This is a genomic window from Methylosoma difficile, assembly GCF_054657615.1.
The window spans coordinates 740,431-798,101 of record NZ_BAAHYJ010000001.1 but is presented as its reverse complement, the minus strand read 5'-3'; the positions used below and the strand labels follow the sequence as shown (position 1 = coordinate 798,101).

Genomic DNA, 57,671 nt, shown 5'->3' with positions numbered 1-57,671 from the left:
CACCCTTTTGCCGAAATCGTCCGCATTTTAGGCAAAGGCAAAAAAGGTTCGCGCCCGCTCACGCAAGATGAAGCCTACCGCGCCATGAAAATGATCTTGGCTGACGAAGTGCTGCCCGTGCAACTGGGCGCATTTTTAATGTTGATGCGTATTAAGGAAGAAACCCCGGAAGAATTGGCGGGTTTTGTGCTGGCGGCGCGCGAGTCGTTTAATTTATCGGCGGACGACGGCTTGGTCGATTTGGACTGGTCGTCCTATGCGGGAAAGCGCCGCCACTTGCCCTGGTTTTTGCTGGCGGCATTATTACTGGCTGAAAACGGCGTTAAAGTGTTTATGCACGGTGCCAGCGGGCATTCGGCAGGCCGTTTGTATACTGAAAACATGTTGGGTTATTTGGGCCTGACTGCTGCCAACTCCATCAGCGAAGCCCGCGAACAACTGCAAGAACGCAATTTCAGCTACTTATCGCTGGAACACTTCTGCCCCAAACTGCACGAGATTATCGAACTACGCCCCATCCTAGGCTTACGCTCGCCCGTACACACCTTGGTGCGCCTGCTCAACCCCTTTAATGCCAGCTACAGCATCCAAGGCATTTTCCACCCCAGCTACCGCCCTGTTCACCAACAAGCCGCCGCCCTGTTACAACAACCGCACATGGCGGTACTCAAAGGCGAAGGTGGCGAAACCGAACGCAATCCCGACATGGAGTGCTTGGTGCAAAGTGTCCACCAAGGTGAATTGCTGGACGAAAACTGGCCCGCCCTCTTCGCCCGCCGCCACATCAAACCGGAACTGTTAGACCCCGAACAACTGGCGTTAATCTGGAAAAGCGACAGCGAAGACGAATTTGCCGAAATGTCGATCATAGGCACAACAGCTGTTGCGCTTAAATTATTAGGGAAGGCGGATAGCCAAGAACAGGCGCAAGCGTTGGCGCAGCATTTTTGGCAAAACAGAAACAAACAGGCTTTTTGATCGCCTGATTAACGCTTCCGACATAACAGCCCCAAACACACCAACAGCAAAATCCCTGCGACCCAAGTGTCGCCAGCATAAGCAAACGGCGTCATCCCCGCCATAGGCGTCACCGTTGCGGTCAATGCTGTTTCGGTAAATAACGGCGCTTGGGCGATCACTTTGCCTGTCGGCGCAACCACGGCTGTTGCGCCGGTATTGGTGGCGCGGAGCAAGTAGCGGCCGGTTTCCAAGGCGCGCATTCGGGCGATTTGTAAATGCTGGTGCGGCTCAATGCTGTTGCCAAACCAAGCATCGTTGGTGACGTTGACCAAAAATGCCGCTTTCGGCATTCCGGCAATGGCGGCATCGGCAAAGACATCTTCATAACAGATGGAAGTGACGATGTCATAACCGGCGGCGCTAAGCAGCGGCTGATGGTCGCCACCTGGCGTAAACACGCCCAAGTCCAAATGCAGTTGCGACAACACCCAACCCGATAAAGGCTGCAAAGGCATGTATTCGCCAAAAGGCAGCAAATGGTTTTTGCGGTAACGGCCTTGTCCATTACCCAACATCATCACCGTGTTATATAACTCATCGTCCTTTTCGCCGTCTTCGGGCAGGCTGACCAATATAGCCGCCTGATGATCTTTGGCGGCTTGCGCCAAAGGCTTTAGGAAAAATTCTTCCACTTCCGACAAATAGGCAGGAATAGCTGTTTCGGGCCAAATTATCAGCTGCGAACCCCAATGTTGCTCCGTCATGCGCTGATAAAGCCGCAAAGTGTTGATGCGGTTTTCCGGCAACCATTTCTGGTCTTGGCTGATATTGCCTTGAAGCAAGCTCACTTGCAACGGCGCACCGGCTGCGCGGGTCCAAGCCATGTTTTTTAGCGGAATGCCCACCAGCCAAATCATGGCACAGGCCAATAATGCCCCGCGCATCGGTCTATGCCAGCTTTCGGCAATCACCCAAGCGGTCAGCGCCAGAATCAGGCCAACGCCATAAGCACCGAATAGCGGAACGTAACCCACCAGCGGCGTATCCAATTGCGAATACGCAGCCTGCAACCACGGAAAGCCGTTCAGTACAAAACCGCCACGAACCCATTCAACCATTATCCAAAGCAACGGCACTAGCACTGTTGCTCGGTTGGCGGACAAGCATTTTGCCGCGCAATAACCCGCCAACGCCGGAAAAATCGCCCAAAATGCACAAAACACTGCGGACATCAGCACGGCAACCGCCATGCTGGCACCGCCAAAATCATGGATGCTGACATAAACCCAAGAAACACCCAAGCCAAACATGCCCAAGCCAAAACAATAGCCGCGCCAGGCCGCCTGCAACGGGCTTGTGTTGCGCCAAGCCGCAAACAACAGGCTTAGGCTAAGTGGCGCAAAATAGGCAAAATCGAACGGCGCGAACGCCAAGGTAAATAACACACCTGCCACAACCAGCAGGCCATTGATCCATTTGGCATCGGAAGCCAAGGCAGCCGCCAAGTGAGGGGCAGCGCTTAACGCGCCTGATTTAAACAGAATTGACATGGGGATATTTTATGGGTGAAAGGCATGTGTCAAGCAAAAACCAGCCGTTTCCGACCAGATCGTTCAATCTTACTTAACTTCTTTGGCAAGCTGCAGCATCAACGCGCTCAGCTCCAATTTTGCAGCGCGGGCGGCGCTATTGTTGATGCGGAAACTGACGCGGTTGGGTTCGGTACTCATGCTTATCATGACGCCGGCATCCCATGCCGTGTCGCTATCGCTCACTGTCAGCACCGGTTGGTTATGCAAACCCTCCAACAAGCTGGACATTTCGTGCTGATTGGCAAAATTGACAAACAGTATTTGGCAATTATTAAAATCGCCATCGACGTTTATCGTCTGGATGCTGACAGGCCGGTTGCTTAAGGTTTTATGGGCAAACCAATTTTGATGGTCGATAAAAGGATGTTCCCCGCAAATGCACAAGTTGAATTGATTGCTTGGCAACTCCCGCCAGCGGGTAAACTGGGCGAATTTTAAAAGGAATGCCGCCTTTAGCTCGTATTCGGACATGGAGGCGGCAGAAAGGCCAAGGCTGGCAAGCAGCAAACTGGCGAGCAAGATGCGCATCAGCATTTTTGGCTTCATCAGAACCCCGCCGTTAGCTTAAGACGGAAGGTGATGCCATCTTGGCGGATACGGTTTTGTTCATAGCCTTCACCGGTCGGATCGGCGTAATGCTGGTCGAACAGGTTGTAAGCGCCCAAAGATACCCGCAACGATCGGTATACGCCGCCATTAACCGTCAAGTTACCAATGATGTGGTCGCTCACATAACTGGACATGGTTGCCAAACGCTCGCTCATGTACAAAGACTCATAGCCCAGCGTCCAATCTTTATAGCCTAATGGGCTGGAAAAATGCAGCTTGACCAAATGGGTCGGGGAGTTTGTCGCATCGATGTTGCGGGCATTATCTTCCAACTGCTGTAACGAATAACTTGCGCTGAGCTTCATACCATTAGTAAAGCGTTGCTCGCCTTCCAGCTCCACGCCTTCGGCTGTCATTTTACCGACGTTGACCAAGGTGACATAGCCATCGTCTTGTTCCATTTGGTCAATTAGATTGTCTATCCAGTTATGGTATAGCGAGGCCGACAAACATGTGGAAGCCGTTAGCCAATGTTCAAATCCCAATTCTAAGGACTTGATATGCTCAGGCTTTAAGCTGCCGCGCCGGTAATCGTAATAAAGTTCGAACGCGTTAGGTGCACGAAAAGCCGAACCGTAAATCAGCTTGACCACACTGCTATCCAGCGCTTGCCACGCCAAAGCCAAGCGTGGATTGACGCTGCTGCCGCCAAAATCGTTGTAGTCATAACGGACACCGGCAGTAAAGTTAAGCGTATCGAACACTTGAATTTCATCTTGCAAAAACACGCCATCACGTAGGCTCGGCGTGTCGGCATCGAAATAAGGCGGACCAGGAATATAGGCGTTGAACTGGTGTTGCCTAAAGTTATCTTGTACTTCCACGCCAAACTGGAGGCGATGATTTTCAATGGCGGTGTTTTGCAAACGTAGCTCGCCATTCCACCAGCGGCCATTGGCCTTTTCCAGATAATCGACTTGGTAAAGTTCATGATAGCCCAGCGTAGATTCATACTGATAATCATGGAAGCCTAGATGGGCATTGAGCCGCCAATCTTTGCCGATGGCATCATCAAAACTGAGGGCAACATAGGTTTGGATGTCGATATTCTTGTTATGGGGGTCATTCAAGTCACTCTCATAAGCACCTGTCGGTATCCCTCTTGTGCGGTCTACGTAACCACCCTGCAATTGCCAAGCTCGATAGTTGAATTTGGCGAACGCACTTTGGTAGCGGTCATAATCCAAATTTTCGGCAACCCCGTTGTTTTGGGTCGGACGGTCAAATTCTTTGTAATACAAGCGTTCGTTGCCGGCGCGGTCAAAGCCCGTGCCGGAAAGCAACATTTCCGCGCCATTTTCAAAGCGTTTGCCGTAAGTGCCGCGACCTTTAAAGGCATCAAAACTGCCGTATTCGCCCGACACTTGCACGCCGTTGATGGCAGAGCCACGCTTGGTGATAACATTGATGACCCCAAAAAAAGCATTGTTGCCATAAACTGCCGAACCCGCGCCCGGGGCAAATTCAACGCGTTCGACCAAATCGACATCGACCAGCGATTCGTTACCGACATAGGCACCATCGTAGATATTTTCGTTAATGCGTTCGCCGTCGATCAACAGCAAAACTCTGGAATTATAATCGCCAGGGCGGCTAAAACCGCGCACGCCAATATAGGAATAATCGCGCAAACTGTTGATATAAACGCCCGGCAAACTGCGTAACACATCCGCCAAGGTGCGGTAGCCGTAGGTGCGGATGTCTTCGGCGGTGACAATCCGTAAAGAAGCCGGCGCGGTGGCGTTGCGCTGGCTGTATTTGGAGGCGGCGGAACTTTCAATGTTTTGTGGCGTAGTCGATAAGCCGGTGTCCAGCAGCTCTTCCAAGGTTTTTTTGTCGGCATCGGCAGCCATTGCCGATAAACTCGACAACCCTAATAAACCTGCTAAAAACCGCGCCTTCAAAAACATCATTCTTCCAAGGTGACAAATGCCAATTTAGTGACGCCCGCATGTTTGGCGGCTGCCATCACTTGTGCAACTTTAGCATAAGCCACCGCTTGGTCGGCATATAAATGCACGGCTATATCCTGATGGTTAGCCAACTCTTTTTGCAGCGCACTTTCCAACGCCAGCATATCCGCAACAGGTTGTTTGTTAAGCGTAATCGCGCCTTGAGCATCAATGCCGACCTGTAGAGGCTGCACTTCCGTATCAGCCGTCGTTTGTGCGGTTTTCGGCAATGCCACATGCACCGACTGAGTTAACAGCGGCGCGGTCACCAGCAAAATAATCACCAATACCAACATCACATCAACTAGCGGAGTGACGTTAATTTCGCTCATCGCTTCATCATTATCGGCTTGCGGTTTAAAGGCCATTTACAGGTTTCCTTTGTCGGGATTGTTGAACACCACATGGCTAAAACTCACCAAGAAATTTTCCATTTCCGCACGTTGGTGCTTGGCGCGCCGTAAAAAAAAGTTATAGGCCAACACCGCCGGAACCGCCACCGCAATACCAATCGCCGTTGCCACCAAGGCATCGCCAATAGGGCCTGCAACGACATCCAAACTGGTCGAACCGCTTTCAGTGATCTGGTGCATCGCGTGCATAATGCCCAACACCGTACCAAACAAACCAACAAACGGCGCGGTGCTGCCAATGCTTGCCAGCAAGGTTAAGCCATTCTCCAGGCTGCGCTGTTCTTTCTGCAATTGCTCCAATAAAGCGTGTTCCAAAAGCTCAGACGGTACGCCGGAATATTTAAGGTTTTTACCCAGCTGCTCACGGCTTTCGTTCAACCATTTGAAGCCTTGCCGCGCCATTTTGGCTTGCGAGCCTTTAAAAGTGCTATCCGGTAAAGCTTCCGCCTCGGCTAAATTGGGCGCATCCCAAAACACTTGGTTGAAATGCTTGTTCGCCAAGCTGTTGGCGGCAAATTGCCAAGTTTTAAACAAAATTAACGTCCAAGTGATGATGGAGAACGACAGCAAGATATATAAGGTGCTGGCGGCAATCATTTCTGGGGCAAGTTGGTAAGGCATTAAAGTCTCCAAGGGTTTGCGTGGTTACATTTTAAAATTGATGGTTTGTGTAGCCGTCCGCAGCGCGGTTGATGCCACGGCATTAAAACGCCATGAACGCACGTCATTGACAGCAGCCTCGTCCAGTACGGTGTGACCACTGCTTTTTAGGATAGTCACGTCGGTTACCGAACCATCGGCAGACAGCACCAATTTGACTTGCACCGTACCTTCCAAATTACGGCGTTGTGCGGCGCGTGGGTATTTAGGCTTTGGGCATTGGACACAAGTGGCTTTCGCATCAGCACCGCCAGGTTTCGCCGTGATGCCATCGGTGGCGGCAGAGCGGGTTTGAGTTTGACTGCTGGGTGGGGCGGTGCTAGCAGCGGGTGCCGATTCGGCTTTCGCAGCAACAGGCGCGGCGCTTGGTGCTGGCACAGCGACCGGCGGCGGCAAGGGTATCGGGGCAGGCTTGCTAAGCTCAGCAACGGGTTTTGGAGCAGGTTGCTTTTCTAGCGGCTTAACTTTGGCAACCGTTTTAGGTTTAACCACTTTCGGTGGCACAGGCAGTTTTTTTTCTATAGGTTTCGCAACAGGCGCCGGTGCCTGCGGTTTGGCGGGTGCAGGTTTGACGACAGGCGCAGCGGCTAGTGTGACTTCAATCAGTTTTTCTTTTGGCAGACTGGGCTTATTGGCGGCTTGTAACAACCATAACGCCAACCCCGTGTGCAAAAGCGCTACCAATACCAATAAAGCAGCCGCCATGATTTGCGGACGCGTTTCGCCCAGCCAATAAGCTTTAAGCCCTTGCCAAAAGGGCATCTGAGCGGATGGCGTTTCGCCGCCACTTTTGAATAATTGCATGACAGCCACCTAACCTTATGCGCGTCTCTTTGTTTGTTTAGCCGTCATTTTCACTCAATCACCAGGGTTTTTAGCTGCTGCAAAGCCGCGCTGGGAAACTCTTGGAATGCGTCGCCTTGTTGTTCGATAAACAAAGTAGCAATACCCGCTTGGTCGGCAACTTTAATGCCTTCCGTACGCCCCAAGCACAACAGAGCCGTTCCCCATGCATCGGCTTCCATGGGATTGGCATGGAAAACCGTCACCGACACCGTTTTGTGGTCAACAGGCTTGCCGGTTTTGGCATCCAAGATGTGGCTGTAGCGTTTGCCGTCTTTGTCGAAATAATGCCGGTAAGTGCCGGATGTCATGACCGACATCGGCGTGGTTTGTTTAAGGGTAATGACTTTTTGCATAGTGCGCTCGCCGGGCAAAGGCTTTTCCAACGCCACTCGCCAAGGCTGATGGTCCGGTTTTTCGCCACGGGTTTGCAGCTCGCCACCGATTTCCACCAAATAGTTTTGGATGCCTTGCTGTTCCAACAAGGCGGCAATACGCCCGACGCTATAACCTTGGGCTATCGACGACAAATCCACCCGCAATTGCGGATTTTTTTTGCGCAAATGGCTGGCATCTACGGTTTCCAAATTTTGAAAACCCACTTGCTGTAAGGTCGATTGTAAACTGGCGTCATCAGGAATGTGCAGTTGCTCGGCTTTAAAGCCCCACAAATCGAACAGCGGCTTGATGGTCAAATCGTAACAACCGTGGCTGGCTTCGCTGATGGTTCTGGCTTGCTGTACAAGACTGACAATCTCTTCGCTGACGGGAACGGCATCGCTGCTGTGGTTGGCATTGAACTGCTCAATAGCCGAGTCATTACGGTAATTGGACAACTGTTGGTCGATGCGGGCAAATTCTGCATCGGCGGCCTTTTTGATGACTAACGGATCAACACCCGCAACACCGACAAAACTCAAGTGATAAGTCGTGCCTTGCGTGTAACCGCTGAGCTTTTGCACGTCTTCAGTCGGCGAACATCCAGCAATAACAAACAACAGCCAGCCCGATGCCAAGGATTTACCCAAGCGGGAAAAGGAATTTACGGTCATGGTTTTATTAGGCGATAAAAATAATCGACCATTTTACCTTGCCTTGCCGCCAGCGATAAATTTTCCTCTGCTTTTAGGGGTTTATCGGCGTAGCAAAACTGCGCGACCAGGGCAATTTACGCTATAATCGACGCCATTTTTAACCTTTGAGTACCAGCGTTATGTCAGAAATCAATAAAGTAGTATTGGCCTATTCGGGCGGATTGGACACTTCCGTTATTCTGAAGTGGCTGCAAGATGTTTACGATTGCGAAGTGGTCACGTTTACCGCCGACTTAGGTCAAGGCGAAGAAGTCGAACCTGCACGCGCCAAAGCCCAAGCGATGGGCATTAAAGAAATTTACATCGACGATTTACGTGAAGAATTCGCCCGCGACTTCGTGTTCCCGATGTTCCGCGCCAATACCATTTACGAAGGCGAATATTTGCTGGGTACTTCAATCGCCCGCCCGCTGATCGCCAAACGCTTGATCGACATCGCCAACGAAACCAATGCCGGTGCCATCTCGCACGGTGCTACTGGCAAAGGCAACGATCAAGTCCGCTTTGAATTGGGCGCTTATGCGTTACGCCCCGACATTAAAGTGATTGCGCCTTGGCGTGAATGGGATTTGACCTCGCGCCAAACCCTGTTGAACTACGCCGAAAAGCACGGCATTCCCGTGGAAATGAAAAAAGGCAAAACCTCACCTTATTCTATGGATGCCAACTTACTACACATTTCCTACGAAGGCCGTGTACTGGAAGATCCTTGGGCAGAACCCGAAGAAGACATGTGGCGTTGGACAGTGTCGCCTGAAACGGCTCCCGACCAAGCCACTTATATTGAACTGACTTTCAGCCAAGGCGACATCGTCGCTATTGATGATGTGCCGCACAGCCCAGCCGAAGTCATGGCAAAACTGAACCAAATCGCTGGCGCAAACGGCATTGGTCGCTTGGACATTGTCGAAAACCGCTATGTCGGCATGAAATCACGCGGCTGTTACGAAACCCCCGCCGGCACGGTCATGCTGAAAGCCCATCGCGCCATCGAGTCATTGACTTTGGACCGCGAAGTGGCGCATTTGAAAGACGAATTGATGCCACGTTATGCATCGTTAATCTACAACGGCTATTGGTGGAGCCCTGAACGCCTGATGTTACAAACCATGATTGACGCGTCACAAGTGAATGTGAACGGCAAAGTGCGTTTGAAATTGTACAAAGGCAACGTCATTGTCGTCGGTCGCCAATCCAGCACTGACAGCTTATTTGACGAAAGCATCGCCACCTTTGAAGAAGATCAAGGCGCATACAACCAAAAAGATGCGGAAGGCTTTATTAAGCTTAACGCTTTACGGATGCGTATTGCGGCAGCTAAACGCCTAAAATGATGCAGAAAAGGCAGGACAATTGTTTTTTAGCTTGTATAATTGCTGGTCAGGTAATCAAGCATAATAACAAAGTCCTGCCACGCACTTCTCTGGTGCAAGAGGAAGTATCCCATGAGCGATAGCGACAATAAAAAAACTGGAATCATCGTCCTGCACCCTGTGCCGCCCCACCAGGCATTGGCAAAAAGCAGTCGCTGGCGGCTACGCTTGGTAATACTGATGATGAGCCTGATGGTGGTGACAGGCTTCTGGTTGATGCCTTCCAAACGTTTTTTTGACAGCTACGCCAGCATCGCTGCCCTAGAAGCCCAAAGCCAATCGCCACAAAGCCTATCTGCCGAAGTGGCAACCCTGAAAGGCCAATTGGTGGGTATCGTCAGCGGTTCTATTGAAAGCAAACTCAGCACTTTAGAACAAAGCCTGCGTACCGGCGCGGTCAACACTTCGTTAGGTGCCATCCAAGATTTAAAAAATGATGTCAAACTGCTGCGTAGCTATTCAGCCGCAGAACCCAGCCAACAAACCAGCAACAACATTGGCAACCAACAGCTAATAGAAGAAATGTCACACTTGAAGCGGTTGATTTATCTGACCATCGCCTCTTGTGGCTTAATGCTGGCGGCTTTTACCGGCATTTGGCTCAGAAACTTAAAAAAACTGCCTTACCAAGAAAAAATCACCCGTTTTTTGGGTAGACCCTAAAAATCCAAGCCATAAAAAAGCCGCGCCAGATAGTTATCTGGCGCGGCTTTTTTGTAGCAAAATTTTGAAACTTATTTAGTTTCCAAATAATGGTACAACGCGTCAACCGCTTGGTCTTCGCCGTAGCCCGCTTTTTCAACGGCTTTGTTTTTCATGATTTCTTCAACCGCTTTTGGCATGCCGCCTCTGCCTTCTTTCAGAACTTGTTCAAATTTAGCTCTGTCCAATTGGCCTGCTTTAATTAAAGCAGTCAATTGTGGGTTTGAAGCGATGTCATGGCAAGTGCCACAACCGCGACCAAATGCGCGTTCATAGATTTTTTTGCCGATTTCGATTTGCTCGTCAGCCATTGCTTGTCCGCACAAAGCGATCAGAGCAATACTTGCTGCTGCGATGATTGTTTTTTTCATAGAGACCTCTCTTGGTGTTAAAAAAGAACTGCATCTTGGTTAAAAACGCAGCCCGACTAAAAGTTAAACTGATAAAGAATATGGAATTTGCACAGAAAATTCAACGAATTTATTTCAATACTTCGAGTTTTGACCTGCTGGCAATTATCTTTTCTCTTGCCAAGGCAACACCGTCCGCATTTGCGCCTTAGCTATAGCCGTGATTGAAAAAATGTTATAGTCATCAGTAAACGAAATCAGGAGAACACATGCTTAATAAAGTCACGCTAATCGGTAATCTGGGCGCAGACCCTGAAGTACGCTACATGCCCACCGGCGGTGCTGTTGCCAACATTACCTTGGCAACCACTATGCGCTGGAAAGACCGGCAAACAGGTGACCGTAAGGAAGCAACCGAATGGCATCGTATTGTGCTGTACAACCGTTTGGCGGAAATTGCTGGCGAATATCTAAAAAAAGGCCGCCAAGTCTACATTGAAGGCCGCTTACAGACCCGCAAATGGCAAGATAAGGACGGTCAAGACCGCTACACTACAGAAATTGTCGCCAATGAACTGCACATGCTCGGCAACCGCACCGGCGGCACCTCGGAGTTTTCCGGCACAGAACAACCCCAAGGCAACTACGCCGCAGCACCTACCCGCAGCGCGCCCGCTCCGCAGCACAGCCAGGCATCCGCTTACCCAACCGGAAACATGCCGCCACCGCCGCCGAACTATGATGACTTCGATGACGACATTCCGTTTTAATAACGTCCGACAACAACCTAACAAAGACCTGCTGCAACCAGCGGTTGCCATAATAAGAAGCCATGACAATGTCCACCCAGCGAATTTTGCTTTTCTGCACACTCACCTCCAGCCTGCTGAGCGGATGTGCCAGCTTATTTGACCGCCAAGACCCCGCGCCCGTCTACCAAGGCGGTCAAACCGTTTATACTGAGCCAGCACCCATTGCTGCGCCTACACCAGAGCCACCCCCAACGCCGCAAGAATCTAACGGCGTGCAAACTCAAGCACTAGAAATACCTGCCGAACCGACGCTTTCGCCCATAGAAATCCCACAGGAACCCCAACAAGCTGCTGAGCAGGTATTGCCGACCATACCGGACATTGCACCCGGCACTGCAACCACAGAACCACCAGCAACCGGCACACCCGAACAAGGCCAATTACCCACACCAACAACCGAACCGCAACCGGTTATTGCCCCTCCGCCACCTCCACCGCCCATGGCGTTTGAGCCGTTGCAATCATTTGCCCCCTCCTCGCCAGCGGTGGGTGCGTTAATGATTGCCGCCAACAAAGACAGCCAAAAAGGCAATAACGAAGCGGCAACCGCCACCATCGAACGCGCCATTCGGATTGAACCGCGCAATGCCGCCCTGTACTACAAACTGGCGGTCATCAAGCTGGACCAATCCAAACCGCGTTTAGCTGAAGACTTGGCGAAAAAAGCCCTGTCGCTCACCGGTAAAGACAATGCATTGAAAAAGCATTGTTGGCTGCTGATCGCCAAAGCCCGCGACTTACAAAAAAATACTGCTGGCGCCAAAGAAGCCAAAGACAAAGCTGACAAACTCTAAACTTTAGACTGCAACCTATGAACTCAACCACTTCTGACGTGATTAGCACGTTAAACACCCTGCGCGATTACATCCGCTGGGGCGCCAGCCGCTTTAAGCAGGCGCAAATCGCCTTCGGGCATGGCACCGCCACGCCCTTGGACGAAGCCGCCGCACTGGTCTTGCACACCGTTTACCAGCCTTACAATTTAGCGGACGCTTACCTGGACACCGTGCTGACCTTAGACGAACGCCAAGCCGTTATCGACATCATCGAGCAACGCATCCGGCAACGCGTTCCCGCTGCCTACCTGACCAACGAAGCCATTTTTGCCGGCTTGTCTTTTTATGTTGACGAACGCGTATTAGTGCCCAGATCGCCGATTGCCGAGCTGATCGAACAACGTTTTGCGCCTTGGGTGGACGAAAACCAAGTTGAATGGATTTTAGACTTATGCACCGGCAGCGCCTGCATTGCCATCGCCTGCGCCTATGCTTTTCCAAATGCGATGGTCGATGCCGTGGACTTGTCTGCCGATGCGTTAGCGGTCGCAGAAATCAACGTCGATAAACACCAATTGGCAGACTCCGTCACCCTCTACTCATCGGACTTGTTTGCCGAACTGGAAGACCAGCAATACGACATTATCGTCAGCAATCCGCCTTACGTCAGCGTCGCCGAATGGCAACAACTGCCTGCCGAGTTTTTGGCCGAGCCGGAAATGGGCTTTAAAGGCGGCGAATCGGGCTTGGATTTAGTCATCCGCATCCTCGTGCAAGCCATCAACCATTTGACCGACCAAGGTATCTTAATTGTTGAAGTGGGCAGCAGCGCGCAAACCTTGCAAGACACCTTCCCCGATGTGCCATTCTATTGGCTGGAATTTGAACGCGGCGGCGACGGCGTATTTTTGCTGACTGCCGAACAAGTGCAGGATTATCACGATTTATTTTTAGCAGCTTTAGGTTAATTATGTCTGGAAACACCATCGGAAAATTATTCACCGTCACCTCATTTGGCGAAAGCCACGGACCAGCTATTGGCTGCATCGTCGATGGTTGCCCTCCCGGCATGGATCTGTGCGAAGAAGATTTACAACACGACTTGGACCGCCGCAAGCCCGGCACTTCGCGCCACACCACCCAACGCCGCGAAGACGATGTCGTGAAAATCCTCTCCGGCGTGTTCGAAGGCAAAACAACCGGCACACCGATTGCGTTGTTGATTGAAAACACCGACCAACGCTCAAAAGACTATTCCAAAATTGCCGACAGCTTCCGTCCCGGTCATGCCGATCTGACTTACCAGCAAAAATACGGCTTTCGCGATTATCGCGGCGGCGGACGCTCTTCGGCACGGGAAACCGCCATGCGCGTCGCTGCTGGCGGCATTGCCAAAAAATATCTGAAAGAAATCGCTGGCGTGGAAGTGCGCGGTTACTTATCGCAACTGGGACCGATTAAGATTGAAAAACTCGATTGGAGCATCATCGACAGCAACCCGTTTTTCTGCCCCGATGCCGATAAAGTGCCGCAAATGGAAGCGTACATGGACGCCTTACGCAAAGAAGGTGAATCCATTGGCGCGCGTATTGAAGTGGTCGCCAGCAATGTTCCCGCCGGCTTGGGCGAACCGATTTTCGACCGTTTGGATGCCGAATTGGCCTATGCGCTGATGAGCATCAACGCCGTTAAAGGTGTGGAAATTGGCGACGGCTTTGCCTGCATCGACACCAAAGGCACCAAATTCCGCGATGAAATCACCCCCGAAGGTTTTTTAAGCAACCACGCGGGCGGCATTTTGGGCGGCATCTCCAGCGGGCAAGACATCCGCGCCAGCATCGCTTTAAAACCCACCTCCAGCTTGCGTTTGCCAGGCAAAAGCATCAACCGCTTTGGCGAAGCCATTGACGTCATCACCGAAGGCCGCCACGACCCTTGCGTCGGCATACGCGCCACACCGATTGCCGAGGCGATGGTGGCGATTGTGCTGGTGGACCATTTGCTGCGCCATCGGGGGCAAAATTACGGCGTGGACGCGGGCTTGCCGGTGTTGCGTTAAGTTTAAATATTGACGCTGGCAAGATTGCTGTTACCCTTGCCAGAGGTCTTTACCAAACGATACCGAACAACCTGAACGACCGATACAAGAGGGCTTCCATGCAATTATTACAACAAAAATTAAAACAAACGGTTACATTCTTACTTTACGGCGCGTTGCTGTCTTCATCCTTATCTGCCTTAGCGGCCTCGTCGGATATGGAAATGAAAGAAAAATTACTGCAAGCCCGCGCCCAGCACCATCAGGAAAAGATGGATCACAGCCAGCATATACCCATCGACAAGAACAAGGATTTTCATGGCGTGTTTTACGGTTACCTGCCCTGTGCCGACTGCAATGGCATTAAGACCACTTTGTCATTAAAACAAAACAACCTGTATTTGCTGGTAACGCAATACGCCAGGGACTCATCACGAGAGCTGTACGAAAAAGGCAAATACACGTGGGATGATGAAAAACGCGTGCTGGTGCTGACGCCCCGCAAAGACGGCGCAATCAAACAGTACCGCATTGATGATGAAGGCACGATTGTGCAGCTGAACAGCAATGGCACGCCCATGCCTAAAGATATGGAAGACGAATACACCTTGAAAAGAAGCGATATGGTGAAAGGCCGCGAAGTGCATATCCACTAAACAGCTTTTGCCTGCGGCTTCCAAAATACTGCCGCTTTCAAAGAGGCAATCGAAATAGAAGTTAAGCCGTTCGTGGTGAGCTTGTCAAACCATGAATGGCTTAACTTGACGGCATTAAACCAAAAACCCGCCAAAATCTCAGAAATACCCGACAAGCCTTAGCTTGCTTCGCCCTGAAACCAATTCAACTTTTCATGCAGCGTCACCACCGTACCGATAATTATCAAGGTGGGCGCTTTCACTTCTTGTGCCGCAACCAAACTTGGCAAAGTAGTCAATGTGCCGGTGATGACACGCTGGTGCGTAGTTGTACCTTGCTGCACTAAAGCAATCGGCAAATCCTTTGGGCTTCCATGGGCTATCAACGCTTGGCAGATTTTTTCCAAACCCACCAAGCCCATGTACACCACAACCGTTTGGTTGGGCGCTGCCAGTTGCGTCCAATTTAAATTGATGTCGTCATTTTTAAGATGACCGGTAACGAAAATGCACGATTGTGCGTGGTCGCGGTGCGTCAGCGGAATACCGGCATAACTGGCGCAACCCGATGCTGCCGTAATGCCTGGCACAACCTGAAAAGCAATGCCTTGTTGCATTAAGGTTTCAATCTCTTCGCCGCCGCGCCCAAAAATAAACGGATCGCCGCCTTTTAAACGCACTACGCGTTTACCGGCTTTGGCAAGGTCCGCCAACAGTTGGTTGATGTTTTCTTGCGCCAAGGTATGGTTTTGACGTTGTTTGCCGACATAGATTTTTTCCGAATCGCGGCGCGCCAAATCTAAAATTTCCGGTGACACCAAGTGGTCGTAAACCACCACATCGGCTTGCTGCATCAGACGCAAAGCACGGAAGGTCAACAAATCGGGCGCACCGGGACCTGCGCCAATCAGATAGACTTCGCCATTGTTGACATTGGCTTGGTGCTGCGCCAATTTGGCCTGCAATTGTTGTTCGGCTTGCTGTTCGTTTCCAGCAAAAACCAATTCAGCCACCGCGCCTTGCAGGATGTTTTCCCAAAAAATACGCCGTTGTGCCGGTTCGGCAATGGTGTTTTTTACCGCTGGGCGGAATTTTTCGGCAAGCTGGGCCAAACGCCCGTAGCTGGGAGGGATGATGCTTTCCAGCTTGGCGCGCAGCAATCTAGCCAAAACTGGCGCCGCACCGCCGGAAGTAACGGCAGCAATAATCGGCGAACGGTCAACAATCGCCGGAAAAATAAAACTGCATAACGCCGGACTATCAACCACGTTGACCAGAATATCGCGCTGTTTGGCGCTGTCCGCCACCAAGCAGTTGGTTTCATCGTTGTCGGTGGCGGAAATGACCAACTTGAAACCTTGCACATCGTCAGGCACAAAAGCTTTGTGCAAAATGGACAGCCGATGTTGATGTTGAATCTTTAAAACTGGGACTTTCACTTCCTTGGCAATCACCGTGATGTCCGCCCCTGCCCTCGCCAACAAGTCGATTTTACGTGCGGCAATCTCGCCCGCGCCCACCACAAGGCAAGCTTGGCCTTGCAGTTTTACAAAAATTGGGAAATATTCCATAGCTGAGGCAATACGTAGATTTTATAAGGGGTGTTATTATAAGCATTTGCTACAACGTTAAGAAAACCGTATCGCAACATGATTGAATTTAGTCTGGAAGTCGATGCCAGCGGCTTGAATTGCCCTTTGCCGCTGCTGCGTCTGAAAAAAGCTTTAATGGAAGTAAAAAGCGGCGATGTTGTCAAAGTCATCGCCACCGATCCGGCAGCGCATTTGGATTTTGGCGTTTATGTCGAACAAACCGGCCACACCATGGTCGATTTGCTTAAACAAGAAAGCGTACAAATTTTTTATGTCCGCAAAAAATAAGCGGCGTTGCTTTCCTCGTGACACCCTTTCTACCTAATGATTTTAAGGAATAACTGATATGAACGCATTTTTACTGTCTTTTCTATCGCCGCGCCGCGCTTTACCGGTTTTAGCCTTATCTGGCATGTTGCTGACGTCAGGCTGTATGACCGTTGGACATCCATTCCCGTCCGGTCAAGTTTCCTCCATCCGCATCGGCGAAACCAGCCAAAACGACATCTTCACCACCTTTGGCACGCCTTATCGGACAGGTATTGATAACGGTTTTAAAACCTGGACGTATGGTGATTACAGCTACAGCATGCTCAATGACAGCAGCAGCGAAGATTTGGTGATTAAATTCGACAAACGTGGCGTAGTGTCTTCCTTTACTTACAACACCAGCAAACGCTCGAAATAATCAGTTTTTCGGCGACTTGCCCATTATTGCCAAGGCCACCGCTTCGGCTACACGGATTCCATCCACTGCCGCCGACAAAATCCCCCCCGCATAACCCGCGCCTTCACCCGCCGGATACAAACCACGGGTGTTGAGGCTTTGCAGATTATCGTCGTTGCGTTTGATGCGGATAGGCGACGAAGTGCGGGTTTCCACACCGGTCAAAACGGCATCGTGCATGGCAAAACCTTTGATTTTTTTATCGAAGGCAGGTAAAGCCTCACGGATGGCGGTAATCGCGTAATCGGGTAAGGCGGTGCTTAAGTCGCCTAGCGTCACCCCTGGCGTGTACGAAGGCAAGACACTGCCCAACGCGGTTGATGGCTTTTGGGCGAGAAAATCGCCCACCAATTGCCCAGGCGCTTGGTAAGTTTCGCCACCTAGCAAAAACGCTTGCCTTTCCCATTGCCGCTGCAAGTCAATACCTGCCAAGGGATGGCCTGGGTAGTCTTGTTCGGGGCTGATGCCGACTACAATACCGCTGTTGGCGTTGCGCTCGTTACGGGAATACTGGCTCATGCCGTTAGTGACCACATGCCCCGCTTCCGAAGTAGCCGCCACCACTGTGCCGCCCGGACACATACAAAAGCTGTACACCGAGCGCCCGTTTTGGCAATGATGCACCAGCTTATAATCGGCCGCGCCCAACAGGGGATGACCGGCATAATCGCCAAACATGCAGCGGTCTATTAGCGATTGTGGGTGTTCTATCCGAAAACCGACCGAAAACGGTTTGGCTTCAATATAAACACCGCTTTCGTAAAGCATTTTAAAGGTGTCGCGCGCGCTATGCCCAACCGCCAACACCACATGTTGGCTGTGCAGCGTTTCGCCGTTCGCCAGCACCACGCCTTCGACTTGCCCGTTGTTGAGCGCCAATTGCTCTACACGTTGCTGAAAACGGATTTCGCCACCCAATGATTCAATGGTCGCGCGCATTTGTTCCACCATTGACACCAGCCTGAACGTGCCGATATGCGGTTTGCTGACCCAAAGGATTTCTTCGGGCGCACCGGCTTTGACGAATTCAGTCAGCACTTTACGTCCATAATGTTTAGGGTCGCCGATACGGGTGTACAGCTTACCGTCCGAAAACGTACCCGCGCCGCCTTCGCCAAACTGCACGTTTGATTCAGGATTGAACACGCTTTTGCGCCACAAACCGAAGGTGTCTTTGGTTCGCTCGCGCACTTCTTTGCCACGTTCGAGAATAACTGGCTTGAAGCCCATTTCGGCAAGCAGCAAACCGGCAAACAATCCGCACGGCCCCAAACCAATCACGATGGGCCGCTGCGGGAGATTTTCCGGCGCACGGGCAACCTGTTGGTATTGGGTTTCAGGCGTAATATTGATATGGGGGTCGCCTGCAAACTTGTCCAAAACGGCTTGCTGATTTTTTACCTGCACATCGAGCGTATAAACCAGCAAAATCGCCGCACGTTTGCGGGCGTCGTGGCCTTGGCGGAACACCGCATAGCTGATGAAATCGTCAGGATTGATCGCCAAACGGCTCACCACAGCGGTAATCAGTTCCGCTTCGGTATGCGCCAAAGGCAGTTTAAATTCGGTAATTCTTAGCATGTTTAGGCAGGTAAAAAGCTTGATGCGGTTAATGGATAGGCTTATCGCAAACGGGTCAGCTATTTTACCTGAACCGCCAAGCGGGCGTTAGTTGGCGCGCATGGGCTTGGCCTCCTTTTATGGGAAGCGGTTTGTTAGCCTTTGCAGCACGCGCCAAGTCTCAAAACCGCCTATTCCTGCTTGACAAAAAATCTGCATCATAGAAACTACAGGTGTTTTCACAAAAAAGGAGTGGTTTTTTTGAACGATATGCCCATCGGTATGCTATTTGGCATACTTGCCGTCATGTTGGTTTTGTCGGCGTTTTTCTCCGGCTCAGAATCGGCGCTGATGACTTTAAGCCGTTATCGCTTAAGGCATTTGGCAAACAATAAACATGCCGGCGCCATTAAGGCCAAGCACATCCTACAAAAGCCCGACCGGCTCCTGGGGCTGATCTTATTGGGCAATAATTTTGTCAACAACTTGGCAGCCGCCATCACCACCGTCATCGCCCTTAAATTCTATGCCGACGACCACATGATGGTTGCCGCAGCAATTGGGCTGCTTACCCTTATCATGCTGGTTTTTTCCGAGGCCACACCAAAAACCCTAGCCGCCGCCAAACCGGAATTGTTAGCTTTTCCCGCCGCGTGGATCTACTCGCCGCTACTTAAAGTTTTCTACCCACTGATTTGGTTAGTTAATGGTTTTGTCAGCTTGCTCTTGCGTTTATTTAGCGTAAACCTGAAAAAAAACCGCCAAGATTTTATCAATATTGAAGAATTCCAAGGCATTCTTAACGAAACTGAACAGTTTCTGCCTGCACGCTATCAGAACATGCTGCAAGGCATTCTTGATTTGGAATCCGCCACTGTCGAAGACATTATGACTCCGCGCCATGAAATTATTGGCATTGATTTGGAAGCATCAATTGAAGACATTATTACCGACATTAAAACCAGCCCACACACGCAACTGGTTGCTTATAAAAATAATATCGACAAAATTGTCGGCTTTTTACACCTTAGGAACGTCTTGGTTTTGCTAGAACAAGTCCATTTTGACAAACATGCACTTATGGAGTTGATTTCCAAACCGGTCTATATCCCCGAACACACACCCGTCTACACGCAAATGCTGCGTTTTAGCAACGACAAAAGCCGCATTGGCTTGGTTGTTGATGAATACGGCGATGTGCAAGGCCTTGTCACCTTAGACGATTTACTACAGGAAATTGCTGGCGGCCTGCTGAGCGATGACTTAAACAGTATAAAAAAACAAAGCGACGGCAGCTTGTTGGTCGATGCCAACATTACCGTCAGGGAATTAAACCGGCTAACCCATTGGTCTTTACCCACTAATGGCCCGAAAACCCTAAACGGCCTCATCATTGAGTTTATGGAAACTATTCCGAAGGCAGGTACCAGTATTAAGCTGCATGGACACCCTTTAGAAATTGTGAAACACGATGATAACACGGTAAAACTGGTAAAATTTTTACCGGCAAAATAGCAACATTAACAAAGAAATTAGCAGCAAGGTTTGGTTTTTTAGCAATAAGCCCCTTAACCTATTGGATTACCGGCAATACCGTCTATAATAGCCCCATCAATTCTGTTAATTCTGTGTTATCCCAATGCCTAAGCTGACTGTATTTTTTAAATATAAAGCTATCGACTCTTATCTGTTTGATAATGGTTTGGTTCAGATTGGTAGCGACGAAACGAACCACCTTAGAATAGAGAGTCTAGCCGTTGCCCCCTTTCATGCCGCGATTACTTACAGTGACGGAATAAACTCCATTAAGCAGATGGACGAAAACTTTCCGCTTTTAGTTAATGGAAAACCTGTAAATGAAACCGTCCTTAATGATAACGACAAAATTAATCTGGGTAAGCATGAATTGCTGTTCCACTCAACAGAGTCTTTCAGCAGCCTCATTGAAGAAAATAGAAACATTCAAACCAAGCCAACAGTAACCCAAATGGAATCAGAAAACACTGGCCACATCGGCAATGCAGGTCTGCAAGTAATGAGCGGTGCCAATATTGGCAAGTTATTGCCTTTAAAGAAAGCCATGACCCGCATCGGCAACAGCGGTAGCGGTGTGGTTGTGATCGCCAGAAGAAAAGATGGTTATTTTGTCTCCGCCTTGGAAAACTCAGAAAGTATTTCCGTCAACAAACAACCCATCAACGACGGATTCCTCAGGCTTAATAACAATGATGTACTCCATATAGGCACAACCTCTTTGCAATTTTTCTTTAGCTAATCTGCGCTTCGCTTTTCTAACAAAGCACGGCCTTTAAAAGGCAAGAAAGTGTTCGCATTAGCCATCAAAAATCCTGCTTATCCTTAAAAAAACGGCTTGGGAATATCGCCCAAGCCGTTTTTTTTGCCGCAACACACCTAATTTTACTTTCCTAAGCGTCAGAAAACGGCCTTTCTTGTGGAATTTTTTCGTTTTTTTTTGAACAAGGGCAATCGATACTAATTCGCTGTGGCTCTTTGTCCAGCCTTAGTGCCGTCAACTGTCCGCCCCACAGACAACCGGTGTCGATACCATAGCAATTATGGCCTTCGTAATAACCCAAGGTTGACCAATGCCCAAACACCACGCGCATTTCAGCATTTTTACGGTTGGGAACGTCAAACCAAGGCAATAGATTTTTTGGCTGGCTGCCAACCGGGCCATTGTTGTTGAAATCCATACGCCCATCGACATCACAATAGCGCATGCGGGTGAAGGTATTGATGATAAAGCGCAAACGCGCTACACCGCGTAAATCATCCGTCCATTGGCTAGGCTTATTGCCATACATTTGTTGCAGAAAAGTACGGTAGTCGGAGCCACGCAATGTTTCCTCCGCCAAAGCCGCCATTTTTTTGGTCAACTCAAAATCCCATTGCGGCGGCAAACCGGCATGCAACAAACAGTACTCGTCGTTGTAATGGAACAGCGGCCTAAACCGCAGCCATTCAATCAGCTCATCACAATCAGGTGCAATCAACACTTGATTGAGGTCATTTTTTTTATCGGCAACTTTTTGTGTACACGAAGCCGCCAGCAAATGCATATCATGATTGCCTAACACCATCACAGCCGCATCACCCAATCCTTTGACAAAACGCAACGCATCCAACGATTTGGGGCCACGGTTAACCAAATCGCCCGCTATCCACAACACATCGTTGTGTTCGTTAAAGTCAATGGCATCCAAAAGCCGACGTAAATCGTCATAACAGCCTTGAATATCGCCGATTGCGTAAATCGCCATTAGTGCAGGGTTCTGGGAATGGATAAGGTGAATTTAGGAATGGCGGCGGAAAAGCTCTCGCCTTCGTCAGAACGCATCAGATAAATGCCTTGCATCGTACCAACAGCCGTGTCGATGATTGCGCCACTGGTGTAACTGAACGATTCGCCCGGACGCAAATAAGGTTGCTCGCCAACCACGCCTTCACCACGGACTTCTTGAGTTTTGCCATTGGAATCAACAATCACCCAATGCCGCGACAACAGTTTGGCAGGAATTTGACCTGCATTCGTAATGGTAATCGTATAGGCGAACACGAAGCGGCCTTGCGCGGGCATGGATTGCTCGGCAATATACTCTGGCTCGGCTTCGACGATGATGTTATTTTTTTCGCTCATTTCTTCAGCTACTGGAAAGTTAATGCATTATTTCAACGTAACTTGCCAGTAAACGCAAGCGGCTATTCACGCCCATCAAGGCATTACCGCTAGCTGTGCCAGCATCAAATCAACTTCAAACCCGGCGGCAACGCTTCGCCAAAAATTTGCTTCTCTTCTTTTTCGTCCAGCACTTTCACTTGCTCGACCATGTCCAGCCACGATTGCGGGGCTTTGCTGAGTTTCAGCTTGTCCAGCACTTGCTGGCGTAGCGCGTCATCAATATCGCGGTCGCGGTCGCCGCTCATACGGGCGATGAGCGTGGCGGCAAAGCTGGCGTGGAGATTTTTCCGCCAATCTTCGCGTAATAGCTGTTGTAGCCAAACAGCGGCATTTTGGGCATCGACAACATTATGGCTGCTGCCATGGAACGGCATCCTGGCACCAATTCGCCCGACCGCCCACCAGCTTTGTTCAGGTTCGCTAACTTTTTCCAAGCGTTTCAGCAGCCATTCCCCCAATTGGATTTTCTTGGCAACCGGCAAGCGTTCCAGCACCGCCGCCAAGCGCACCATGTCATCGTAGCTGCGCGTTTTCAGTTGTTTGGCGACATTGGCTTGCCGTGCCGCCGCCGGGTTGATGAATTTACTAATGTCATCGAACAATTGCTCTTGCGCTTCAGCACTTAAGCCACCGGCAATGCGCCGCCAGAGCGTCCACCATTCGCTCCAGTTTTGGGTTTCATTGACGAACTGCAAGCCTTGCGGATAGGTTTTCCACAGTTGTTCAACGCGCCAATCATCCAACGGGTAACCGAAGCCAGGACGTAAACAAAAGCCCGTCAAGCTCAGCCAGATGCGTTCGTGGTTGTCGGAGCGGCGGCGGTATTTCAGACCGTCCAACAAGGCTGCAAACAAGGCGCGCACCAACGGTATCGACCATTGGCTACGCTCAGCTCCCAAGAGTTTTTCCAATTCGGCACGCAAGTTTTTAACCGCTTTGGGGTCGATTTGCTTGGATTTTGCGCCAAACACGGCGGTAATTTTCTCCACCGCTGCGGCAAATTGCGGTGGCAGACTGACATCGGCGGGTACATTGCCCAAAGCTTTTTTGCGGATTTGGAATTCGACGTTCCAGCGCTGCTGTTCAGGCTGGTCAACGGCGACGCATTCCATTTTTAAGGTACCGACTTCAGTATGCGTAACCGCCAATTGCACAATGGCTTCGGCGTGGTCGCCAAGGCCGGTAAACGCGACCGCCAGCGGCGGCAAGGCATGGAAGGCATCGGTAATGTCAACGACATCGCCAGCTTTGAAATCGCTGTCGCCGCTGTTGGAGGCCAAATGGAAACGCACCGGCTGCCCCAAACGCAAAGCAAAGCGGCGGTCTTTTAGCAGCACTTCGTCGCCCTCTTCGCTGCCTTTGGGCAAAATGCAGATGCCTTGTTGTTGCGCAGGATTGTCGGTATCGACCAGCAGAAAATAGCTGCGCGCCGAACCGCCGCCGATTTTGAGCTTTTTCTCGCGGCGGTTAATGGCATAACTGACCGCACCAAACGCCACCGCCAATTCGGGATGTTGGTTGTCCAACAAGACTGGCGGGCGTTCGCCCCAATTTGCCAACAAGGCGACCGCGCGTTGGCTAATCGGCTGGCTGCGGAACACGCCGCCGTTCAGCAACAAGCCGTCAGGAACGATGCTGTCGGTTTTCAGCGCATCCCGCGCGGCTTGTCCGTGGCGCTGCAAAAACGCGGCGATATGCTTGCTGATAGCGGGTTCCGCTGCGTATGGCAAGCCAAATTCAACCACGCCGCTGCGTTTTTTATCAGGCAATTCATTCAAACCTGAGAACGGGAAGAAGCCGTCCAAAGCAATATTGCGGACTTCATCGCGGCTGAGCAGCACGGTACGGGCATTGCCGAACAGCCGCGAACCGCCGCCCAGCAAGGTCACGCTCAGCTGTTCCGGTGCGTCATCTGCCAGCAGACGTTCTTTGGCGATGCGGCATTGTTCTAACAATTGCGACAATTCCGCCGCCGACAAACGTTTGTCCGGCTCGCCCAAACGGCTTTCCGCCAGATGCGCCAACGCTAAGTCGATGTTATCGCCGCCGAGCATGAGATGGTCGCCAACGCCAATTCGGGTCAATCGGGGTTCGCCTTCGTTATGCTCAACTTTAATCAGCGTGAAGTCGGTGGTGCCGCCGCCGACATCGCAAACCAGCAGCAAATGCACGTCTGCCAAGGCTTGCCTGATGTTGCCCGCATAACGGCGCAGCCAGTCGTAACACACGGCTTGCGGCTCTTCCAGCAGGCGCACTTGCGGCAAGCCCGCCAGACGCGCAGCTTCTAAGGTGAGTGAACGCGCCGCTTCGTCAAACGAAGCCGGTACAGTGATGACAATGTCTTGCGCTTCCAACGGCGCATCGGGGAACTGATGCCGCCACACGGTACGGATATGCGCCAAATAGCTGGCACTGGCAACAATCGGTGAAACTTTGGCGACATCCTCGCCCGCTCCCCACGGCAAAATATCGGCACCATGGTCAACCGACGGATGCGACAACCAGCTTTTTGCGCTGGTGACAAAACGGCCTTTGCTTTTTGCGCCCAACAAGCGCGCCGCTTCGCCGATGACGGCCTCAGCACCGGCGGGTGAGAAGCTGACATCGTCGTCCGACAATTCACCGGCTGCCGGATGGTAACGCACCGAGGGCAGCAAAGGGCGTGCGGCGACTTGTCCTGGGGCGATGAGCTGTTCGATAGGGAACAGTTTGATCGCCTGTTGGCTGGGGTCGATAGGGCTGTAGGCAACGACGGTGTGGGTGGTGCCAAGGTCGATGCCGACGAGATAGCGGGGTTGTGTTTGCACGGGGATGATTATTTTTGTTATTTAAAAGTAAAAAAACCTGCGGCACCGTTGGTCCTGCCATCGGTTTTAGCCAATAGGGTATAGTCTCAAATCGGCTTGCTTTGGTAAAGCCTTGCGCGCATTGCCGGTTGCTTATTGATCCACTCAGGTTATATTCGTTTTTTGACCGTTAGCAAGCCACGCATTTGACCAATATCAATACAGTGTCGCTATCGATGGTTTAACATCACCCGAATCTTAACAAGCCAGCAAAAGCCTAAAAGACTTACCGGCACTATTCAGTTAAAATAGTGGGGATATTGTTTTATCGCTGTATTTGTGGCGTTTGATTCATCAACAGTTTGTTTTCCCGAGGTTATCGTATGCGTAAAAAACTTCTTACCTTTACCGGCGGCGCGGTACTGCTCCTTAGCCATGCTTGGAGCCATGCCAGCACCGATTTGCCACCGTCCGCCAAAGTCGAGCTGGGACCTGTGGAAGAAGTCTGCTCCGATTTCACCTCGCCGGAGTGGCGCAAAGCACAAACGGTTGACGGCGTTGCCATTCAGGAATCCAAACTGTGCAACCCTGACAATCCTGCCGATATTGCCGCCTTTGTAAAAGGCACCAACGGCATTTCCATGGAAACCTTGATGCAAACGCAACTGGCTGCCGATGCCATTACCGTGTCAGATGACATGGATAATGACGGCGACCCGGACAAAATTGTCATTAAATTGGAAGTGGTGGAACTGAACGGTCACTCGCCCGATGTCAAAGACCCGATCACCACCTTTGATATTGCCCCTGGCATACAACCGACCTTCTGGGTGTACGCGCCGAAAACCCGCGATATGTCGACCCTAAGCTTGTACGAACCACAAGCGAATCCGCTGCTGCGCGCGCCATCACCGGTTATCCGTGTTGAGCAAGACGATGTGATTTGGATTGTGCTGGAAAACACCCATTACCTGCCACACTCCATCCATTTGCACGGTATCGACCATCCGTTTATGGATCACGGCGGCAACGGCAATGACGGCGTCGGTCAAACCAGCAACATGGACACCATGCCGGGGCAAAGCAAAACCTATGTGATTAAGCCGCGCCAAGCCGGCACCATGTATTACCACTGCCACGTGCAACCGCACACGCACATCCCGATGGGTTTGCAAGGCATTTTCGTGGTGGAAGAAAACCGTCCGAACAACTGGGTACAAACTTTTAACGTCGGTGCAGGCCAAGTGCGCCACCCGTCAGTCGCCGTGCTGGAAAAATACGCCCGCGAATACGATTTGCATTACCAATCGGCGGACAAAGAATTGCATGAAGTGGTCGCGCGTTCTGCCAACGATCCACGTCTGATCGCCAAGCACATGAACACTGAGTACGACACCACAGACGCTACCGATGATTATTTCATGCTCAACGGTCGCTCGTTCCCTTACACTTTGCGCGAATCGCTGATCCACATGGAAGAAAACCAGCAAGTGAAATTGCGAGTGCTGAATGGACATACCGAAGCATTTGCGTTGCATATCCACGGTCATAAACCGACCATCACCCATTACGATGGCGTCGACAACGGCCCTGGCTCGTACATACAGCGCGACGTACACGGCATGGTACCCGCGCAACGGATTGATTTGTCGCTGAGCGGCATTGACGACGGCTTGAACAGCTTTGGGCAAGGTATTTGGATGTTCCACGACCACGTGGAAAAATCTTTCACCACTGACGGACACGGCGAAGGCGGTGACATCAGCTTGGTGGTTTATAAAGATTTTGTTGATGACAAAGGCATTCCTAAAGCCCACGGCATGAGCTTGTCGCCTTATTTCGCCAAAGGTTTGTGGCAAGGCAATTACCCCATTTGGCAAGATTACGATGCCTGGAAAAGTTTGGGCCTGCCTGACTTGAATGCCGAAGTCACCCCCGCCAAAGTAGCCGTGCAAAACGTGGTGAGAAACTCGGTGGACGGGATTGTTGCCGCTGACCAAGGCTCGCCTATCGGCAAATTGCTAGGTGGCATTTTGCTGGGCTTGTTGAGCTACACAGCCGTGGTCAAACGCCATGAAGTGATTGCTTTTGGCAAAAAATTTATCAGCAAACAAGACAGCTAACCCATCAACCTTCCCTATTGCCGGCGATAAATAAGCCTATTTACCGTCGGCACCCTGTTACCCTTATCCAGCCCCGACCACCAACAGCTATTTATTTAATCAAAATAGCCAGTTGCCTTAATATCAACAGACTGCCATCATAGCCAATAAGCAAAAACTTATTTTGGAGAGATGATGTCACCCCTCGCCCCTACGCAACCGGCTATTGAATCCATTATTCAAGCGTTGCCACTCACCTTACCCACGCAAACCTTGGTAACAGAGGCCATTGACCAAATGTCCACCACCCGCACCAGCAGCGTGTTAGTGACAGAAGACAAGCAATTGGCGGGTATTTTTACCGAGCGCGATGTGGTCCGGCTGGTTTCCTCAAACACTAAACTGTTAGGTTTGACACTTGGGCAAATGATGACCCGCAATGTGGTGTTCCTGAAATCATCGGAAGCCATCGACATTTTTTCTGTTTCGCGCCTTTTCAACCTACATAAAATCCGCCACGTACCCATTTTGGACGATGCCGACCAAGTGATCGGCATCGCCACCCCCGAAAGCGTGCGCAGCCACTTAAAACCAGAACATTTATTGCGCTACATCCGCGTTGCCGAGGTGATGGAGAAAAAAATCATCTTGGGTACGCCTGACGAGCCACTGCTTAGCCTCGTCAAAAAAATGGCGCAACATCGGGTAAGCTGCGTGGTGATTCACCAGCCTGAAAACAACAGACCCATTGGTATTATCACCGAGCGCGATACCGTACGGTTCGTATCAAAAGGGGTGGATTTTAATGAAGTAACGGCACAAAACGTGATGACCACGCCGCTTTCGGTCGTCAACGACCAAGATTCGCTATGGGGCGTACACGAAAAAATGCAGACACTGAATATACGCCGCTTAGTCGTTACCGAAGGTTACGGCACATTGGCAGGCATTGTTACGCAAAGCCAGTTACTCAAATTGCTTGATCCCACCGAGATGTACCACGTGATGCAACAAATGCAACAAGTGATCGAACAACAAACCCAAGAGTTGGTGACCCTTAACCAAGACTTGCAAGCCGCAAATGCCAAACTGAAGGAACTGGCATCGATTGACGACCTGACCCAACTGCTCAACCGTCGTAGCTTTAACCATTGGCTTAAACAAAAATGGCATTACCACTTACGCTATAAAAAGCCTTTATCGTTACTGATTTGTGATGTCGATTACTTTAAAGCCTATAACGACACTTACGGGCATTTGGCTGGCGACCGTTGCCTGATGGTGATTGCCCAGGCACTACAAGAAGCCATCCGTTTTTCCAGCGATATGGTCGCTCGTTTTGGCGGCGAAGAATTTGCCGTGATCTTGCCCGATACCGACAGTTTTGGCGTCGAAGTTGTCGCCAAAAAAATCCAAGCCTGCTTAAAAAACGTACAAAACCAATACACCAGCGATACGCTTGCGAAGCCTGTCACCCTGAGTATGGGCGGTGTCACCACCATTCCTGATGAAAGCTTTTCAACTGAACAGTTGCTGGAAACAGCCGACCAGTTGCTTTACCAAGCCAAACAACAAGGCCGGAATACTTACCGGCTAAAAATGCTGGCCTCCCTATGAAATCTTGGTGAAACCGTTTAAACAGACCACCCCACTACAGACCTTCGCTACCCATTAACCCCAGCACCAAGGCAATATGCGCCAGCTCTGCAACCGTTGATACCTGCAATTTGCTGCGGATTTGCGTGCCATAGTTGGCAACCGTCTTGTAGCCCAGACATAATTCATCAGCAATTTTTTGTACGGTCAAACCTTTGGCAAGCAGCAAAAAAATATCAAACTCGCGAGTGGAAAGCCTTTCCACCACCGCTTTGTAATCCATTTCAGAATCCGCTTCAGGCAGATTTTTGTTCAATGCCGTTTCCCAATAACTGCCACCTGCAGCAAGGGTTTGGATCGCTTGCACCAACACCGACGGCGCGCTGCTTTTACTGATATAGCCTTTTGCCCCGGCGTTCATAGCACGATTGATATAAACCCCTTCATCATGGACACTGAACACCAATATTTTCGCTTGGCTGTCACGCAAGCAAATGCGCCGGATGGTTTCCAAGCCGCCAATGCCGGGCATGGACAAGTCCAATACCAAGACATCGGGCTGGTGTTGCAAATAAAGCTGGCAGGCGGCCTCGCCTCGTTCGGCTTCGGCAACCACATCAATGCCCGCTTCGCTAGCCAGCAACATTTTAAAACCCGCGCGAACCACTGCATGGTCATCAACCAAAATCACTTTAATCGTGGCAGTCGTCATAGCGGTATGCTAGCGTTCAGGCGGAACCCTTGCGGGGCTTGGCTGTGGATAACCAATTCGCCACCCAAACTGTTGACGCGCTCGCGCATACCCAATAAACCAAAACCCGCCTTCAAGTTCGCTTCCGCGCAACCTTGTCCGTTGTCACTCATTTGCACCAACAAACGCTGGCTATCCGCATCGAACTGCAAGCTGACTTGCGCAAAATCGGCTTGGGCGTGGCGGACAATATTGGTCAGCCCTTCCTGAACAATCCTAAACACTTGGATAGCGATGGTTTGCGGCAAAGCATCCACCTCGTCAGCGCAATCAAGGGCTAACTTTAATTCTGGATTGCGCAACGACCAGTGGTTGAGCAAATCTTCCAGCGCGGCCTTCAAGCCCAATTCCGTCAACACTAAAGGATGCAACTGCCGCATCATCGATCGCACCACGGACAGCAAATGATCGCTGACACTGGCAATAGACGCCGTACTCTGTTTAATTTGTGCCGGATTATTAGCCGCCACCGCCGCCATCACTTTGATAGCGGTTAACGATTGCCCCAATTCATCGTGCAATTCTTGGGCAAGATGTTGGCGTTCATCTTCCTGAATCGCCAAAGAATGCTGGGCCAACGCGCGGTTGGCTTGCTCGGCGGCGGCAAGCTCGGCAGTCATGTGGTTGACGGCATTGGCGATACTGGCAAATTCTTGGCTGGCAAAAGCTGGCAAAGGTTGTTGGTATTGACCGGTTTCGATAATCTTTAAGCCCTCAACAATCACAGCAATAGCCTTTAATGCCTTATTAAACGCCAAATGCACCGCCAAGAAGGTCAGCAAAACCAATAACAACATGGAACCAAAAAACGCCAAGCTTTCCTGCCAAACTTCGGTGATTTCATCCAGCGGGTTGGCTTGGATCAGCAGCGTAAACACTTGACCATCAAAACGGGTGACCACCTGTTCGCTTTGCGGGTGCGCATTACCGCCTACCAGAGCAATAAACCATTGCGGAGGTTGTTCTTGGCGGATCGGCGTGTTGCTATGCAATAACTTTACGGTATGTCCAGAAGACTCCAGCAATTGGATGCTTAAATGGCGGGTTTCCTGTAGCGAGTTAAACCGCGCCAACCAATCGGCTTCGTTAAAACCGCTGTGCGACAAACCAAAAGTGATGAGCTGCACAGCAAGGTTGATGGATGAATGGATTTCCTTATCGACCGATTGCCGGGCTTGCCAAATGGCGATACTGCCGCCGAGCAGTACAATGCACAGGGATGACAAGAAAATTCTTAGATTGATTTGGTGGCGTAGGCTCATAAACAAGAGTGGGGAAATTTGGCAGCAAAAGAAAAAAAACCGATGGGCAGTTTTCCACCCATCGGTTCAATGCTTTCTTAATGGCGAGGAAAATTACGCCGTCAATTTTTTGTACTTCAAGCGTTTAGGGTTATCCGCATCACTGCCCAAGCGGCGATGGCGGTCAGCTTCGTAGTCTTCGTAATTGCCTTCAAACCAGACCACGTTACTGTCGCCTTCAAAAGCCAAAATGTGCGTGGCGATACGGTCCAAGAACCAGCGGTCATGCGAGATGACCACGGCGCAGCCAGGGAAGGCCAGCAGCGCATCTTCCAAAGCCCGCAAGGTTTCCACGTCCAAATCGTTGGTGGGTTCGTCAAGCAACAAGACGTTGCCGCCGGATTTGAGCAATTTAGCCAAATGCACACGGTTACGCTCACCACCGGACAGATTGCCGATGATTTTTTGCTGGTCGCCACCTTTAAAATTAAAGCGGCCCAAATAGGCGCGTGATGGCGTTTCGTATTTGCCGACAGTAATCATATCCAAGCCGTCGGAGACTTCTTCCCAAACCGTTTTCTTGGCATCCATGTCGTCACGCAACTGGTCAACATAGGCAATTTCAACGGTTTGCCCCAGCGACAGGCTGCCGGAATCGGGCTTGTCAACGCCTGCCATCATGCGGAACAGCGTGGTTTTACCGGCACCGTTCGGGCCAATAATACCGACAATGCCACCCGGCGGCAGTTTAAAGCTTAGGTTGCTGATGAGCAGGCGGTCACCAAAACCTTTGCTGATGTTGTCGGCTTCGATGACCACGTCGCCCAGACGCGGTCCGGGCGGAATATAAATTTCTTGGGTTTCGTTGCGTTTTTGCACTTCCACCGATGACAGCTCTTCAAACTTCGCCAGACGCGCTTTGCTTTTGGCATGGCGGCCTTTAGGATTGGAACGCACCCACTCCAACTCTTGCTTCATGGCTTTTTGGCGGTTGCTTTCTTGCTTTTCCTCAATCAACAAGCGATTGCTTTTTTGGTCTAGCCAGCTGGAATAATTGCCTTCCCAAGGAATGCCGGAGCCTCTGTCCAACTCCAAAATCCAACCGGCGACGTTATCAAGGAAGTAACGATCATGCGTCACCGCCACCACGGTGCCGGGGTAGTCGTGCAGGAAGCGTTCCAACCAAGCTACCGATTCGGCATCCAAATGGTTGGTCGGTTCGTCCAAAAGCAGCATATCAGGATTGGACAGCAGTAATCGGCATAGTGCCACGCGGCGTTTTTCGCCACCTGATAATTTAGTAACGTCCGCATCCCAATCCGGCAAACGCAAGGCATCGGCAGCCACTTCCAATTTGCGGTCCAAATTGTGACCGTCACAAGCGTTGATAATATCTTCCAAGCGGGCTTGGTCGGCAGCAAGTTTGTCAAAGTCGGCATCAGGATCGGCATAAGCGGCATAAACAGCATCCAATTCCGCCAGCGCGTCTTTAACATGGGCAACCGCTTCTTCCACATTACCGCGCACGGTTTTGCTAGGGTCAAGCTGCGGTTCTTGCGCCAAATAGCCAATGTTGATGCCTTTCAGCGGAATCGCTTCGCCTTCAATTTCCTTGTCCAAACCCGCCATAATTTTCAACAGCGTGGATTTACCGGAGCCGTTTAAGCCTAATACGCCAATTTTTGCGCCTGGAAAAAACGACAGGGAAATGTCTTTAAGAATGTATTTTTTCGGCGGAATAATTTTTCCGACCCGATTCATTGAATAGATATATTGCGCCATTGTATTTGTCTGTCTCTTTAAGTTGGCTGAGTGGTAACAAAAATCATCTACTGCATATTATTGCATGTTACTGATAACTTTAAAGCGATTGGATCAGGATTCCTGCTATTAAAAACTTGTCAACCAATGCGCCTAAATTGGCTACGCTGTAAAGCCAGGCTAACCTTATTTTGCCTATTACCGAAAGCCAACTTACTTTACAATTGCTATCAACACCTTTAGGGCATTTTTAAGATTCTTCTCTTATCACCATGGACGCATACAAAGCTGGCTTATATCGCGTAGACATTATGATTATGCTGGTTGACGATCAGGCCATCGTCGGCAAGCTTATCCAAAACATGCTCGCCGAACATGCTGACATCAGTTTCCATTATTGCCATAACCCCGAATTGGCTATCGAAGAAGCCATTAGTATTATGCCAACGGTCATTTTGTTGGACTTGCTGATGCCGAATGTGAATGGTTTGGATTTGCTGAAAAAAATCCGTCAACACCCAACAACCCGAGACATTCCCGTCATCATGCTGTCCACCGAAGACGAACCCAGCACCAAAGTGAAAGCCTTTGAATGCGGTGCCAATGATTACCTGGTGAAACTGCCTGATAAAGTCGAATTGGTGGCGCGCCTGCGTTACCACTCCAAAGCTTTTATCCACAAGTTGCAACGCGATAAAGTCTTCGAAGCCTTGCAAAAAGCCCAAGCCGAACTGGAAAAGCAAAACATTGAACTGCTGCGCCTAAGCCAATTGGATGGCATGACCGAAATTGCCAACCGCCGTTATTTTGATGAATGCATACTCATCGAACTGAAGCGCGCCTTCCGCAACCAATTGCCGATGGCGGTCATCATGCTCGACATTGACCATTTCAAACGCTACAACGACACCTACGGGCATTTGCAAGGTGATGATTGTTTAAGAAAAGTGGCGCGCATCTTAAAACAACAAATTCACCGCCCTGCTGATTTGATTGCCCGTTATGGCGGGGAAGAATTTGTTATCTTACTGCCGGAAACTGAATTGGAGGGCGCACTCGCCATTGCCGAAAGCATTTGCGAAGCGATTGCCGATGCGCAAATTCCGCATCAAAGCTCAACCACCGCCAAATATGTCACCGCCAGCCTGGGCGTGACCAGCGGCCTACCCAACAGTACCGACACACCAGACCAATGGTTAAAACAAGCTGATGCCATGCTTTATAACGCCAAAGCAGCAGGCCGCAACCAAGTGCAGGGCTTAGCCTTGCCAAGCCTTTAAAAGCAACTTGGCATGATGTGGCTGCACGCATTCCAAGCTTTGTTGACCACCCACACCGGGCTAACAATTGCTCCTTCCGATAATGACAAAGTCGAGCGTTTTTTGCAGCATCGCTTGGCTGAGCTGCGTTTGCCCGACCTGTCGGATTATTTGCAATTGCTAGAGACGCAAAGCATGCTGGCCGATCAAGAATGGCAGCATATTGCACAAACCCTGACCGTACCGGAAAGTTTTTTCCTGCGCGACAAGGGTCAAATGCACATCTTAAAAGAACACATCTTGCCGGAACTGATCCAACGCAACCGCCACAGCCGCCAATTGCGCCTATGGAGCGCGGGCTGCTCGACCGGCGAAGAACCTTATTCGCTAGCCTTACTGTTGCATCAACTGCTACCTGATATACACGATTGGGATGTCATGCTGCTGGGTTCCGACATCAACGACAAGGTCCTCGCCAAAGCCCGTGCCGGATTGTATACACGCTGGTCGCTACGCGATGTCGGTCCGGAAGTGCAAACCTATTTCCAACCAGCGGCGCATGGCTTGTTGTCTTTAGATGCCGCGATCCGTGATAAAGTCAGCTTCCGCCGCGTCAATCTGCTGCAAACGCCGTTTCCTGATTTGGAAATTAACAATATTGACCTGATCTTATGCCGCAATGTCTTTATTTATTTTGACCAGCAGGCCATCGCCACCGTGCTGGATAAATTTACCCGTACTTTAAAGCCAGAAGGCTACTTGCTGACAGGTCATGGTGAGCTGTACCAACAATCGCTTGAGGATTTGGAAACACGCTTATTTTTGGAATCGGTAGTTTACCAACGTTGCACCAACAAACGTGCAAGCTTACCGACAATGCTACCTCGCGAAACCATAACGCCAACGCTCTTACCAAAAATCACATCAGCCACTGTGGCTCCCAAAACCGCAATTACCCACACCGAGCTCACACTAGCCGAACGTATGCAGCACGCTTATCAACAGGGTGATTACGCCGTCGTACTGGCTATTGCCCAGACACAGCCCGTCCAAAACGCCGATTTTGACACCTACTATTGGTCAGCTAAAGCCTTTGCCTGCACAGGACAATACCACACGGCGGAAAACCGTCTACAAGATGCGTTGGCTTTAAAGCCGCGTTCTGCCAGTTGCCATTACTTGCTGGCCCACGTCAAAGAATCGCAAAACGACCTTGAAAGTGCGAAAGCTTTTCTGCATAAAACCATTTTATTGGACGAAACGTTTGTACCGGCTTATTTAGACTTGGCAACCTTATACGAACAGGCGGAGCCGGAGAAATATCAGCAACTTTGCGCACAAGCCTTAGCCTGGTTACAAAAACTGCCACCAGACCATTATTTTGATGACCTCGCCGCCCATGCCCGCGAACTTATCCCGCAGCTGCTGTCATGACAACCCACAACCCGCCCATTAATCCTCGCGACGAGACTTTTTTTGTCTTCGCCCTCAGCCCCTTTTATTACGCCATACCTGCGCATTTAGTTCAGGAAGTCGTCTATCTGCCGGAACTGACTTTATTGGCAACGGTTTCAGCCGATGTTGTTGGCGTGTTTGACTTACGCGGTAGCCTGATCCCGGTTTTGGACGTGCGCCCGCGTTTCCGCCAAGCTTGCCCACCTTACCAAGCCAGCGACAGCATTGTCTTACTAACCCTAGACGGGCAAGTTTTTGGCCTCATCATCAACGATGTTTACGATGTGTGTACAGCCGATACCGTGCAAGACAACAATCTGCTCTATGCCGCCAGCATCAACAGCGAACTGCCCGAACCCTTACTCATCGGCAGCATGACTAAAGATGAAAAAGTCATTACCGTATTAAACGCCGCCGCGTTGTTGCAACAAGCGTTTTTTACCGCACCGACCGAAGCCATTGAGCGCCAAGACTTCTACAGCCGCGCCCAGCCCAACGACCACGCCGTGTTCGCCTTGCGGGCAGAAAAACTCAAATGGCGCGAGCAGCGCGATGATGCCAGCGGCTATTTGGCCTTAGCCGTGGTGGTACTGAATGGCGAATTTTTCGGTGTTGATTTACTGGCAGTGCGCGAGTTTGCCAATATTGGCGGTATTGTCCCCATCCCTTGCACCCCAGCTTATGTGTTGGGTTGCATCAATCTGCGTGGCAATGTCATCACCTTAATTGACATGCGCCACATCATCCATTTGCCACCACAACCCGTGCAGGCCGACAGCAAGGCCGTAGTCATTAACGGCAACGACGATTTTGCCGTTGCCTTGTTGGTGGATAATGTCCCGGAAGTGATTTATGCCGACCCCGCCGCCATAACCCCGTTGCCTTCTGCCGTGGCTTCAGTCAGCGGCGACTACCTGACGGGCGAAATGCCTTATCAAGACAAACTGTTAACCCTGCTCGACCTGAAACTAATCCTTGCGAAAGGCGAGTTGGTCATCGACGACGAAGTGTGAGAAAACTATGCGTATAGCCAAACAAAAACTAACCCACAATCTGATTATCCTTTTTTTGCTCACCTCGGTCTTGCCCATTGCCCTGATCGGATTTTGGAGCTACCAATCAGGCAAGGAATCGCTAAAAAGCCAATTCTTAAACGACTTCACCGCCATTGTCCAAGCTAAGGCGCAAACCGTCAGCCAATACCTCGACACCGAAGTGATCCGTATTGAAAACCTTGCCGCCGACGAAGACGTACAACAATTGTTGCAACAAAACGGCAATGAAGCCCTTGCCGGACAATGGCAAAAACTCATCAAATCCAAAGTCTTATCAAGCCAGTCCGACTTGAAACACGGCTACAGCGAAACCTTGATAATGGATGCCAATGGCCTGGTGGTCGCATCCACTGACAACCAAACCGTAGGGCGTGACGAATCCGCCAACGACATGTTCAATGCCGCCCGTGATGGTGTCCACATTAAAGATGTTTTCGAACATGCCGCCAGCAAGCAACCGAGCTTTATAGTTTCTGCGCCCGTGCGTCAGCCAGGTTCGGGTAAATTGCTGGGCGTGGTCGCCAACCGTTTGACCTTGGCGACATTAACGGACATCACCACCAACCGCCAAGGTTTACGCGAAACCGGGGAAGCTTATCTGGTCAACAAGAACGGCTACATGATTACCCCGTCGCGCTTTATCCCCAACGCCATCTTGAAACAGAAAGTCGATTCCGAACCCGTACGCCTGTTCCAAACCCAACAAAAAAACATGGCGGGTTTATATAACGACTACCGCAACCAGCCGATTGTCGGCGCTTCCGACGGGCAACTGCTCAACAAACGTTACGATTTAGGTTGGCTATTGCTGGTAGAAATCGACGAAGCCGAAGCCAATGCCGAAATTGTGCAACTACGCAATTGGGAGCTGCTATTTGGTTTAGCCACCGCCGCTGTTGCCGCCGCTGTCGGCTTACTGTACGGACGCAGGCTCAGCCGCCCGATTAGCCAAGCGACCGCCGAAGTGTTTACCACCTCCAGCGAGTTGTCGATCACCACCGACGAACACGAACGCACCGCCGCCCAACAAGCCGTTGCTGTCAACGAAACCAGCGCCACCATGAACGAACTGGGGCGCTCCGCGCAGCAATCCATTTTGCAAGCCGATGCCGCCAGCCAAGAAGCACAGCAAGTGGTCAACAAAGCCCTAGCGGGCGCTATGACGATGCAAGAATTGCTCAACAGCATGGATACCTTACGCGGCAAAGTCGAACATATCGGCACGCAAATTTTGCGTTTAAGCGAACAAACCAGCCAAATCGGTCATATCACCGAAGCCGTCAAAGACATCGCCAACCAAACCAACTTGCTGGCACTGAACGCCGCTGTGGAAGCCACCCGCGCAGGCGAACACGGCAAAGGTTTTACCGTGGTATCGCAAGAAATCCGCAAACTAGCCGAGCAAAGCAAAAAATCAGCCGAACATATCGGCAATTTGCTGGAGAACATCCAAAAAATCACCAACACCACCGTGTTGGCAACCGAAGCGGGTACACAAACGGCGCAAACCAGCAGCCAACAAGCCGAACTGACCAAACGCAGTTGTGATGAATTGTCTGATGCCGTCAACAATATTGCCGATGTCTTGCAACAAATTTCCTTAACCGCCAAGCAACAAGCCAACGCCACCAACCAAGTGGTAGAAGCCATGAACATGCTCAATACCGGCGCCAAAGAAACCGCCAACGGCATCACCCAAAGCAAGCTTGCCATCCAAAATTTAAACAAAGCAGCTGGGCAATTGCAGGAAATGATTTAAAAGCGGGAGTTGGCTTGGGAAAGGTTTTGTAATTTCGTAGGGTGGGCAGCCTTTTTCTGCCCACCAATTTATCGTTCCCATACTCCGCGTGGTAACACATCGTGCAACGCTCCGTCGTTGCGTAAGGCGACGCTGAAGCGTCATTGACACATTCCCTCGCTCCGCATCACTGCCATTAAGTTAAGAAAAAACTATATAAACTAAACGTTCATACTTGACTGAATGGATGCAGGAGGTAGAGCAACAATACAAGCCAAACCTAGGATGCAGTTATTTGAAAGGCCTTTTATATTCAGCCAAATACCAATATCTCGACCCGTCCGACGACGGCAAGAACCAAAAATTTTAAATCGTCAGGAATGACGGGCAAATCTTCGGGGATTTATTCAATACCAAAGGTTTCGGTGTAAGACAAAAAAATCGGCAAGCAATAACGCCGAAACCACACAATTTGTATCCAACACCACACGCTGGCTCATACTGGGTCTCGCCTTGCCCACTCGATAGCATCGCTCACATCCTGCTCATTTATGCCAAAAGCCTCCAGCTTAACGTGGAAAAAAAACCAATGGCGTGGATTACAAACAGCAAACAACCCAACCGACAAACCCACAAAAATAAAGAAAAATAAGTTCATATTTTTTCGCTAAAGCCCAAAAAACGAAAAATACCAATAATAAAAAGTTGCAGAAAAAGTGAGTTAGATGTATGTTTTTAATGAATTTTTTGGTCTACGCATAACTGTCCACGCTCACTTTAACTGAATTGGAAAACGTAATGGCAACTTTTAACGGTACAGAAAACAACGACACTTATACAGGTACTAATACCGCTGATACCATCAACGGCAACGGCGGTAACGATACGCTCAGAGGCTCGGCGGGTAACGATAGGATCGCTGGTGGTATCGGAGTTGACACCCTGTTTGGAGGTACTGGTAACGATAATTATGTTTACAGCACAGGTTATGGTGACGACACCATTAACGAATTCGATGGTGTTATTTCTGGTTACGGCGGTGCTGATAAAGTCACTTTCACAGGGCTTACCCAAAGTGCCGTCAAATTCCAGAAAACCAACAATGGCTTAGATTTGCAGGCGATCCTCATCGCCACCAACGAGACTCTGACCATCATCAACGCCTTCTCCACAGACACAGGCTACCAAGTGGAGTCGTTCGTGTTCACCGACGCCACATTGACGCTCGCCCAAGTCAATGCACTCGCCAACATTGGCGGCGCGGGCAATGAAACCCTTTGGGGTACAGCAGGCAGCGATACCTTGGACGGTAAGGGTGGCACTGATACCTTGTTTGGCGGTGACGGCAACGACACCTATGTATACGGCACAGGCTACGGCAATGACACCATTGCCGAGTATGATGATTTGTTCGGAACGTTTTCTTACGGCGGTATCGACCAAGTCACCTTTACCGGACTCTCCCAAAGTGCCTTCATATTCCAGAAAACCAACAATGGTTTGGATTTGCAGGCGACTCTTATCGCCACCAACGAGACCTTGACCATCAGCAAAATCTTCAGCCCAGATGCTTACCGGCAAGTGGAGTCATTGGTGTTCACCGACGGCACATTAACGCTCGCTCAAGTCAACGCAATCGCTAACATTGGCGGCGCGGGCAATGAAACCCTTTGGGGTTCAACGGGCAACGATACCTTGGATGGCAAGGGCGGCACTGACACTCTCTATGGCGGCAGCGGCGACGACACCTATCTTTACAGCACAGGCTATGGTAATGACACCATGGCTGAATATGATGATATTTTTAATACCTTTTATTCCGGTGGTATCGACCAAGTCATTTTCACTGGGCTTTCCCAAAATGCCGTCAAGTTTCAGAAATCCAACAATGGCTTGAACTTGCAGGCGACCATCATCGCCACCAACGAGACCCTGACGGTTAACTACGCCTTTCATCCAAACACTGACTATCAAGTGGAATCGTTCGTGTTCACCGACGGCACATTGACGCTCGCCCAGCTCAATACCCAAACCAATATCGGCGGCGCAGGCAATGAAACCCTTTGGGGAACAACGGGCAACGACACCTTGGACGGCAAGGGCGGCACTGACACTCTCTATGGCGGCAGCGGCAACGACACCTATCTGTTCGGAACGGGCTACGGCAATGACACTATCGCCGAACTCAACAATATCAATGTTACGTTTTCTTACGGTGGCACCGATCAAGTTACCTTTACGGGACTTTCCCAAAGTGCCGTCAAATTCCAGAAAACCAACAATGGTTTGGACTTGCTGGTTACCATCATTGCCACCAACGAGACCCTGACTGTCAGCAACGCCTTCGATCCTATCCCTCAATGGCAAGTTGAATCGTTCGTGTTCACCGACGGCACATTGACGCTCGACCAGCTCAACACCCAAACCAATATCGGCGGCGCGAGCAATGAAACCCTTTGGGGAACAACGGGCAACGACACCTTGGACGGTAAAGGCGGCACCGATACGCTATATGGCGGCAGCGGCAACGACACTTACCTGTTTGGATCGGGATACAGCAACGACACCATCGCCGAGTTCAACAATAACATTGGTACGTTTTCCTATGGCGGCACCGACCAGCTTAAAATCAACGGCTACAAGCTCACCGACGTAAGCAGCTTCACTCAAAATGGTGCAAATTTAGTCATAGCCTTTCGCAGTACCAACCAAGTCATACTACAGGATCAATTCTCCGGTGATGCCAATGACAAAATCGAAAGCATCCAATTCGCCAACGGCGATGTGCTGACCAACTTGGTATTTGGCACTGCCACTAATAATTCTCTAGCCGGCACTACAGGTAATGATGCCCTCAACGGCCTAGCAGGCGCAGACAGCATGGCGGGCGCTGCGGGCAATGACTTGTATGTGGTGGACAACAGCGGCGATGGCGTGACCGAGGCGACTGGCGCAGGTACGGACACAGTGCTGTCCAGCATTAGCTTCACGCTGACTGCCAACGTAGAAAGCTTGGTGCTGTTGACCGGCGCAGTCACCGGCACGGGCAATATCTTGGACAACAAGCTGTTCGGCAATGCCGCAGCCAACACTTTATCGGGCTTGGACGGCAACGACATGCTGGACGGGCGCGGCGGTGCGGACAGCTTGGTAGGTGGCAAAGGCGACGACACTTATGTGGTCGATAACATTAGCGACACGGTGACCGAATTGACCGCTGAAGGCACAGATAGCGTCAGCAGTTCGGTCAGCTTTACCTTGTCTGATAATGTCGAAAATTTGACATTGACTGGTTCAGCAGACATCAACGCCACCGGCAACAGCCTGAACAACGCTTTGGTCGGCAACGACGGCAGCAACGTGCTGGACGGCGGCTTGGGTGCGGACAGTATGGCAGGTGGTTTGGGCAACGACTATTATATCGTTGATGATTTGGGCTACACCATCACCGAAACCTCAACACTGGCGACCGAAATTGACAGCGTGTCCAGCTCGGTTTCCTTTGTCTTGGGTACGAACTTGGAAAACCTGACCCTGACCGGCACGGCGGCAAATGCGACAGGCAATAGCTTGAACAACGTACTGACCGGTAATGCCTCAACGAACGCGTTGGTTGGCGGTGCGGGCAACGACACCTTGGTGGCGGGCGAAGGCGCGGATGTGTTGACTGGCGGGGCGGGTAAAGACACATTGAACTTGGCGGAAACCGTTGCCAAGACCGACACGGTGAAAATCGCCACGGGCCACAGCACGGTCACGGGTTTTGATGTCATTAGCGGCTTCCAAAAAGGCCTCAGCGCCAGCTCGGCGGCGGGCGTGGACAAGCTGGATTTGGTCAGCACCAGCATTGCCGCCAACACGGCTGCCAGCAATGGTGTTGATGCCGGTACCATCAAAAGCCACGCCATCAGCAATGGCATCATCAGCTTTGACGATGCCGATGCCTTCAGTGCAGCCTTGACCATTGGTGCAGGTAGATTTCCAAGCGTGCTGAGCTACCTGCAGGCCAACATCACCGGCGGTGCGACCGTGGCTTTCAACGTCGGCGCGGATGCCTATGTGTTCCAAGACGACGGTGCTACCGACATGCTGGTGCAGCTGTTGGGTGTGAACGCCACCAGCGTCAACACCACCGGTTTGGGTGTGGACGCGGTTTGGATAGCTTGATCGGCTAAAAGCACTCGGTTGGGTTGCGTCTTACAACCCAACTTAACAAACTGTAGGGATGCGGTCATCCCAACCATTACGATTTGCATGGTTTGGGATTTTATTCCCCCATAAACAACAACATCTCATCAGTACAGGTGTAATCGCTGGTTTTATACAGCAAATTATCATCAGCATTGGCAACCACAAAAAACGGCAGGCCCACTTTTAGCTCGGGAAAGCGTTTATCGTTTTGGAACTGTTTGAATTCTGGATCGTTGTCGTAAATTTTCAGCAAAATGACTTTTTTCAGACCATCAATTAAAGCGCGATCCGTTTCGGTCAGGTGTTCAAACTCTTTGCAGTTGGCGCACCAGTAGGCAAAAAAATCGACAAATATCGGCTTGCCTTGTTCGCGCGCGGCCTTCACAGCATCTTCGCGGTTTAAATACCACGTCAATTCGCCTTTGGTTTCGGTGAGCGGTGCGCTGCTGGCTGCGGCGCTGGTTACGATTGCTGTAGGGGCGGGAGTCAACACGCCGTGTGCCAAGCTCAAGCCGCCAATCAGTGCGAAGAGGGCAAATAAGGATTTTTCCATGCGCTTGGCGCTGTGTAACTCGTCACCTTCCCAGAAATGGTAAAGCGAATACAACACCAACAAAGCCCCGAAAAACACCAGCTGGATCGATTCTGGCTTAAAGCCGTAACCGGACAGGCCTTTTTCCAAATAAGTGTAGGCAAAATACAGGATCAATGCGCCTAAAGCCCATTGCACATATTTCATCCATGAACCGGATTTTGGCAAACGCACGCCAAATAAACCAATCAGCAAGAACGGAATACCCAAACCTAAACCGAAGGCGAACATTTTTAGCGCGGCGGTCAAGGTGGTAAATACGCTCAGGCCATCGGTTTGGCTGGCGATACCGACTAAAATGCCGACCACGAACGGCCCGACGCAGGAAGAGGACAATAAGCCTGCGCCCATGCCCATCAAAAACGTGCCAGCAATGCCAGGAGTTTTGTCGCCAAGACCGTTGCCACTAAAAAGCGAAACATGCAGAAAGCCTGCGGTCGCCAATGCCAGTAGCAAAAACAACAACGCCAACAATAAATTGGTGATGGGTAAGCGCAGCACTTCATTAAACGCGCCGCCCGTTGCTGCGGCAATCAAGCCAAATAAAAAATAGATACTGGCAAGGCCGATGTAGTAAACCGCTGGATGTAAGGCGCGTGGCGCATCGCCTTGCGAACGTCTGGCAATAATGCTGGCGGTGATGGGATACAAGGGATAGACGCAAGGCAGTAGACTGGCGAGAAAACCGCCTATTAATAAGAATAAATAGGCAGATGCCGAGGCTTGGTTGGATGCCAATTGGCTTTCCACCCAAGCATTTAAGCCTGTTAAGGATGCGGCATCGGCATTGCTGGATAGCAATACTAAGGTGATAAGCAGATAAGTCGGTTTCATAAATGTGATTCTCTAAGATGAAGGCGGCGCGATGGCTAAGTAGATGTTTCGTCGTAGATTAAAATGTCGATAAGCTATTGAAAAATAGTTTTTATGTAGGTTGGGTTGCAAAAAGCGCAACCCAACCTACGCCCAGAAATAGATCAATTAGCCTTTGACTTGCGCCATCATATAAGCCATTTCCAAGCCGATTTGCTGGGCGCGTTCGTCGTAAACAGTGGCCTCATTCGGCAAACCATCGGCAACTTTTGGGTCTTCATAATGGATAGGAATCCGCAACGCGCTGCCTTCGACAACAGGGCAATTTTTATCAGCTTGCGAGCAGGTCATAAACGCCGCGTAATTGCTTTGCGGATTGCCTTCAGCATTATAAAGTTTGGAAAAACTATGGATTTCCGGTTTGGAATCGGAATATTTGACCAAATAAACCGGATTTTTGCCGCCCGTGCTATCGGTAAAGCCAAAGCCGACGCGTTTTAAGGCATCAACCGTCCGGCTATTCATTGCTGTGGCTTCCGTACCACCGGAAAAAGCTTGTACGCCATCAACGCCATAATAAGCGGCAGCCGTCTGCGCCCAAATCTGCGCCAAATGGCTACGGCGGGAATTGTGTGTACAGATAAAAGTGATTTGCGCGGTTTCGCCAGCTTGAATTTTGGAACGGATAAATAACGCACCTTTTTTCAGCAGCGTTTGACGTTCGGCAGGGATTTTCTGGAATTCTTGGGAAAACTTTGTGAGTTGCGGACGGATACTGGGCAATACATCTTCAGGGCTGGCATGTGCAACCCCTATATAGACCCATAAACTTAAGACCGTAAAAAATTTTAACAGGCTGTTTTTAATCATAATAATTTCCTCGTTTGCTTATGTGGATGGTGAGGCGGCTATTATATTTGTTTTTACGCATATATTGTGTAACGAATATATTACTGCTTGTATTAAGGCATCGTTGCGTTTCGTAGGGTGGGCAACGCTTTTCTGCCCACCAACTATGCCTTCACTCTCTACACATAATTCATTCTGTAAAGATGGTTACGGTCTACTCTGTGTGATAGATTCTTATCTACCAACCCAGATAATCAGCAAAAACCTTCACCTCTCACGTCTTTATAAGCTAAAGCCAACCCATGATTGACGACCCCGACCTGCGGCAGATGTTTAAGGCCGAATGCAAAGAACGTTTGCATAACCTTGAACAAAACCTTTTACAACTGGAAAAACAACCGGATTTGCCTGCGCCGATGAATGAAGTGTTCCGCGAAGCGCACAGCTTAAAAGGCTTGGCACGGATGTTGGGGGAAAAAAACATGGAACAAGTCGCCCATCATTTTGAAAGCGTATTAAAAGCCTCGCTAAAAAATCACGAACCGCTGGCAGCCAACCTCATTGAACAGCTCTATCACGGTATTGATGATTTGCGCGGCCTTGCTGAAGAAGCGGTGACAGGCATCGCCTACCCTATCGGCTTGGACAGCATTTTGGCCCGGCTCACCCAAACACCACCCGCCGAAAGTCCATCAGCACCCGCCCAAGCGATAACCACCGAGCAACCCAGCATCCCCGATGCCAATCCGCCCGCCCGCCCGTTCGCCACAAGCAGCAGCGACAACACCAACGAAACCGCCGCCAGCCAAATCGACACTATCCGCGTCGGTATGCAACAGCTGGATAATTTGATGACCCACGTCAGCGAGCTGACCGTCAACAAAAACCGCCTCGCGCAACGGTTAGGTGACGTCAATGATCTGCTGTTTTATTGGGAAGAATGGAAACACCAGCACCGCGAACTGTTCACCGCCGAGCTGACGCAATTGGAAAATCGGCTGTATGCCTTACGCAGCCAACTTTACGAAGACAACAACCGCTTTGATTATTTAAACCATGAAATTGGCGACGGCATCCGCACCATCCGTCTGTTACCGCTCGCAACGACCTTTAGCCTGTTTCCGCGCATGGTTCGCGACATTGCCAAGCAAGAAAACAAGCAAATCAACCTGATTATCGATGGCGACGACACCGCCGCCGACAAACGCATCATCGAAGAACTCAAAGACCCGCTCACCCATCTGATCCGCAACGCCATTTACCATGCCATTGAAACGCCCGAACAACGTCGGGCAATGGGCAAGCCGGAAATCGGCACCATCCGGCTAAGCGCACGGCAAACGCCCACCAATATCATCATTACCGTCACTGACGATGGCGGCGGTATTAATGTCGAAAAAATCAAGCAACGGGCTTTGCAAAACCTGTTGTACAGCGCCGATGAACTGGCGGCAATGTCTGATGGGCAATTGCAAGAATTGATTTTTAGCCAAGGTTTTTCCACCGCCGACCAAGTCAACGATATTTCAGGACGCGGCTTAGGCATGGCAATTGTCCGCATCACCATTGAACAACTGAAAGGCCACCTCGACATTGACTCCACGCCCGGCGTCGGTACCAGCATTCAAATTGTCTTGCCGGTTACCTTAGCCACCACCCAAGTCATTATTGTCGAACAACAAAAACGCTATTTCGGCATTCCTATGGAAGCCATTGAACTGATTCGCAGCGTCTCCCCTGAACAACTATTCAACATCGACGGCATACCCAGCTTACTGCAAGCCGAACACGCCGTGTCTGTCGCGCGCCTTAGCGATTTGCTGGACATTGCCAGTACCCACTCACCGCATTTTGCGGTGATTATCAACGTCAAACACGGCAAACTCGCCTTATTAGTTGACCGCTTGATGGACGAACAAGAAATTTTGCTGAAACCGCTGGGCGGCGTATTAAAGCGGGTGCGGAATATCAGCGGCGTAACGGTATTGGGCAACGGTGAAGTTTGCCTTATCTTAAATCCGCACGACCTCGTCAAAACCGCTTACGGCAAAAAAACCGTACACTACCCCAGCGCCAAGGCCGATTCTGCCGCCCCCAGCAAAAATCGCCACCTCCTCTACGCCGAAGACTCCATCACCGCCCGCACCCAAATCAAACGTTTTTTGGAAAAAGCCGGTTATACCGTCACCGCAGCGGTGGACGGACGCGACGCTTACGAGAAACTAGCGGGCAATACTTTTATGGCCTTGGTCAGCGACGTGACCATGCCCAATATGGATGGCCTGATGCTTACCGAAAAAATCCGCCGCCATCCGCAACACAAAGACTTGCCGATCATCTTGCTCAGCGCAATGGACAAGACTGACGACCGCCAACGCGCTTTAGAACTGGGGGCAAATGCTTATTTAAGCAAAAGCGCATTCGACCAGCGGCATTTGTTGGACGCGTTGCAGAATCTGTGTGCTTAATTGCGCTCCTAGCAAATTGCGCGGATTTCGGCTTTTAGCCCATTTTCATTCAACCATCACCGTTTTAAATCAGTTACTTTTTGAGGAAAAGCTTTTGATCGATGTCTTTTTAGTCGCGGACGATTTACTGGCCTTGTCGGCAATACAAACTGCCCTTGCCGATTATCCTGATATACGCATCGTCGGCACCGCACAAACAAGCGCAGACGCTTTCGCACAAATAAACTTGCTGAAACCCGCTGTCATTTGCAGCACAGCTTACTTGTCCGGGCAAAATTGTTTGGGATTGGTCGAGCAAATAATGGAACACCAACCCACCCCCCTGCTTATTCTCGACGATGACCTTAGCTTAAAACCGGCTTTGCTGGCGGCGGGTGCTGTTGAAGTGCTGGAAAAACCGGCAAACTTTTCCGACGCAGCTTTTGCAAAGGAACTGGCACGCAAATTAAAAGTGCTGTCGGGGGTCATGGTGTTCGGACGTAAAGCCAGCATCCGTTTGGCAACCGACAATCCTAGCCCGACAAACCCGCAATCATTAAACCCCGCCCCCACGACTTCAAATACGCCGCGCCGCAAACCCGCCATTATTTTTATCGGTGCCTCCACCGGCGGCCCGCACGCCTTGGAAATGGTCTTATCGAAACTACCTGCCGACTACCCTTTGCCCATTGTCTGCGTCCAGCACATTAGCCAAGGATTTCTCGATCCGTTCATCCTTTGGCTAAGCGGTAAAGTCAAGCTACCGGTCAGCGTTGCGCGTGCGGGTCAGCAACCCCAAAATGGGCATATTTATTTCGCACCGGATCAAGCCAATCTGGAATTTGATTCCCAAGGGAACTTTCGCTACAGCCACGGCACGGGGTTTTTGCACTATCCCTGCGTTGATGTCACTTTCCATGCCGCTGCCCAGTTTTACAACCGCCGCACTTGCGCCATTTTATTGACAGGTATGGGCGAAGACGGCGCGGAAGGCTTAAAAGCCATCGCCCAAGCAGGCGGTACCACCATTGCCCAAGACGAAGCCAGTTCGACCGTGTTTGGTATGCCCAAAGCAGCCATTGAAAATGGTGCGGCGCAGCACGTGCTGAATTTGGAAAAAATAGCGAAGGAGTTGTGTACGTTGGCTTGTTAAGGCAAACTTACTTGCCGATACAGAAGCTAGAAAAAATCTTGCCTAATAAGTCATCGGAGCTGAATTCGCCGGTGATTTCAGCCAGGCTTTGTTGAGCTTGGCGCAGGTCTTCTGCGACCAGTTCGCCAGCTTGGTTGATAGTCAGTTGCTGCAGGGCCGCATCAACAAATTGGGCGGCGCTTGCCAAGGCTTCAAGATGGCGGTTTCTGGCGATAAAGACATTGTCGGCGCTGGCGTTGTAACCGACGCTTTCTTTGAGGTGTTCGGTCAGTAAATCCAGACCCACGCCGGTTTTTACCGACAATTGCAGTTGCATGCCCTGCCCTGTTTTTTGGATACCGGGTTCTAAACCGAGCAAGTCGATTTTGTTTCTGATGCGGGTGATGTTGAGGTGGACGGGCAAGCTGGCGAGTAATGCTTCCGGTTCGGGTTCACGGGCATCCATCAGCAGCAAGACCAAGTCGGCTTTGTCAATTTCGGCACGGGCGCGGCGGATGCCTTCCTGTTCGACAGGGTTGTCGCTGTCATGCAGGCCTGCGGTGTCGATAATGTGCAAGGGCATGCCGTCGATTTGGATGCGTTCACGTAGGACATCGCGGGTGGTACCGGCAATATCGGTGACGATCGCCGCATCATGGCCTGCCAAGGCATTCAACAAACTGGATTTGCCGGCATTGGGTTTGCCTGCCAATACGACAGTCATGCCGTCGCGTAACAAACGGCCTTGTTGGGCGGTTTGTTGGATTTTACGGATGCTGTCTTTCAATTTGAGGACGCGGTTTTCTACCACGCCATCGCTTAAAAAGTCGATTTCTTCATCAACAAAGTCGATTGCCGCTTCTACGTAGATGCGCAATTCTGTCAGGTCTTCGACCAATCGGTTAATTTGTTCGGAGAAGACACCTTGTAACGATTGTTGTGCCGAGCGCACCGATTGTTCGGTGGTAGCGGCAATGAGGTCGGCAACGGCTTCGGCTTGAACCAAATCAAGCTTGTCGTTTAAAAAAGCCCGTTCGGTAAATTCGCCCGGTCTGGCTAATCTTGCCCCTAAAACGATCACACGCTTAAGCAACATATTGAGGATAACCGAGCCGCCGTGGGCTTGTATTTCTAAAACAGCTTCGCCGGTGTAGGACTTGGGCGCAGGAAAGTACAGGCAAATGCCGGTGTCGATGGCGATACCATCGTGGTCAAGAAAAGGCGTGTAATGGGCAACCCTGGGTTGCAGGCTTTTGCCGGTAAGTTGTTTGGCGAGTTCAGGCACGTTTGCACCTGATAAGCGGATGATACCCACACCGCCGTTCCCTGGCGGTGTTGCAATGGCTGCAATGGTATCGGTTGCTATTTGCACGATTTATTGTGAAACGGCTATTTTTCGTTTTTGGCGATTTGCTTGGTGATGTAAGTTTGTTGCAAGATCGACAAGGTGTTGTTGATAACCCAGTACAGTACCAAACCTGCAGGGAAAAACAGGAAGAATACGGTAAAGACAATCGGGAACATACGCATCACTTTTGCTTGCACCGGATCAATAGGAGCCGGGTTTAAGCCTTGTTGGATTTTCATGCTAATGCCCATGATGACCGGCAAAACGTAGAACGGATCTTCAACCGACAAGTCTTGCACCCATAACATGAAAGGCGCTTGGCGGAATTCAACGGTTTCACTCAATACCCAATACAAGGACATGAACACGGGAATTTGCACAAGGATTGGTAAACAGCCGCCTAGCGGGTTTACTTTTTCTTTTTTGTACAATTCCATCATTTCTTGGTTAAAACGCTGTCTGTTGTCGGCAAAACGCTCTTGCAGCTCTTTTAGGCGCGGCTGGATTTTCCGCATTCTTGCCATAGATCTAAAACTGGCTTGCGATAACGGGAATAACAACAGTTTAATGCACAACGTGACACCAATAATGGCAACGCCCCAGTTACCGGTCAAATTGTTGATTTGGTTAAGCAACCAGTAAATTGGTTTGCCAATGAATGTCAGCACGCTGTAGTCAACGGTCAGTTCCAAACCTTTGGCAACACTTTCCATCATCGGTTGGATTTTAGGGCCAGCAAACAGTTGTGTAACAAATTTAGCAGAGCTGTTGTTGTCAACATTAACCACAGGAGAAAACGAACCGATGACATAACGCCCATCATTCAGGTGTTTGGTGTAAAAATGGTTGTCTTGATCAGCTGGCGGAATCCATGCGCTGGCAAAGTAATGTTGGATCATCGCTGTCCAACCGCCTTTTGTCGACACGTCAAGATTGTTGTCTTCCATGTCATCAAAGCTGATTTTTTGGTATTTGTCTTTTTCGGTGTAAACCACGCCACCGTCATAAGCTCTCATACCGCCCGTCAAGAAACTGCCTTTGTTTTCGTTAAAAGGTATTCTGAGCAGTTGGCTATATTGCCGGCCTGACCATGGTTTGCCGGTGTTGTTGCTGACATTTTGTTCTAAGGAGACTTGGTAACTGCCGCGTTTTACAGTAAATGTTTTGGTCACCACCAAACCGGTGTTGTCCGTCCATGTCAGCGGCACACTTAATGTGTCTTGGCCTGCGGGTAAGGCGTAAGTTTCTTGGTCGCTAAGGAAATAGCTGTAGTGATTGGGGGCCGTGGTGGAATCTGCGGCAGCAATCAAACCGCTTTGTGCGGCAAATAATTTTTCGGGGGATGGGTTAAACAGCCTGACTGGATTATGATTTTTTTCTGAGGCTTGAAAACCTAATAAGGCGCGCAGTTGGTTAACGACGGAGTTGTCTTTTTCGACAGGGTATTGCAATAAATCTAAAGTACGGACGGTTGCACCTTGTAAGTCAATTTCCAAGGCCAATACGTCTGTTTGTATTTTTACTGTTTTAGCAGGTGCCGCTTGGGCAATTGGCAAAAGGTTAGCCGATGCTTGGCTGGCATCCGTTTGCTGGGGCGATGTTTGCGCGCCAGGCAAGTCTTCTTTGGCTGCAATGACGGGAGCCTCTGTTTGGGCAACCGCAGGTTTCGGACCGTAATCTAATTCCCATGCCTGCTGGAGCATTATCACCAGCATGACAAAAGTGACGATCAGTACAAATCTTATATTATCCATTCTTATTTACCCAATTTTTCAGGAACAGGATCGATGCCACCAGCATGGAAGGGGTGACATTTTAATAATCGTTTGAGGGTGAGATAGGAGCCGGAAATGGCACCATGACGTTGGAGGGCTTCCAGATAATAATCTGAACAGCTGGGATAAAAGCGGCAGCGAGGGCCAAGCAATGGACTAATAAGGTATTTGTAACACCTAACGGCAGCTATAAGCATGAAGCGCATCGGGATACCAATCTTAGCCAGTGCTTTTCCAAGGATTTTCTTAAAGTGTCCAGCGGAGCATCGACTGCTTCTCTGCGAGCCATAACAACAACATCAATATTTCCCAAATTTTGTTGTATCCTAAAGTTTTCCCGGACAGTTCGTTTAATCACATTCCTGTGTACTGCCTTTCTTATTTGTTTTTTGGCAATTGCCAAGCCTAACCGTGGATGATTAAAATCATTTTTAATGGCTAAAAGGGTAAAATAGCGGTCGCTTGATTTTACGGGCTTGGCGAAAACCTTCTGATATTCAGCCGGTTTCTTTAACCGATACTGTGGTGGGAAACCAAATTCATTGCCATTCAATTATACTGACAACTTAGCGCGACCTTTCGCCCTACGTGCATTCAATACTTTACGGCCGCCAACAGTCGCCATTCTGGCACGGAAACCGTGGGTTCTGACGCGTTTGATTTTACTAGGTTGGTATGTTCTTTTCATGTTACTAAAGCCTGCTGTTAATTATTAACCAAAAACGGATAAAAAAGACTCTGGATGATAGAATAAAGCGCATAGCCTGTCAAATCCGTGTCATTGCTTTTGTCCTTGTACATCCAAGTGTTATATATAATTCCATTCATCTAAAAATCAAATTCTATCGTAACTAATGAGCTCTATTTGGGACAACTGCCTTGCCAAACTGGAAAACGAAATTTCCACCGCCGACTTCAGCACTTGGATTCGCCCACTCCAAGCGTTAGAAACTGACAATCAAATCAAACTGCTGGCACCCAACCGTTTTGTTTTGGATTGGGTTAAACAGCATTATTTTTCTAAAATTGAAAATTCCATCCAGGAATTTTCCAATGGCGCATTAGGCGTATGCCTAGAAATCGGTACCAAAAAGGCCACACCACCACCGGTTTCATCCAGCCACTTAAAAACGGCGGAAACTAAAAAGCCAACCGCCAATTTCTTGAATAAAGCCTTTTCATTCGATTCCTTTGTCGAAGGCAAATCTAACCAGCTCGCCCGCGCCGCCTCCATGCAAGTGTCTGAAAATATTGGTAAGGCTTACAACCCATTGCTGATTTATGGCAGCTCCGGCTTAGGCAAAACCCACTTGATGCACGCCATCGGCAATGCGGTTTTAGAAAAAAGCCCGTCCGCCAACATCGTCTATCTGCATTCAGAAAAGTTTGTCCAAGATATGGTGCGGGCTTTGCAACAAAACTCCATTGACAGCTTTAAAGAATATTACCGCCGTATTGACGTACTGCTGATTGACGATATCCAATTTTTTGCCGGTAAAGAGCGCTCACAAGAAGAGTTCTTCCACACCTTCAACACCTTGCTGGAAAAAAAGCACCAAGTGGTGATGACTTGCGACAAATATCCCAAAGAAATTGTCGGCCTTGAAGACCGCTTGAAATCACGCTTTGGCTGGGGCTTGCCGGTTTCAATCGAACCGCCTGACATGGAAACCCGCGCCGCCATTTTGATGAAAAAAGCCGCTTTGGCTAATGTTGACCTGCAACAAGAGGTCGCCTTTTTTATTGCCAAGCGCATCCCTTCCAACGTCCGTGATTTGGAAGGCGCATTACGGCGTGTTATTGCCAACGCCCAATTTACCGGCCGCGACATTACTATCGAATTCACAAAAGAAGCACTGCACGATTTGCTGACCTTGCAAGACAAATTGGTCAGCATTGATAACATCCAAAAAACCGTTGCGGAGTATTTCAAAATCCGAGTTTCAGACTTGTCGTCCAAAAACCGCAAACAAACCGTCACCCGCCCTCGGCAAATTGCCATGAGCTTGGCAAGGGAGCTGACTTCACAAAGCTTCCCTGAAATTGGTGCCGCCTTTGGTGGGCGTGACCACACAACCGTCATTAACGCTTGCAAACGCATCACCGAACTTAAGGAAGCTGACCGCAAAATGGCAGAAGACTATTCCAACTTACTTCGGACACTCTCCCATTAACTGTGGATAACTGTGTGCATAAACTTAAGTTTTTTTGTGGGTAATCTTGTTGGTTAAATGAGCCATTTTTTACACCCCGTACTTACCAACAAGTTATCAACAGTTTAGGAAGGTTTATAATTATTATCTAAGTGATTGAATAAATATTACTTAATAGGCTTTTCAACAGATTTTTCCACCCTAATAATAAGAAATCTTTAAAGCTTTATATTACGATTAGCGCGCTGTTTTTCGGCAAAACTGGCTTTTAGTAACGGATCATTTTAAATTCCAAGGTTGTGGATAAGTCTGTTTATAAAGCTAGGTAAACACGCGGATAAAGTTGTGGGTAAAATAAGCACCATTTCCACCGAATGGTTTATCCACACTATACAAACACCTTAAGCCACTACTTTAATTATAATACAAGTTATTGATTTATATAAACAAATAAGTCTTATACACAGAATTCTTCATTACTTATAGTAATAAACTAAAACTATGAAATTAACTATTAATAGAGAACAAATCCTCACGCCGCTGCAACAGATTGTGAGTGTTATCGAAAAACGGCAAACCATGCCAATCTTGTCAAATGTATTGATAACGCTTAACGACAAACAATTGATATTGACGGGAACGGATTTGGAAATCCAAATTGTTGCCAAAATTGAGATCGATTCCGAAGCATCTGGGGCAATCACTGTTCCAGCGCGAAAATTTTTGGATATTTGCCGGCTTTTACCCAATAACGCAGAAATTAAGTTGGAACACCAAGACGACAAAATCAAAATAACATCCAGCCGCAGCCGCTTTTCTTTAAGTTGTTTGCCTGCAGGCCACTTCCCTGAGTTTTCTGAATCCGCAATGGAAAACGAATTTTTTATCAATGCTGGAAAATTTAAGAAAGCATTGGAAAAAACCGTATTTTGTATGGCGAACCAAGATGTCCGTTATTACTTAAACGGCTTGTTATTGCACATTTCCAATAGCAAATTGAAACTGGTAGCTTCGGACGGACACCGCTTGTCGATTTATGAAGATGTGTTGGAAGAAGCAACGGGTTATGAAACCCGCATTATTTTGCCCAGAAAAGGCGTTTTGGAATTGAGCCGTTTGTTGGATGATCCGGAAGCTGAAATAAAACTGGAATTTTCTAGCAACAATATCCGTGTTTCGATTAAAAATTTGGTTTTTTCAGCCAAATTGGTTGATGCGAAATATCCAGATTTCAGCAAAGTCTTTCAGCAAGCTTTTTTTGAAGAAATTTTAATTGACCGGTTGTTGTTCAAAGAAGCATTAACGCGGGTTGCCATTTTGTCGAATGAAAAGTTTAAAGGCGTTTCTTTCGATATTCATGCAGAAACATTAAAGATCAGCACCCATAACCCTGAACATGATGAAGCTGAAGAAGAACTTCCCATTCAATATTCCGGTGATCCTTTATCGATTGCTTTCAATGCCCAATATTTATTGGATGCTGTGTCCAATTTGGAGTTGGAATCGGTCGCATTGATTATCGCCAGCAATGCCAGCAGTTGTTTCATTAGCGAACCTAACGACTGTGCTTACAAATTTATCGTTATGCCAATGAGACTTTAGAAGTTAGCAATGGCGTTAATTAAGCTGGATATTCATAACGTACGTAATATCCAAAAAGAAACCCTGCACCCCTCCCCCTACCTAAATTTCATTTACGGCGCCAATGCCAGCGGCAAAAGCGCCTTACTTGAAGCCATTTATGTTTTAGGCCGAGCCAAGTCGTTCCGATCTGTTTCTATAAAGCCCGTTATCCGATTTAACCAACAAGCTTTAGTGATCTCCGCACAATGCCAACAGGCTAACGGCAGTTTTACCCAACTGGGTATTCAGATGGATGGCAAGCAGCACGAAATTAGGATCAACCAACAGACCACGCCTGTGCGTTCTGAATTGGCCTATCGTTTGCCTTTACAGTTAATTCACCCTAAAAGTTTTGAATTGTTAGATGCCGGCCCACAATTGCGGCGGGAGTTTTTGGATTGGGGTGTTTTCAATGAAGAAGAAAGTTATTTGGACGCCTGGCGTCGCTGCAAAAAAGCCTTGTCGCAACGCAATGCTTTATTGAAAAGCCAGCAGTTAAATCATATCAATGTTTGGGATAAAGAACTGGCGTATTACGGTACAATAGTGGATGGTTTTCGTCAGCAGTATTTGGAAAAATTTAAACCCGTTTTTGCGGACATACTGGCTAAATTTATAACGCTTGAAGGCATTGGCCTAAAACTCTTACCGGGTTGGGATAACAGCCAATCTTTGGCAGATGTTTTGGCAGATGACTTAAGCAAAGATAGCCGTTATGGCTTTACCCATAGCGGCCCGCACCGCGCCGATTTTTTACTGACCATCGACAATCGATTGGCAAAAGATTTCGTCTCACGTGGGCAATTGAAATTATTGGTGATGGGGCTGAAGCTGGCTCAAGTCCAATTATTGATGAATCGGCAAGACAGCCAGGTTTGTATTCTGATTGATGATTTTGTTGCTGAACTCGATCAACAAAACCGCGCGAAATTACTGGCATGTTTGGACGAGATGCAAGCGCAAGTATTTATCACCGGCACTGAAAAGACAGAATTTGGTGAGTTAGGGCATTTTAAAAATCACAAGTTGTTCCACGTGGAACATGGGCATGTAAAACAGATTTAGTGTTCCATGTGGAACATTAAGGTAAATAACAGGAAAAGTGGATAATCATGAGTAACAAAAACGATCAGTATGATAGTTCTAATATTCAAGTATTAAAGGGATTGGACGCTGTAAGAAAACGCCCGGGCATGTACATTGGCGACACGGACGATGGCTCTGGTTTGCACCACATGGTTTTTGAAGTGGTTGATAACTCAATAGACGAAGCTTTAGCCGGTTATTGCAAGGAAGTGCGGGTTATTATCCATACCAATGGCTCAGTAACTGTTGCTGATGACGGTCGTGGCATTCCTGTGGATATTCACGAAGAAGAAGGCCGTTCAGCTGCAGAAGTCATTATGACGGTCTTGCACGCAGGCGGTAAGTTTGACGACAACGCTTACAAGGTTTCGGGCGGCTTGCATGGGGTAGGGGTCTCGGTTGTGAATGCCTTGTCGGAAGAATTAAATTTAGAAATACGCAAAAACGGCTCGCTGCATAAGCAAAAATACCTGATGGGCAACCCTGTCGAACCTTTAGCGGTGGCGGGTCCTGCAGAAGGCACAGGAACTTTAATCAATTTCAAACCCAGCTCGGAAACCTTCACCGATGTTGAATTCCATTACGACATCTTGGCAAAACGGCTCAGGGAATTATCTTTCCTGAATTCAGGTGTAAGGATCAGCCTAGAAGATGAGCGTAACGACCGCTCCGATGTGTTTGAATTCGAAGGCGGCATCAGTGCCTTCGTTGAGCATTTAAACAAAAACAAAACCCCGCTGTTTCCGGACGTGTTCCATTTTGTCGCCGAAAAAGAAGGCGTGATGGTCGAAGTGGCCATGCAATGGAATGACTCCTACCAAGAAAATGTCTTTTGTTATACCAACAATATTCCGCAACGCGACGGTGGTAGCCACTTGGCAGGCTTCAGGGCGGCTTTGACACGTACCGTTAACCAGTACATCGAAAGCAGCGGCTTGGCAAAAAAAGAAAAAGTCCAAACTACCGGCGATGATGCTCGTGAAGGCTTAACGGCGGTTTTATCCGTTAAAGTGCCAGACCCAAAATTCTCATCACAAACAAAAGATAAATTAGTCTCTTCCGAAGTAAAACCTTTGGTTGAATCAACCATGAACGAGAAACTGCAAGAGTTTCTGCTTGAACGTCCACAAATTGCCAAAGCTATTGCCAGCAAAATCATAGACGCAGCACGGGCAAGGGAAGCGGCGCGCAAAGCCCGTGAAATGACCCGCCGCAAAACCACCCTGGATATTGCTGGCTTGCCAGGCAAATTGGCGGATTGCCAAGAAAAAGACCCGGCGTTGTCAGAACTGTTCTTAGTGGAAGGGGATTCGGCGGGCGGTTCAGCAAAGCAGGGCAGGGATAGGCGCACACAAGCGATTTTGCCACTGAAAGGTAAAATCCTTAACGTTGAAAAAGCCCGCTTCGACAAAATGATCTCATCCGAAGAAGTCGGTACGCTGATTACGGCATTGGGCTGCGGTATCGGTAAAGATGAATACAACATCGAGAAATTGCGTTACCACCGCATTATCATCATGACCGATGCGG

General features: G+C 49.6%; 48 protein-coding genes (2 of these 48 only partly in view). 25 read left to right on the top strand and 23 right to left on the bottom strand.

From position 1 onward, the window contains the following. Nucleotides 1–978 carry the 3' portion of a glycosyl transferase family protein gene (locus ACYQ1O_RS03895; protein ID WP_459990322.1) on the top strand. The gene continues 39 nt to the left of window position 1, outside the view, so 978 of the gene's 1,017 nt are visible here — the last part of the coding sequence; its start codon lies off the left edge, out of view; its stop codon occupies nt 976–978. A gap of 8 nt (nt 979–986) precedes the next feature. Here ACYQ1O_RS03895 and lnt read toward each other — a convergent pair whose 3' ends face one another. From lnt to ACYQ1O_RS03860, 7 genes are all read right to left on the bottom strand, one after another. Next, nucleotides 987–2,510 carry an apolipoprotein N-acyltransferase gene (gene lnt, locus ACYQ1O_RS03890; RefSeq protein WP_459990321.1) on the bottom strand — a complete coding sequence of 508 codons (1,524 nt, stop codon included), beginning with the start codon at nt 2,508–2,510 and terminating at the stop codon, nt 987–989. Nucleotides 2,511–2,579: 69 nt separating this feature from the next. Continuing rightward, complete coding sequence (locus ACYQ1O_RS03885; RefSeq protein WP_459990320.1) at nt 2,580–3,098, bottom strand: YfiR family protein; 519 nt, start codon at nt 3,096–3,098, stop codon at nt 2,580–2,582. Then, nucleotides 3,098–5,074 carry a TonB-dependent receptor plug domain-containing protein gene (locus ACYQ1O_RS03880; RefSeq protein WP_459990319.1) on the bottom strand — a complete coding sequence of 659 codons (1,977 nt, stop codon included), beginning with the start codon at nt 5,072–5,074 and terminating at the stop codon, nt 3,098–3,100. Before ACYQ1O_RS03880 ends, ACYQ1O_RS03885 begins: the two co-directional genes overlap by 1 nt. Next, on the bottom strand, nt 5,071–5,481 hold the full coding sequence (locus tag ACYQ1O_RS03875) for an ExbD/TolR family protein (protein ID WP_459990318.1): 411 nt from the start codon (nt 5,479–5,481) through the stop codon (nt 5,071–5,073). The genes ACYQ1O_RS03880 and ACYQ1O_RS03875 overlap by 4 nt, the downstream gene beginning before the upstream one ends. Then, the gene (locus tag ACYQ1O_RS03870) at nt 5,482–6,147 is read right to left on the bottom strand and encodes a MotA/TolQ/ExbB proton channel family protein (protein WP_459990317.1); all 666 of its coding nucleotides are present in this window, start codon (nt 6,145–6,147) and stop codon (nt 5,482–5,484) included. It lies immediately after the preceding gene. Nucleotides 6,148–6,171: 24 nt separating this feature from the next. Beyond that, nucleotides 6,172–6,990: an energy transducer TonB gene (locus ACYQ1O_RS03865; RefSeq protein WP_459990316.1), complete on the bottom strand. Its 819-nt coding sequence runs from the start codon at nt 6,988–6,990 to the stop codon at nt 6,172–6,174. 50 nt (nt 6,991–7,040) lie between these two features. Then, complete coding sequence (locus ACYQ1O_RS03860; RefSeq protein WP_459990315.1) at nt 7,041–8,081, bottom strand: FAD:protein FMN transferase; 1,041 nt, start codon at nt 8,079–8,081, stop codon at nt 7,041–7,043. Nucleotides 8,082–8,242: 161 nt separating this feature from the next. Between ACYQ1O_RS03860 and ACYQ1O_RS03855 the strand changes: the two genes are divergently transcribed. Beyond that, the gene (locus ACYQ1O_RS03855; RefSeq protein ID WP_459990314.1) at nt 8,243–9,457 is read left to right on the top strand and encodes an argininosuccinate synthase; all 1,215 of its coding nucleotides are present in this window, start codon (nt 8,243–8,245) and stop codon (nt 9,455–9,457) included. Nucleotides 9,458–9,568: 111 nt separating this feature from the next. Then, entirely contained in the window at nt 9,569–10,159 is a 591-nt protein-coding gene (locus ACYQ1O_RS03850; protein WP_459990313.1) for a hypothetical protein, read from the top strand. A 71-nt stretch (nt 10,160–10,230) separates the two neighbouring features. Here the strand turns inward: ACYQ1O_RS03850 and ACYQ1O_RS03845 are convergent, their stop codons facing one another. Further along, nucleotides 10,231–10,569 (bottom strand): c-type cytochrome, encoded by a 339-nt coding sequence (locus ACYQ1O_RS03845; protein WP_459990312.1) that lies wholly within the window; start codon nt 10,567–10,569, stop codon nt 10,231–10,233. Nucleotides 10,570–10,817: 248 nt separating this feature from the next. Here ACYQ1O_RS03845 and ssb point away from each other — a divergent pair, with 248 nt between their 5' ends. From ssb to ACYQ1O_RS03820, 5 genes are all read left to right on the top strand, one after another. Beyond that, nucleotides 10,818–11,318, top strand: coding sequence for a single-stranded DNA-binding protein (gene ssb / locus ACYQ1O_RS03840; RefSeq protein ID WP_459990311.1), 501 nt, complete (start codon nt 10,818–10,820; stop codon nt 11,316–11,318). Between the two features lie 62 nt (nt 11,319–11,380). Continuing rightward, nucleotides 11,381–12,154 carry a tetratricopeptide repeat protein gene (locus tag ACYQ1O_RS03835; protein WP_459990310.1) on the top strand — a complete coding sequence of 258 codons (774 nt, stop codon included), beginning with the start codon at nt 11,381–11,383 and terminating at the stop codon, nt 12,152–12,154. Nucleotides 12,155–12,171: 17 nt separating this feature from the next. After that, nucleotides 12,172–13,104, top strand: a complete 933-nt coding sequence (gene prmB, locus ACYQ1O_RS03830; protein ID WP_459990309.1) for a 50S ribosomal protein L3 N(5)-glutamine methyltransferase — start codon at nt 12,172–12,174, stop codon at nt 13,102–13,104. A gap of 2 nt (nt 13,105–13,106) precedes the next feature. After that, entirely contained in the window at nt 13,107–14,195 is a 1,089-nt protein-coding gene (gene aroC / locus ACYQ1O_RS03825; RefSeq protein WP_459990308.1) for a chorismate synthase, read from the top strand. A 98-nt stretch (nt 14,196–14,293) separates the two neighbouring features. Then, nucleotides 14,294–14,830 carry a copper resistance protein NlpE gene (locus ACYQ1O_RS03820; RefSeq protein WP_459990307.1) on the top strand — a complete coding sequence of 179 codons (537 nt, stop codon included), beginning with the start codon at nt 14,294–14,296 and terminating at the stop codon, nt 14,828–14,830. Between the two features lie 158 nt (nt 14,831–14,988). Here ACYQ1O_RS03820 and cysG read toward each other — a convergent pair whose 3' ends face one another. Beyond that, complete coding sequence (cysG, locus tag ACYQ1O_RS03815; protein ID WP_459990306.1) at nt 14,989–16,380, bottom strand: siroheme synthase CysG; 1,392 nt, start codon at nt 16,378–16,380, stop codon at nt 14,989–14,991. A gap of 78 nt (nt 16,381–16,458) precedes the next feature. Between cysG and ACYQ1O_RS03810 the strand changes: the two genes are divergently transcribed. Together ACYQ1O_RS03810 and ACYQ1O_RS03805 are read left to right on the top strand one after the other, a co-directional pair. Next, nucleotides 16,459–16,689: a sulfurtransferase TusA family protein gene (locus tag ACYQ1O_RS03810; RefSeq protein WP_459990305.1), complete on the top strand. Its 231-nt coding sequence runs from the start codon at nt 16,459–16,461 to the stop codon at nt 16,687–16,689. Nucleotides 16,690–16,747: 58 nt separating this feature from the next. Beyond that, nucleotides 16,748–17,089 (top strand): hypothetical protein, encoded by a 342-nt coding sequence (locus tag ACYQ1O_RS03805; protein WP_459990304.1) that lies wholly within the window; start codon nt 16,748–16,750, stop codon nt 17,087–17,089. Here ACYQ1O_RS03805 and ACYQ1O_RS03800 read toward each other — a convergent pair whose 3' ends face one another. Next, on the bottom strand, nt 17,090–18,709 hold the full coding sequence (locus ACYQ1O_RS03800; RefSeq protein WP_459990303.1) for an NAD(P)/FAD-dependent oxidoreductase: 1,620 nt from the start codon (nt 18,707–18,709) through the stop codon (nt 17,090–17,092). A 249-nt stretch (nt 18,710–18,958) separates the two neighbouring features. Between ACYQ1O_RS03800 and ACYQ1O_RS03795 the strand changes: the two genes are divergently transcribed. Continuing rightward, on the top strand, nt 18,959–20,203 hold the full coding sequence (locus ACYQ1O_RS03795; protein WP_459990631.1) for an HlyC/CorC family transporter: 1,245 nt from the start codon (nt 18,959–18,961) through the stop codon (nt 20,201–20,203). 124 nt (nt 20,204–20,327) lie between these two features. Next, nucleotides 20,328–20,963, top strand: coding sequence for an FHA domain-containing protein (locus tag ACYQ1O_RS03790; RefSeq protein ID WP_459990302.1), 636 nt, complete (start codon nt 20,328–20,330; stop codon nt 20,961–20,963). Nucleotides 20,964–21,114: 151 nt separating this feature from the next. Here the strand turns inward: ACYQ1O_RS03790 and ACYQ1O_RS03785 are convergent, their stop codons facing one another. The 3 genes from ACYQ1O_RS03785 to ACYQ1O_RS03775 form a co-directional block, all read right to left on the bottom strand. After that, complete coding sequence (locus ACYQ1O_RS03785) at nt 21,115–21,969, bottom strand: symmetrical bis(5'-nucleosyl)-tetraphosphatase (RefSeq protein WP_459990301.1); 855 nt, start codon at nt 21,967–21,969, stop codon at nt 21,115–21,117. After that, nucleotides 21,969–22,346 (bottom strand): Co2+/Mg2+ efflux protein ApaG, encoded by a 378-nt coding sequence (apaG, locus tag ACYQ1O_RS03780; protein WP_459990300.1) that lies wholly within the window; start codon nt 22,344–22,346, stop codon nt 21,969–21,971. Before apaG ends, ACYQ1O_RS03785 begins: the two co-directional genes overlap by 1 nt. Before the next feature lie 104 nt (nt 22,347–22,450). Then, nucleotides 22,451–25,195, bottom strand: a complete 2,745-nt coding sequence (locus ACYQ1O_RS03775; RefSeq protein WP_459990299.1) for an Hsp70 family protein — start codon at nt 25,193–25,195, stop codon at nt 22,451–22,453. 362 nt (nt 25,196–25,557) lie between these two features. Here ACYQ1O_RS03775 and ACYQ1O_RS03770 point away from each other — a divergent pair, with 362 nt between their 5' ends. Together ACYQ1O_RS03770 and ACYQ1O_RS03765 are read left to right on the top strand one after the other, a co-directional pair. Then, nucleotides 25,558–27,297 (top strand): multicopper oxidase domain-containing protein, encoded by a 1,740-nt coding sequence (locus ACYQ1O_RS03770; RefSeq protein ID WP_459990298.1) that lies wholly within the window; start codon nt 25,558–25,560, stop codon nt 27,295–27,297. 171 nt (nt 27,298–27,468) lie between these two features. Next, nucleotides 27,469–28,893, top strand: a complete 1,425-nt coding sequence (locus ACYQ1O_RS03765; RefSeq protein WP_459990297.1) for a diguanylate cyclase domain-containing protein — start codon at nt 27,469–27,471, stop codon at nt 28,891–28,893. Nucleotides 28,894–28,927: 34 nt separating this feature from the next. Here the strand turns inward: ACYQ1O_RS03765 and ACYQ1O_RS03760 are convergent, their stop codons facing one another. From ACYQ1O_RS03760 to ettA, 3 genes are all read right to left on the bottom strand, one after another. Beyond that, a complete protein-coding gene (locus ACYQ1O_RS03760) occupies nt 28,928–29,584 on the bottom strand; it encodes a response regulator (protein WP_459990296.1) in 657 nt (218 codons plus the stop codon). After that, entirely contained in the window at nt 29,581–30,885 is a 1,305-nt protein-coding gene (locus ACYQ1O_RS03755; RefSeq protein ID WP_459990295.1) for a histidine kinase, read from the bottom strand. Before ACYQ1O_RS03755 ends, ACYQ1O_RS03760 begins: the two co-directional genes overlap by 4 nt. Nucleotides 30,886–30,978: 93 nt before the next feature. Beyond that, nucleotides 30,979–32,646 carry an energy-dependent translational throttle protein EttA gene (gene ettA / locus ACYQ1O_RS03750; protein WP_459990294.1) on the bottom strand — a complete coding sequence of 556 codons (1,668 nt, stop codon included), beginning with the start codon at nt 32,644–32,646 and terminating at the stop codon, nt 30,979–30,981. 251 nt (nt 32,647–32,897) lie between these two features. Between ettA and ACYQ1O_RS03745 the strand changes: the two genes are divergently transcribed. The 5 genes from ACYQ1O_RS03745 (at nt 32,898) to ACYQ1O_RS03725 (ending at nt 42,299) form a co-directional block, all read left to right on the top strand. After that, nucleotides 32,898–33,905 carry a diguanylate cyclase domain-containing protein gene (locus ACYQ1O_RS03745; RefSeq protein ID WP_459990293.1) on the top strand — a complete coding sequence of 336 codons (1,008 nt, stop codon included), beginning with the start codon at nt 32,898–32,900 and terminating at the stop codon, nt 33,903–33,905. A gap of 12 nt (nt 33,906–33,917) precedes the next feature. Then, a complete protein-coding gene (locus tag ACYQ1O_RS03740; protein ID WP_459990292.1) occupies nt 33,918–35,318 on the top strand; it encodes a CheR family methyltransferase in 1,401 nt (466 codons plus the stop codon). Continuing rightward, on the top strand, nt 35,315–36,352 hold the full coding sequence (locus ACYQ1O_RS03735; RefSeq protein ID WP_459990291.1) for a chemotaxis protein CheW: 1,038 nt from the start codon (nt 35,315–35,317) through the stop codon (nt 36,350–36,352). The genes ACYQ1O_RS03740 and ACYQ1O_RS03735 overlap by 4 nt, the downstream gene beginning before the upstream one ends. Before the next feature lie 7 nt (nt 36,353–36,359). Beyond that, nucleotides 36,360–38,153: a methyl-accepting chemotaxis protein gene (locus ACYQ1O_RS03730; RefSeq protein WP_459990290.1), complete on the top strand. Its 1,794-nt coding sequence runs from the start codon at nt 36,360–36,362 to the stop codon at nt 38,151–38,153. A gap of 777 nt (nt 38,154–38,930) precedes the next feature. Then, nucleotides 38,931–42,299, top strand: coding sequence for a beta strand repeat-containing protein (locus ACYQ1O_RS03725; RefSeq protein WP_459990289.1), 3,369 nt, complete (start codon nt 38,931–38,933; stop codon nt 42,297–42,299). 100 nt (nt 42,300–42,399) lie between these two features. Here ACYQ1O_RS03725 and ACYQ1O_RS03720 read toward each other — a convergent pair whose 3' ends face one another. Both ACYQ1O_RS03720 and ACYQ1O_RS03715 read right to left on the bottom strand, forming a co-directional pair. Next, nucleotides 42,400–43,749, bottom strand: a complete 1,350-nt coding sequence (locus ACYQ1O_RS03720; protein WP_459990288.1) for a protein-disulfide reductase DsbD family protein — start codon at nt 43,747–43,749, stop codon at nt 42,400–42,402. A gap of 147 nt (nt 43,750–43,896) precedes the next feature. Further along, on the bottom strand, nt 43,897–44,598 hold the full coding sequence (locus ACYQ1O_RS03715) for an arsenate-mycothiol transferase ArsC (RefSeq protein ID WP_459990287.1): 702 nt from the start codon (nt 44,596–44,598) through the stop codon (nt 43,897–43,899). Nucleotides 44,599–44,879: 281 nt separating this feature from the next. On the opposite strand from ACYQ1O_RS03715, the gene ACYQ1O_RS03710 reads away from it, so the two are divergent. Together ACYQ1O_RS03710 and ACYQ1O_RS03705 are read left to right on the top strand one after the other, a co-directional pair. Beyond that, nucleotides 44,880–47,045 (top strand): hybrid sensor histidine kinase/response regulator, encoded by a 2,166-nt coding sequence (locus tag ACYQ1O_RS03710; protein WP_459990286.1) that lies wholly within the window; start codon nt 44,880–44,882, stop codon nt 47,043–47,045. A 94-nt stretch (nt 47,046–47,139) separates the two neighbouring features. Further along, nucleotides 47,140–48,177, top strand: a complete 1,038-nt coding sequence (locus ACYQ1O_RS03705) for a chemotaxis protein CheB (RefSeq protein WP_459990285.1) — start codon at nt 47,140–47,142, stop codon at nt 48,175–48,177. 7 nt (nt 48,178–48,184) lie between these two features. On the opposite strand, the gene mnmE is transcribed toward ACYQ1O_RS03705, so the two are convergent. Genes mnmE through rpmH form a run of 5 tightly spaced genes read right to left on the bottom strand, consistent with a single transcriptional unit; the run spans nt 48,185 to nt 51,967 of the window. Next, nucleotides 48,185–49,528: a tRNA uridine-5-carboxymethylaminomethyl(34) synthesis GTPase MnmE gene (gene mnmE, locus ACYQ1O_RS03700; RefSeq protein WP_459990284.1), complete on the bottom strand. Its 1,344-nt coding sequence runs from the start codon at nt 49,526–49,528 to the stop codon at nt 48,185–48,187. Nucleotides 49,529–49,545: 17 nt separating this feature from the next. Continuing rightward, nucleotides 49,546–51,258, bottom strand: coding sequence for a membrane protein insertase YidC (gene yidC, locus ACYQ1O_RS03695; RefSeq protein ID WP_459990283.1), 1,713 nt, complete (start codon nt 51,256–51,258; stop codon nt 49,546–49,548). Nucleotides 51,259–51,260: 2 nt separating this feature from the next. Further along, nucleotides 51,261–51,485 (bottom strand): membrane protein insertion efficiency factor YidD, encoded by a 225-nt coding sequence (gene yidD, locus ACYQ1O_RS03690; protein ID WP_459990282.1) that lies wholly within the window; start codon nt 51,483–51,485, stop codon nt 51,261–51,263. Then, nucleotides 51,467–51,832 (bottom strand): ribonuclease P protein component, encoded by a 366-nt coding sequence (gene rnpA / locus ACYQ1O_RS03685; protein WP_459990281.1) that lies wholly within the window; start codon nt 51,830–51,832, stop codon nt 51,467–51,469. Before rnpA ends, yidD begins: the two co-directional genes overlap by 19 nt. After that, the gene (gene rpmH, locus ACYQ1O_RS03680) at nt 51,833–51,967 is read right to left on the bottom strand and encodes a 50S ribosomal protein L34 (protein WP_459990280.1); all 135 of its coding nucleotides are present in this window, start codon (nt 51,965–51,967) and stop codon (nt 51,833–51,835) included. Nucleotides 51,968–52,133: 166 nt separating this feature from the next. Between rpmH and dnaA the strand changes: the two genes are divergently transcribed. From dnaA to gyrB, 4 genes are all read left to right on the top strand, one after another. Then, the gene (gene dnaA, locus ACYQ1O_RS03675) at nt 52,134–53,453 is read left to right on the top strand and encodes a chromosomal replication initiator protein DnaA (RefSeq protein WP_459990279.1); all 1,320 of its coding nucleotides are present in this window, start codon (nt 52,134–52,136) and stop codon (nt 53,451–53,453) included. 480 nt (nt 53,454–53,933) lie between these two features. Beyond that, nucleotides 53,934–55,034 (top strand): DNA polymerase III subunit beta, encoded by a 1,101-nt coding sequence (dnaN, locus tag ACYQ1O_RS03670; RefSeq protein WP_459990278.1) that lies wholly within the window; start codon nt 53,934–53,936, stop codon nt 55,032–55,034. A 9-nt stretch (nt 55,035–55,043) separates the two neighbouring features. Further along, nucleotides 55,044–56,120, top strand: coding sequence for a DNA replication/repair protein RecF (recF, locus tag ACYQ1O_RS03665; protein WP_459990277.1), 1,077 nt, complete (start codon nt 55,044–55,046; stop codon nt 56,118–56,120). A 47-nt stretch (nt 56,121–56,167) separates the two neighbouring features. Beyond that, nucleotides 56,168–57,671 carry the 5' portion of a DNA topoisomerase (ATP-hydrolyzing) subunit B gene (gene gyrB, locus ACYQ1O_RS03660; protein ID WP_459990276.1) on the top strand. The gene runs 911 nt beyond the window's last position, so the window shows 1,504 of its 2,415 coding nt (coding positions 1–1,504); the start codon lies at nt 56,168–56,170; the stop codon falls past the right edge of the window.

Excerpts from the sequence above, each read along its gene's own strand:
- lnt (WP_459990321.1), bottom strand. The coding sequence starts at position 2,510 with ATGTCAATTCTGTTTAAATCAGGCGCGTTAAGCGCTGCCCCTCACTTG.
- ACYQ1O_RS03885 (WP_459990320.1), bottom strand. The coding sequence starts at position 3,098 with ATGAAGCCAAAAATGCTGATGCGCATCTTGCTCGCCAGTTTGCTGCTT.
- ACYQ1O_RS03880 (WP_459990319.1), bottom strand. The coding sequence starts at position 5,074 with ATGATGTTTTTGAAGGCGCGGTTTTTAGCAGGTTTATTAGGGTTGTCG.
- ACYQ1O_RS03875 (WP_459990318.1), bottom strand. The coding sequence starts at position 5,481 with ATGGCCTTTAAACCGCAAGCCGATAATGATGAAGCGATGAGCGAAATT.
- ACYQ1O_RS03870 (WP_459990317.1), bottom strand. The coding sequence starts at position 6,147 with ATGCCTTACCAACTTGCCCCAGAAATGATTGCCGCCAGCACCTTATAT.
- ACYQ1O_RS03865 (WP_459990316.1), bottom strand. The coding sequence starts at position 6,990 with ATGCAATTATTCAAAAGTGGCGGCGAAACGCCATCCGCTCAGATGCCC.
- ACYQ1O_RS03860 (WP_459990315.1), bottom strand. The coding sequence starts at position 8,081 with ATGACCGTAAATTCCTTTTCCCGCTTGGGTAAATCCTTGGCATCGGGC.
- ACYQ1O_RS03855 (WP_459990314.1), top strand. The coding sequence starts at position 8,243 with ATGTCAGAAATCAATAAAGTAGTATTGGCCTATTCGGGCGGATTGGAC.
- ACYQ1O_RS03850 (WP_459990313.1), top strand. The coding sequence starts at position 9,569 with ATGAGCGATAGCGACAATAAAAAAACTGGAATCATCGTCCTGCACCCT.
- ACYQ1O_RS03845 (WP_459990312.1), bottom strand. The coding sequence starts at position 10,569 with ATGAAAAAAACAATCATCGCAGCAGCAAGTATTGCTCTGATCGCTTTG.
- ssb (WP_459990311.1), top strand. The coding sequence starts at position 10,818 with ATGCTTAATAAAGTCACGCTAATCGGTAATCTGGGCGCAGACCCTGAA.
- ACYQ1O_RS03835 (WP_459990310.1), top strand. The coding sequence starts at position 11,381 with ATGACAATGTCCACCCAGCGAATTTTGCTTTTCTGCACACTCACCTCC.
- prmB (WP_459990309.1), top strand. The coding sequence starts at position 12,172 with ATGAACTCAACCACTTCTGACGTGATTAGCACGTTAAACACCCTGCGC.
- aroC (WP_459990308.1), top strand. The coding sequence starts at position 13,107 with ATGTCTGGAAACACCATCGGAAAATTATTCACCGTCACCTCATTTGGC.
- ACYQ1O_RS03820 (WP_459990307.1), top strand. The coding sequence starts at position 14,294 with ATGCAATTATTACAACAAAAATTAAAACAAACGGTTACATTCTTACTT.
- cysG (WP_459990306.1), bottom strand. The coding sequence starts at position 16,380 with ATGGAATATTTCCCAATTTTTGTAAAACTGCAAGGCCAAGCTTGCCTT.
- ACYQ1O_RS03810 (WP_459990305.1), top strand. The coding sequence starts at position 16,459 with ATGATTGAATTTAGTCTGGAAGTCGATGCCAGCGGCTTGAATTGCCCT.
- ACYQ1O_RS03805 (WP_459990304.1), top strand. The coding sequence starts at position 16,748 with ATGAACGCATTTTTACTGTCTTTTCTATCGCCGCGCCGCGCTTTACCG.
- ACYQ1O_RS03800 (WP_459990303.1), bottom strand. The coding sequence starts at position 18,709 with ATGCTAAGAATTACCGAATTTAAACTGCCTTTGGCGCATACCGAAGCG.
- ACYQ1O_RS03795 (WP_459990631.1), top strand. The coding sequence starts at position 18,959 with ATGCCCATCGGTATGCTATTTGGCATACTTGCCGTCATGTTGGTTTTG.
- ACYQ1O_RS03790 (WP_459990302.1), top strand. The coding sequence starts at position 20,328 with ATGCCTAAGCTGACTGTATTTTTTAAATATAAAGCTATCGACTCTTAT.
- ACYQ1O_RS03785 (WP_459990301.1), bottom strand. The coding sequence starts at position 21,969 with ATGGCGATTTACGCAATCGGCGATATTCAAGGCTGTTATGACGATTTA.
- apaG (WP_459990300.1), bottom strand. The coding sequence starts at position 22,346 with ATGAGCGAAAAAAATAACATCATCGTCGAAGCCGAGCCAGAGTATATT.
- ACYQ1O_RS03770 (WP_459990298.1), top strand. The coding sequence starts at position 25,558 with ATGCGTAAAAAACTTCTTACCTTTACCGGCGGCGCGGTACTGCTCCTT.
- ACYQ1O_RS03765 (WP_459990297.1), top strand. The coding sequence starts at position 27,469 with ATGATGTCACCCCTCGCCCCTACGCAACCGGCTATTGAATCCATTATT.
- ACYQ1O_RS03760 (WP_459990296.1), bottom strand. The coding sequence starts at position 29,584 with ATGACGACTGCCACGATTAAAGTGATTTTGGTTGATGACCATGCAGTG.
- ACYQ1O_RS03755 (WP_459990295.1), bottom strand. The coding sequence starts at position 30,885 with ATGAGCCTACGCCACCAAATCAATCTAAGAATTTTCTTGTCATCCCTG.
- ettA (WP_459990294.1), bottom strand. The coding sequence starts at position 32,646 with ATGGCGCAATATATCTATTCAATGAATCGGGTCGGAAAAATTATTCCG.
- ACYQ1O_RS03745 (WP_459990293.1), top strand. The coding sequence starts at position 32,898 with ATGGACGCATACAAAGCTGGCTTATATCGCGTAGACATTATGATTATG.
- ACYQ1O_RS03740 (WP_459990292.1), top strand. The coding sequence starts at position 33,918 with ATGATGTGGCTGCACGCATTCCAAGCTTTGTTGACCACCCACACCGGG.
- ACYQ1O_RS03735 (WP_459990291.1), top strand. The coding sequence starts at position 35,315 with ATGACAACCCACAACCCGCCCATTAATCCTCGCGACGAGACTTTTTTT.
- ACYQ1O_RS03730 (WP_459990290.1), top strand. The coding sequence starts at position 36,360 with ATGCGTATAGCCAAACAAAAACTAACCCACAATCTGATTATCCTTTTT.
- ACYQ1O_RS03725 (WP_459990289.1), top strand. The coding sequence starts at position 38,931 with ATGGCAACTTTTAACGGTACAGAAAACAACGACACTTATACAGGTACT.
- ACYQ1O_RS03720 (WP_459990288.1), bottom strand. The coding sequence starts at position 43,749 with ATGAAACCGACTTATCTGCTTATCACCTTAGTATTGCTATCCAGCAAT.
- ACYQ1O_RS03715 (WP_459990287.1), bottom strand. The coding sequence starts at position 44,598 with ATGATTAAAAACAGCCTGTTAAAATTTTTTACGGTCTTAAGTTTATGG.
- ACYQ1O_RS03710 (WP_459990286.1), top strand. The coding sequence starts at position 44,880 with ATGATTGACGACCCCGACCTGCGGCAGATGTTTAAGGCCGAATGCAAA.
- yidC (WP_459990283.1), bottom strand. The coding sequence starts at position 51,258 with ATGGATAATATAAGATTTGTACTGATCGTCACTTTTGTCATGCTGGTG.
- yidD (WP_459990282.1), bottom strand. The coding sequence starts at position 51,485 with ATGCGCTTCATGCTTATAGCTGCCGTTAGGTGTTACAAATACCTTATT.
- rpmH (WP_459990280.1), bottom strand. The coding sequence starts at position 51,967 with ATGAAAAGAACATACCAACCTAGTAAAATCAAACGCGTCAGAACCCAC.
- dnaA (WP_459990279.1), top strand. The coding sequence starts at position 52,134 with ATGAGCTCTATTTGGGACAACTGCCTTGCCAAACTGGAAAACGAAATT.
- dnaN (WP_459990278.1), top strand. The coding sequence starts at position 53,934 with ATGAAATTAACTATTAATAGAGAACAAATCCTCACGCCGCTGCAACAG.
- recF (WP_459990277.1), top strand. The coding sequence starts at position 55,044 with ATGGCGTTAATTAAGCTGGATATTCATAACGTACGTAATATCCAAAAA.